53 protein-coding genes (2 of these 53 only partly in view) are annotated in these 56867 nt (G+C 68.7%); 21 read left to right on the top strand and 32 right to left on the bottom strand.

Features of this window, described 5'->3' with window-relative positions:
• The 3 genes from ABNF93_RS22100 to ABNF93_RS22090 form a co-directional block, all read left to right on the top strand.
• Positions 1–1043, top strand: the 3' portion of a protein-coding gene (locus ABNF93_RS22100; protein WP_349330041.1) for an HAD-IB family hydrolase. The gene continues 94 nt to the left of window position 1, outside the view; 1043 of the gene's 1137 nt are visible here — the last part of the coding sequence; its start codon lies off the left edge, out of view; the stop codon is at positions 1041–1043.
• Between the two features lie 151 nt (positions 1044–1194).
• Positions 1195–2067, top strand: a complete 873-nt coding sequence (locus ABNF93_RS22095) for an ECF subfamily RNA polymerase sigma factor, BldN family (protein ID WP_349330040.1) — start codon at positions 1195–1197, stop codon at positions 2065–2067.
• 160 nt (positions 2068–2227) lie between these two features.
• Positions 2228–3664, top strand: coding sequence for a DUF5667 domain-containing protein (locus ABNF93_RS22090; RefSeq protein WP_349330039.1), 1437 nt, complete (start codon positions 2228–2230; stop codon positions 3662–3664).
• A 44-nt stretch (positions 3665–3708) separates the two neighbouring features.
• Here the strand turns inward: ABNF93_RS22090 and ABNF93_RS22085 are convergent, their stop codons facing one another.
• From ABNF93_RS22085 to ABNF93_RS22065, 5 genes are all read right to left on the bottom strand, one after another.
• Positions 3709–4734 carry a lysophospholipid acyltransferase family protein gene (locus ABNF93_RS22085; protein WP_349330038.1) on the bottom strand — a complete coding sequence of 342 codons (1026 nt, stop codon included), beginning with the start codon at positions 4732–4734 and terminating at the stop codon, positions 3709–3711.
• Positions 4727–5776: an NAD-dependent epimerase/dehydratase family protein gene (locus ABNF93_RS22080; RefSeq protein ID WP_349330037.1), complete on the bottom strand. Its 1050-nt coding sequence runs from the start codon at positions 5774–5776 to the stop codon at positions 4727–4729. Before ABNF93_RS22080 ends, ABNF93_RS22085 begins: the two co-directional genes overlap by 8 nt.
• Positions 5777–5852: 76 nt before the next feature.
• Positions 5853–5954, bottom strand: a complete 102-nt coding sequence (locus ABNF93_RS22075; RefSeq protein WP_081683056.1) for a 30S ribosomal protein bS22 — start codon at positions 5952–5954, stop codon at positions 5853–5855.
• Between the two features lie 365 nt (positions 5955–6319).
• A complete protein-coding gene (locus ABNF93_RS22070; RefSeq protein WP_349330036.1) occupies positions 6320–7549 on the bottom strand; it encodes an acetoin utilization protein AcuC in 1230 nt (409 codons plus the stop codon).
• 95 nt (positions 7550–7644) lie between these two features.
• A complete protein-coding gene (locus tag ABNF93_RS22065) occupies positions 7645–8568 on the bottom strand; it encodes an ROK family protein (protein WP_349330035.1) in 924 nt (307 codons plus the stop codon).
• Between the two features lie 184 nt (positions 8569–8752).
• Between ABNF93_RS22065 and ABNF93_RS22060 the strand changes: the two genes are divergently transcribed.
• Positions 8753–9349, top strand: a complete 597-nt coding sequence (locus ABNF93_RS22060) for an NUDIX domain-containing protein (RefSeq protein WP_349330034.1) — start codon at positions 8753–8755, stop codon at positions 9347–9349.
• 70 nt (positions 9350–9419) lie between these two features.
• Here the strand turns inward: ABNF93_RS22060 and ABNF93_RS22055 are convergent, their stop codons facing one another.
• Both ABNF93_RS22055 and ABNF93_RS22050 read right to left on the bottom strand, forming a co-directional pair.
• The gene (locus ABNF93_RS22055) at positions 9420–10004 is read right to left on the bottom strand and encodes a GNAT family N-acetyltransferase (RefSeq protein ID WP_349330033.1); all 585 of its coding nucleotides are present in this window, start codon (positions 10002–10004) and stop codon (positions 9420–9422) included.
• A gap of 75 nt (positions 10005–10079) precedes the next feature.
• Positions 10080–10640: a GNAT family N-acetyltransferase gene (locus ABNF93_RS22050; protein ID WP_349330032.1), complete on the bottom strand. Its 561-nt coding sequence runs from the start codon at positions 10638–10640 to the stop codon at positions 10080–10082.
• Between the two features lie 224 nt (positions 10641–10864).
• On the opposite strand from ABNF93_RS22050, the gene trpS reads away from it, so the two are divergent.
• On the top strand, positions 10865–11914 hold the full coding sequence (trpS, locus tag ABNF93_RS22045; protein ID WP_349330031.1) for a tryptophan--tRNA ligase: 1050 nt from the start codon (positions 10865–10867) through the stop codon (positions 11912–11914).
• A gap of 90 nt (positions 11915–12004) precedes the next feature.
• Here the strand turns inward: trpS and proC are convergent, their stop codons facing one another.
• The 3 genes from proC to ABNF93_RS22030 form a co-directional block, all read right to left on the bottom strand.
• Positions 12005–12823, bottom strand: coding sequence for a pyrroline-5-carboxylate reductase (proC, locus tag ABNF93_RS22040; protein WP_349330030.1), 819 nt, complete (start codon positions 12821–12823; stop codon positions 12005–12007).
• Positions 12824–13017: 194 nt separating this feature from the next.
• Positions 13018–13950, bottom strand: a complete 933-nt coding sequence (locus ABNF93_RS22035) for a proline dehydrogenase family protein (protein WP_349330029.1) — start codon at positions 13948–13950, stop codon at positions 13018–13020.
• Positions 13951–14286: 336 nt separating this feature from the next.
• Entirely contained in the window at positions 14287–15732 is a 1446-nt protein-coding gene (locus ABNF93_RS22030) for a helix-turn-helix domain-containing protein (protein ID WP_349330028.1), read from the bottom strand.
• 145 nt (positions 15733–15877) lie between these two features.
• Here ABNF93_RS22030 and aceA point away from each other — a divergent pair, with 145 nt between their 5' ends.
• Positions 15878–17398: an isocitrate lyase gene (aceA, locus tag ABNF93_RS22025; RefSeq protein WP_349330027.1), complete on the top strand. Its 1521-nt coding sequence runs from the start codon at positions 15878–15880 to the stop codon at positions 17396–17398.
• Positions 17399–17619: 221 nt separating this feature from the next.
• Here aceA and ABNF93_RS22020 read toward each other — a convergent pair whose 3' ends face one another.
• The 5 genes from ABNF93_RS22020 to ABNF93_RS22000 all read right to left on the bottom strand — a co-directional run bounded on the left by ABNF93_RS22020 (position 17620) and on the right by ABNF93_RS22000 (position 22635).
• Positions 17620–18465: an SGNH/GDSL hydrolase family protein gene (locus ABNF93_RS22020; protein WP_349330026.1), complete on the bottom strand. Its 846-nt coding sequence runs from the start codon at positions 18463–18465 to the stop codon at positions 17620–17622.
• A 193-nt stretch (positions 18466–18658) separates the two neighbouring features.
• Complete coding sequence (locus ABNF93_RS22015; protein WP_349330117.1) at positions 18659–19498, bottom strand: sugar phosphate isomerase/epimerase family protein; 840 nt, start codon at positions 19496–19498, stop codon at positions 18659–18661.
• A 248-nt stretch (positions 19499–19746) separates the two neighbouring features.
• Positions 19747–20631, bottom strand: a complete 885-nt coding sequence (locus ABNF93_RS22010) for a sugar isomerase domain-containing protein (RefSeq protein WP_349330025.1) — start codon at positions 20629–20631, stop codon at positions 19747–19749.
• Complete coding sequence (locus tag ABNF93_RS22005) at positions 20628–21638, bottom strand: N-acetylglucosamine kinase (protein ID WP_349330024.1); 1011 nt, start codon at positions 21636–21638, stop codon at positions 20628–20630. The genes ABNF93_RS22010 and ABNF93_RS22005 overlap by 4 nt, the downstream gene beginning before the upstream one ends.
• Positions 21639–21693: 55 nt before the next feature.
• Positions 21694–22635, bottom strand: a complete 942-nt coding sequence (locus tag ABNF93_RS22000; protein ID WP_349330023.1) for a Ppx/GppA family phosphatase — start codon at positions 22633–22635, stop codon at positions 21694–21696.
• A gap of 314 nt (positions 22636–22949) precedes the next feature.
• Between ABNF93_RS22000 and ABNF93_RS21995 the strand changes: the two genes are divergently transcribed.
• Together ABNF93_RS21995 and ABNF93_RS21990 are read left to right on the top strand one after the other, a co-directional pair.
• Positions 22950–23786: a DUF3109 family protein gene (locus ABNF93_RS21995; RefSeq protein ID WP_349330022.1), complete on the top strand. Its 837-nt coding sequence runs from the start codon at positions 22950–22952 to the stop codon at positions 23784–23786.
• A gap of 73 nt (positions 23787–23859) precedes the next feature.
• A complete protein-coding gene (locus ABNF93_RS21990; RefSeq protein ID WP_349330021.1) occupies positions 23860–24558 on the top strand; it encodes a class I SAM-dependent methyltransferase in 699 nt (232 codons plus the stop codon).
• Positions 24559–24585: 27 nt separating this feature from the next.
• Here the strand turns inward: ABNF93_RS21990 and ABNF93_RS21985 are convergent, their stop codons facing one another.
• Positions 24586–25071 (bottom strand): SAM-dependent methyltransferase, encoded by a 486-nt coding sequence (locus tag ABNF93_RS21985; protein ID WP_349330020.1) that lies wholly within the window; start codon positions 25069–25071, stop codon positions 24586–24588.
• 274 nt (positions 25072–25345) lie between these two features.
• On the opposite strand from ABNF93_RS21985, the gene radA reads away from it, so the two are divergent.
• The 5 genes from radA to ABNF93_RS21960 all read left to right on the top strand — a co-directional run bounded on the left by radA (position 25346) and on the right by ABNF93_RS21960 (position 29275).
• On the top strand, positions 25346–26716 hold the full coding sequence (gene radA / locus ABNF93_RS21980) for a DNA repair protein RadA (protein WP_349330019.1): 1371 nt from the start codon (positions 25346–25348) through the stop codon (positions 26714–26716).
• Between the two features lie 263 nt (positions 26717–26979).
• On the top strand, positions 26980–27150 hold the full coding sequence (locus ABNF93_RS21975) for a type II toxin-antitoxin system VapC family toxin (RefSeq protein WP_349330018.1): 171 nt from the start codon (positions 26980–26982) through the stop codon (positions 27148–27150).
• A gap of 201 nt (positions 27151–27351) precedes the next feature.
• Positions 27352–27879, top strand: coding sequence for a DUF6318 family protein (locus tag ABNF93_RS21970; RefSeq protein WP_349330017.1), 528 nt, complete (start codon positions 27352–27354; stop codon positions 27877–27879).
• Positions 27880–28067: 188 nt separating this feature from the next.
• The gene (locus tag ABNF93_RS21965; RefSeq protein ID WP_349330016.1) at positions 28068–28757 is read left to right on the top strand and encodes a hypothetical protein; all 690 of its coding nucleotides are present in this window, start codon (positions 28068–28070) and stop codon (positions 28755–28757) included.
• Positions 28758–28759: 2 nt separating this feature from the next.
• Complete coding sequence (locus ABNF93_RS21960; protein WP_349330015.1) at positions 28760–29275, top strand: GNAT family N-acetyltransferase; 516 nt, start codon at positions 28760–28762, stop codon at positions 29273–29275.
• Here ABNF93_RS21960 and ABNF93_RS21955 read toward each other — a convergent pair whose 3' ends face one another.
• Positions 29276–32077, bottom strand: a complete 2802-nt coding sequence (locus tag ABNF93_RS21955; RefSeq protein ID WP_349330014.1) for a family 78 glycoside hydrolase catalytic domain — start codon at positions 32075–32077, stop codon at positions 29276–29278. It lies immediately after the preceding gene.
• A 230-nt stretch (positions 32078–32307) separates the two neighbouring features.
• On the opposite strand from ABNF93_RS21955, the gene disA reads away from it, so the two are divergent.
• A complete protein-coding gene (disA, locus tag ABNF93_RS21950) occupies positions 32308–33393 on the top strand; it encodes a DNA integrity scanning diadenylate cyclase DisA (protein WP_349330013.1) in 1086 nt (361 codons plus the stop codon).
• 224 nt (positions 33394–33617) lie between these two features.
• Here the strand turns inward: disA and ABNF93_RS21945 are convergent, their stop codons facing one another.
• From ABNF93_RS21945 to ABNF93_RS21935, 3 genes are all read right to left on the bottom strand, one after another.
• A complete protein-coding gene (locus ABNF93_RS21945; RefSeq protein WP_349330012.1) occupies positions 33618–34070 on the bottom strand; it encodes a lamin tail domain-containing protein in 453 nt (150 codons plus the stop codon).
• A 400-nt stretch (positions 34071–34470) separates the two neighbouring features.
• Positions 34471–35631 (bottom strand): Gfo/Idh/MocA family protein, encoded by a 1161-nt coding sequence (locus tag ABNF93_RS21940; RefSeq protein ID WP_349330011.1) that lies wholly within the window; start codon positions 35629–35631, stop codon positions 34471–34473.
• 270 nt (positions 35632–35901) lie between these two features.
• Positions 35902–36636, bottom strand: coding sequence for a hypothetical protein (locus ABNF93_RS21935; RefSeq protein WP_349330010.1), 735 nt, complete (start codon positions 36634–36636; stop codon positions 35902–35904).
• A gap of 114 nt (positions 36637–36750) precedes the next feature.
• Between ABNF93_RS21935 and ABNF93_RS21930 the strand changes: the two genes are divergently transcribed.
• Positions 36751–37713 carry an iron-sulfur binding domain-containing protein gene (locus ABNF93_RS21930; RefSeq protein WP_349330009.1) on the top strand — a complete coding sequence of 321 codons (963 nt, stop codon included), beginning with the start codon at positions 36751–36753 and terminating at the stop codon, positions 37711–37713.
• Between the two features lie 99 nt (positions 37714–37812).
• Here the strand turns inward: ABNF93_RS21930 and ABNF93_RS21925 are convergent, their stop codons facing one another.
• The 3 genes from ABNF93_RS21925 to lysS form a co-directional block, all read right to left on the bottom strand.
• Positions 37813–40317, bottom strand: coding sequence for an ATP-dependent Clp protease ATP-binding subunit (locus ABNF93_RS21925; protein ID WP_349330008.1), 2505 nt, complete (start codon positions 40315–40317; stop codon positions 37813–37815).
• 550 nt (positions 40318–40867) lie between these two features.
• The gene (locus ABNF93_RS21920; protein WP_349330007.1) at positions 40868–41206 is read right to left on the bottom strand and encodes a histone-like nucleoid-structuring protein Lsr2; all 339 of its coding nucleotides are present in this window, start codon (positions 41204–41206) and stop codon (positions 40868–40870) included.
• A 303-nt stretch (positions 41207–41509) separates the two neighbouring features.
• A complete protein-coding gene (gene lysS, locus ABNF93_RS21915) occupies positions 41510–43021 on the bottom strand; it encodes a lysine--tRNA ligase (protein ID WP_349330006.1) in 1512 nt (503 codons plus the stop codon).
• A gap of 284 nt (positions 43022–43305) precedes the next feature.
• Between lysS and ABNF93_RS21910 the strand changes: the two genes are divergently transcribed.
• Positions 43306–44031, top strand: coding sequence for a glycerophosphodiester phosphodiesterase (locus ABNF93_RS21910; RefSeq protein ID WP_349330005.1), 726 nt, complete (start codon positions 43306–43308; stop codon positions 44029–44031).
• Between the two features lie 87 nt (positions 44032–44118).
• Here ABNF93_RS21910 and ABNF93_RS21905 read toward each other — a convergent pair whose 3' ends face one another.
• On the bottom strand, positions 44119–44886 hold the full coding sequence (locus ABNF93_RS21905; RefSeq protein ID WP_349330004.1) for an SDR family NAD(P)-dependent oxidoreductase: 768 nt from the start codon (positions 44884–44886) through the stop codon (positions 44119–44121).
• A 102-nt stretch (positions 44887–44988) separates the two neighbouring features.
• Positions 44989–45867, bottom strand: coding sequence for a type III pantothenate kinase (locus ABNF93_RS21900; RefSeq protein WP_349330003.1), 879 nt, complete (start codon positions 45865–45867; stop codon positions 44989–44991).
• A 388-nt stretch (positions 45868–46255) separates the two neighbouring features.
• Here ABNF93_RS21900 and ABNF93_RS21895 point away from each other — a divergent pair, with 388 nt between their 5' ends.
• The 3 genes from ABNF93_RS21895 (at position 46256) to ABNF93_RS21885 (ending at position 48821) form a co-directional block, all read left to right on the top strand.
• The gene (locus tag ABNF93_RS21895; protein ID WP_349330002.1) at positions 46256–46783 is read left to right on the top strand and encodes a DUF1707 and DUF4190 domain-containing protein; all 528 of its coding nucleotides are present in this window, start codon (positions 46256–46258) and stop codon (positions 46781–46783) included.
• 235 nt (positions 46784–47018) lie between these two features.
• Positions 47019–47693 (top strand): DUF1707 and DUF4190 domain-containing protein, encoded by a 675-nt coding sequence (locus ABNF93_RS21890; protein ID WP_349330001.1) that lies wholly within the window; start codon positions 47019–47021, stop codon positions 47691–47693.
• Positions 47694–47795: 102 nt separating this feature from the next.
• The gene (locus ABNF93_RS21885; RefSeq protein ID WP_349330000.1) at positions 47796–48821 is read left to right on the top strand and encodes an SAM-dependent methyltransferase; all 1026 of its coding nucleotides are present in this window, start codon (positions 47796–47798) and stop codon (positions 48819–48821) included.
• 37 nt (positions 48822–48858) lie between these two features.
• Here the strand turns inward: ABNF93_RS21885 and ABNF93_RS21880 are convergent, their stop codons facing one another.
• Positions 48859–50454, bottom strand: coding sequence for a PH domain-containing protein (locus tag ABNF93_RS21880; protein ID WP_349329999.1), 1596 nt, complete (start codon positions 50452–50454; stop codon positions 48859–48861).
• 23 nt (positions 50455–50477) lie between these two features.
• A complete protein-coding gene (locus ABNF93_RS21875; protein WP_349329998.1) occupies positions 50478–50966 on the bottom strand; it encodes a PH domain-containing protein in 489 nt (162 codons plus the stop codon).
• A 44-nt stretch (positions 50967–51010) separates the two neighbouring features.
• Here ABNF93_RS21875 and ABNF93_RS21870 point away from each other — a divergent pair, with 44 nt between their 5' ends.
• Positions 51011–52249 (top strand): NADH-quinone oxidoreductase subunit D, encoded by a 1239-nt coding sequence (locus ABNF93_RS21870; RefSeq protein ID WP_349329997.1) that lies wholly within the window; start codon positions 51011–51013, stop codon positions 52247–52249.
• Between the two features lie 146 nt (positions 52250–52395).
• On the opposite strand, the gene ABNF93_RS21865 is transcribed toward ABNF93_RS21870, so the two are convergent.
• The 5 genes from ABNF93_RS21865 to folP form a co-directional block, all read right to left on the bottom strand.
• Positions 52396–53361 (bottom strand): hypothetical protein, encoded by a 966-nt coding sequence (locus ABNF93_RS21865; RefSeq protein ID WP_349329996.1) that lies wholly within the window; start codon positions 53359–53361, stop codon positions 52396–52398.
• Between the two features lie 133 nt (positions 53362–53494).
• On the bottom strand, positions 53495–53992 hold the full coding sequence (locus tag ABNF93_RS21860; RefSeq protein ID WP_349329995.1) for a DUF3180 family protein: 498 nt from the start codon (positions 53990–53992) through the stop codon (positions 53495–53497).
• Positions 53989–54555 (bottom strand): 2-amino-4-hydroxy-6-hydroxymethyldihydropteridine diphosphokinase, encoded by a 567-nt coding sequence (folK, locus tag ABNF93_RS21855; RefSeq protein ID WP_349329994.1) that lies wholly within the window; start codon positions 54553–54555, stop codon positions 53989–53991. The genes ABNF93_RS21860 and folK overlap by 4 nt, the downstream gene beginning before the upstream one ends.
• On the bottom strand, positions 54552–54914 hold the full coding sequence (gene folB / locus ABNF93_RS21850; RefSeq protein WP_349329993.1) for a dihydroneopterin aldolase: 363 nt from the start codon (positions 54912–54914) through the stop codon (positions 54552–54554). The genes folK and folB overlap by 4 nt, the downstream gene beginning before the upstream one ends.
• Positions 54915–55182: 268 nt before the next feature.
• Positions 55183–56049: a dihydropteroate synthase gene (folP, locus tag ABNF93_RS21845; RefSeq protein WP_502877602.1), complete on the bottom strand. Its 867-nt coding sequence runs from the start codon at positions 56047–56049 to the stop codon at positions 55183–55185.
• A 224-nt stretch (positions 56050–56273) separates the two neighbouring features.
• Here folP and ABNF93_RS21840 point away from each other — a divergent pair, with 224 nt between their 5' ends.
• Positions 56274–56867, top strand: partial view of an alpha/beta hydrolase gene (locus ABNF93_RS21840; protein ID WP_349329992.1) — the 5' portion only. The gene runs 465 nt beyond the window's last position; 594 of the gene's 1059 nt are visible here — the first part of the coding sequence; it begins with the start codon at positions 56274–56276; its stop codon lies beyond the right edge, outside the window.

The raw sequence follows: 56867 nt of genomic DNA, 5'->3' as shown, positions 1-56867 counted from the left end.
AGCCAGCCAGGTCCGGCAAGACACGCAGGTCCACGTCAGCCGGGTCCACGTCAGCCGGGTCCACGTCGCCCGGTTCGAAGTCACCCCGTTCGAAGTCACCTCGTTCGCAGTCACCCAGCCCGACGTCACCCGGCTCGACGTCACCCGGCTCGACGTCACCGGAGTCACCGAAATCACCGGAGTCATCCAGCTCCGAGGCACTGGTCCAGCCGCTGAACGAGCCACCTGCCGGCGCGGCGTTCTTCGATGTGGACAACACGTTGATGCGCGGGGCGTCACTGTTCTATCTCGCCCGCGGACTGCACACGCGCCGGTTCTTCTCGACCCGCGAGATCCTCACCGCCGGCTGGCAACAACTGCGGTTCCGGGTCGTGGGATCGGAGGATCCCGACCACATGCAGCGCGTCCGCGAGCAGGCGTTGGCGTTCATCGCCGGGTGGCCGGTCGCGGAGCTTCTCGAGCTCGGCGCCGAGATCTTCGACGAGGGACTGGCGACAAAGGTCTGGCCCGGCACGGCCGCACTCGCCCAGCGTCACCTCGACCACGGCGAACCGGTCTGGCTGGTGACCGCCGCGCCGGTAGAGATCGCGCAGCTCATCGCCGACCGGCTCGGCCTGACCGGCGCGTTGGGCACCGTGGCGGAGTCGGTCGACGGTCTCTACACCGGCCGGTTGGTCGGTGACCTCATGCACGGGTCAGCCAAGGCCGACGCGGTCCGCGCGCTCGCCGAGGAGAAAGGCCTTGACCTCAGCCGCTGCTCGGCGTACTCCGACTCGGCCAACGACGTGCCCATGCTGTCGCTGGTGGGCACGCCGTACGCCATCAACCCCGACCGGCGACTCCGAAAGCACGCCCGCGCCCGCGGCTGGCGGATCCGGGACTTCCGGAGGGCTCGTCGCGCTGCCAGGGCCGGGCTCGTCGCCGCCGCACTCGCCGGCGCCATCGGCGGAGCCGCTGCGGCTGCGGCGGCACTGAAACGCGGCAGCGTGCGTCGTACGGGAGGAAGAAGCCGCCCAGACCGCCGAACTACCTCCCGAGGGTGATCGTGCATTACAGAATGTTCCCGTCACGCCGGAACTTCCCTACGATGCGTGGTGGCAGGAACGGGTTCCGGCGAGCGGAGCTCGTGGGGGGTTTGAACGAACGCTGCGTAGGCCGAAACTTTCCCTGCTCGGGGGGCGGGAGCACACACTGATGCCGCACACCGAACGACCGACTCGTGCCGATCGAGCGGGTGTCGCCGAGCTTCTCGCACTCGTCCGCACGGTGCTGGCAGAGACGCTGGACCCGGGCCTGCGCCCGGTGCCCGTCCCCGCCGCGGAGGGCTCGTCCGCCGCAGGTCGGTCGAGCGCGCTCAGGTGGGCATCCTCCTCCTCGTCGTACGCCCCCGGCGACCACGGCTGGATGCTGCAGGCCTCCCATGGCGAGGCGGCGAAGGCGCGCACCCGGCGGGGCCAGCTGGCTTTCCAGCGTTCCGGCGTACGTGACGCGGGTGCACGCGAGGCGGAGGAGAACGCCCACACCACGCGGATGATCGCTCTCGTCGAGCTCGCCAAGAAGGGCGACGCGGAGGCGTTCGGGCAGCTCTACGACCACTACCTCTCCACCGTCTACCGCTACATCTACTACCGCGTCGGCACCCACGCGCTCGCCGAGGACCTCACCAGCGAGACCTTCCTGCGGGCTCTGCGCGCTCTGTCGTCCTTCCGCTGGCAGGGCCGCGACTTCGGCGCCTGGCTGGTCACGATCGCCCGCAACCTCGTCACCGACCACTACAAGTCCGGGCGGTTCCGGCTCGAGGTCGCGACCGGCGAGATCCTCGACTACGACTCCGCCGCCGACGGCCCCGAAGACGACGTTCTCTCCCGACTCACCAACGAAGCGCTCGTCCAGGCGCTCAAGAAGCTGGGTGCCGACCAGCAGGAGTGTCTGGTCCTGCGGTTCCTCAACGGGCTGTCGGTGGCGGAGACCGCGCAGGTGCTGGCCAAGAGCGAGGGCGCCGTCAAACAACTCCAGCTGCGTGCGGTCCGTAACCTCGCCAAGCTGCTTCCCGAGGGCATCCGATGACCGGCCACCGAGAACAGGTTGTGAACATATGCACACGATGCGTATCAGGTCGTAACTCTCGAGGCCGCTGCTCGTTGAGCGAGATGTCCGGAACGTCTGAGGTGCGAAGTGTTGAGATCGCCCTCTCAACGCTTCAACCTCTGCTCCGAGGAGACCCCCGATGACCTCTCTCCTGGCCACTCGCCGGCGAGCTGAGGCATTCGCGCGCCTCGTCGAGGGGTCGAGGCGCTCTCATGACCCCAACGTCGCCCCGCTCCTCGAGCTGGTGGCGATGTTGCGGCCGGCGGGAGTCCAGCCTTCGGAGGGCTTTCGTACCTCATTGCGAGACCGACTGCTCGCCGTGGCGGCCGAACGCCCTCAGGATGCGATGCCGGACGCCCTGCCCATCCCTGCCGCCCGGTCTGCGGTACGCACGCCCACCCGCCTGCGGGTGGTGGCGGTGGCCGTATCGGTCGCCCTGGCCGGGGGCATGGTGGGAACCGCGGCGGCCGCCCGAAGTGCGTTGCCGGGCGAGCTTCTCTACACCATCAAGCGCGGACTGGAGCAGAGCGAGGCGGCGGTCACGACCAACTCCGAGTCCCGCGGCCGGCAGTACCTCGGCCAGGCCACCACGCGGCTGACCGAGATCTCCAGCCTCACCGACCAGTCCGTACGCCCCGGCGACACCGACCGCCTCGCACTGAGCCAGTCGACCCTGGACGACTTCGCCCATGACGCCCGCCAGGGCGGCAACCTCCTGGTCGAAGCCTCTCAGCTGAACGACAGCCCAGAGCCGCTCGTCCGGCTCCGCGAGTTCGTGGCCGCCTCCCGGCCGCAGCTCGAACTCATCCGTGAGGCGCTACCCGCTGAGGCCGGTGCCGCATATTCCGACGCGCTGGCTGTCCTGGACCAGCTCGACCAGCGGGCGCTCGAGCTCTGCCCGCAGTGCAAACCCGGCGCGGATGATCCTGACGGCGTGCTCGGCAGGCCGGCCGGCGGAGGTTCGACCGACACCGGGACCGCCGGCGGCGACACCGACTCGACGCCGGACGACACCGCCACAGCGTCGACGGAGCCTGGCTCCACCGCAACGGGTGAGCCAGCTCCAGAACCGACCAGGGCCAACCGACACTGGTTGCAGTTGCCACTTCCGTGGCCGATCGACCCCCGGCCGGGCCCGACCATCAGCGTCGGCCTGCCGGGACCACCGGCACCTGGCCAAGGAACCGAGGTCTTAGCGATACCGCTCCCGAATCCGACGTCGTTGCCGTTGCCGCTCCCTGCTGAGCAGCCACAGCCGGCGTCGTTGCCGTTGGAACTGCCTGCGGATCCCGTGCGGACCGTGTCGCTGCCCTGGCTGCTGCCTGGCGGGATACCCGAGCCGCTGCTGCCCACCGGTGCGCCGCAGCCCGCGCCGACAGCGGATCCGAGTACGTCCGCGACGCCGACTCCAGGCCCCACTCCCACAAAACCGAACCCGACCGATTCGCCGACGCCGGGCCGGACCGAGCTGCCGTCCGAGGTGCCACCGATCCTGCCGTCCCCCGACGACGAGGAAACCCCCACGTCGGGAGGCAGCATCTTCGACGACCTGTTCGGCCCACTGCTGCCCGGCTGAGCCTGAGCGTTCCGGGGCCGGGCTGCGGTTCGGACTCCGCCGGGTCAGAAGGCCTCTGGACGGTCGAGCAGCAATGCGTACAGCGTGTGCTGGATGGTTTCGCGTACCTGGTCGGTGAGGTCGAAGACCAGCATCGGGTCGTCGGCGGCCTCGGCGTCGTACCCATCGGTGGGGACGGGTTCGCCGAAGGCGATGATCCACTTAGACGGCAACGGCACCAGGCCCAGCGGGCCCAGCCACGGGAACGTCGGGGTGACCGGACAGTACGGGACGCCGAGCAGCCGGGCGAGCGGCTCGATGTTGCCGAGCATCGGGTAGGCCTCTTCGGCTCCGACGATCGAGCACGGCACGATCGGCACGCCGGACCGTAGCGCAGCCGCCACGAAGCCGCCGCGACCGAACCGCTGGAGTTTGTAGCGTTCGGAGAACGGCTTGCCGAGACCCTTGTAACCCTCGGGGAACACCGAGACGAGTTCGCCCGACCGCAGGAGCCGCTCCGCGTCCTCGGAGCACGCCAGCGTCGTCCCGCCCTTGCGAGCGAGCTCGGAGATGAACGGCGTACGGAACACGAGGTCGGCACCGAGCATGCGGATGTGCCTGCGCGCCGGGTGGGTGTCGTGGACGGCGACGTGGGTCATGAGGCCGTCGAGAGGCAGTGTTCCCGAGTGGTTGGCGACGACGAGGGCACCGCCGACCGGTGGGATGTTCTCGATGCCGCGGACCTCGGCGCGGAACCAGGTCTGGTACAGCGGCCGGAGGATGGCCAGGAGGACGTTCTCCGTGAGATCCGGGTCGAATCCCAGCTCGTCGACCTCGTAGTCGCCGGTCAGCCGGCGCCGGGCGAACTCCAGGCCGGACGAGACCTTGGCTTGCCAGTCGTCACCCAGAGCGCGGGCGGCCACGTCCTGGGCGAGCAGGCTCAGAGTCTCCGCGATGACACCGGACGCGGACCGCGATTCGCCACCGCCGGCGGAGTCCTGCGTGCCTGATCGGGACCGCCTGCCGTCGCCGTCACCACCGGAGTGGTGCGTCCTGATCGGGATAACCTTCGCCTCGGACGAGTCAGCCATGGCGTTGTGGTACCCCGTTTACTCGCTCCCGCACACCGAGGAACTCTGCGGCCTGCTCTTCGGCGTTCCGAATCCGCCGGGCGCTCAGCATGCCCGCCTCGTGCGCTGCGACGAAGGCGTTGAACGCCTCCGGCGTCGTGTAGGTGGGCTTGAAGCCCAGCTCCTCACGCATCCGCGTGGTGTCGACCCCCCGGCCGTAGGTGAGGTAGGACAACTGCTCGGGCGTGAAGTCGGCGACCCGGGCCGCCCGAAATGCCTGGCCGAACGTCGCCACGGCGAACGCCGGAACCGGCGCCGACGGGCGTCCCATCCGCCGGATCGCCTGCGAGAGCATGAGAATCCGGTCGCCGGCGATGTTGAAGGTGCCTGGTACGTCGCTGATGGTGGCGAGCCGCAGAGCCTCCAGCAGGTCGTCCTCGTGGACGAACTGCAGCCGCGCGTCGAACCCGAGCACGGTGGGAACGACCGGGAGGGTGAAGTAGCGGGTGATCGGGGTCCGTACGCGCGGGCCCACCACGTTGGCGAACCGCAGCATGCTCACGACGACGTCGGGCCGCCGCCGGGCGAACCCGCGCACGTAGCCCTCGACTTCCACCGCGTCCTTGGCGAATCCCGACCTTGGCAGGCCGCGGGGTTCCATGTCCTCGGTGAACATCGCCGGATCGTTGGGCGAGGCGCCGTAGACGGCGGTCGAGGACTTCACGACGACCTTGCGTACGGACGGCAGCCGCTGGCAGGCCGCCAGCAGCTGCATCGTTCCGATGACGTTGATCTCCTTCATCGTCGCCCGACCACCGGCGTGCGCCGGTGCGGCGAGGACGTTGAGATGAACCACCGTGTCGACGTCCTCGCGGGCGAGCACCCGCGAGACCACGGGACTGCGCAGGTCGACGCGGACGAACTCGGCCGTGCCCAGGTCATGCCTTGGGGGTACGACGTCGACGCCGAGCACGCGGTCGACCTCCGGGTCGGCGGCGAGCAGGCGCGCGAACCGGCTCCCGAGGTCGCGGGAGACACCAGTTACCAATACAACGCGCGCCATCTGCGCCTCACCCCGTGGTGGACAGGTTCGACCTTACGGTGCACGCGATCAATCCCTGCTGCGGCACGAAGAGTTGCTACTTCCCCAGACGCCTACGCTGGACGCGGGTCTTCTTGAGGAGCTTACGGTGCTTCTTCTTGGCCATTCGCTTGCGACGCTTCTTGATGACAGAACCCACGCGGAACCCTTTCGGATTGTTTCGTACCCCGACGATTGCGCACCCGAACGCAGGACTTCCGGACCGTTTCCGACCGGCGTATGCGGGAGGTGGACCGACGCGCCCTCACAGGGTACAGCTCACCGTCTGGCCGCTCCCCCGCGCTGCCTGGTGTCGACGTACGGCCCTGGCCCGTCCCGGCCGCGCCGCCGCCCGGGTCCTACGTCCTCACCCACCCCGGCCCGCCACCAACCCGTGATCATGATCGTGATCATGAAGGTCTTGCGGGTCCATCGCCGACTTTCCTTCATGATCATGGACCGGGCCCAGGGTCAGGTCGATGGGGCGGGCCAGGTCGATGGCGCGCAGGGCAGTGATGGTGCGGGTCAGGGGTGGTCGGCGTCGAGGCCGTGGAGGGGAAAGACCGCTCGTCGGGTCGTACGAATCGTCCGGTCGATCTCGTCGCCCGGGTCGTAGCCGGCGGACCAGTCGGAGTACGAAGCGGACTCGCCGTCCGTCATCACCACGGGGGCGGTACGCCGGCACTCGACGGCCACCTGTTCTCGCCAGGTGGCTGGCGTCTCGGTCTTCGGATCGAGTGGACTCCCACCCGCGATGGCGAGCAGGTGGCTCCAGGTCCGCGGCACGACGTCGACCAGGGCGTACCCCCCACCGCCCGTCGCCACCCACCGACCCTCGCACAGCTCGTGCGCGAGTGCGTGCACCGCGAGAGCGGCGGCCCGCTGACCGTCGACCGACAGCGCGAGGTGGGCGAGCGGATCCAGCCGGTGGCTGTCGCAGCCATGCTGGCTCACGAGCACCGTCGGCGCGAACGCACGTAGCAGCGGCGGCACGACCGCGTGGAACGCCCGCAGCCAGCCGGCGTCATCCGTACCCCCTGGCAAGGCGACGTTGACAGCCGACCCTTCCGCGTCCGGACCGCCCGTCTCGGTGGGAAATCCGCTGAACCACGGGAACAGCGTCCGCGGCGTCTCGTGCAGGCTGATCGTGAGGACCCGGGGGTCGTCGTAGAACATCTCCTGTACGCCGTCGCCGTGGTGCACGTCGAGGTCGAGATAGGCGACCCGCGGACATCCGGCGTCCAGCAGCCACGCGATCGCCAGCGCAGGATCGTTGTAGACGCAGAACCCGCTGGCCGCGGCGGGCATCGCGTGATGCAGGCCGCCCGCGACGTTGACCGCGTGCAACGCCTCGCCGGTCCAGACAATCCGCGCCGCCTCGACACTCGCGCCGGCGATGTGGGCCGACGCCTCGTGCATGCCGGTGAACGTCGGGTTGTCCGACGTGCCGAGGCCCGCGTCCAGGTCTGTCAAGTCCGGGTTGACACTGCTGCGTTTGACCGCCTCGATGTACGCCGGTGCATGAACCCTGGCGAGCAGGTCCTCCGACGCGACAGGTGCGGCCACCCGCCTGAGCCCGTCGGCCCCTTCGCCGGCACCGTCGCCGCCTCCGGAGCTGCCCGGGCCGTGGATGAGTCCCAGCTCGCTCGACAAGGCGACGGTGAGCTTGACGCGGATCGGTGCGAGGGGATGCATGGGCCCGAAGTTGTAGGCCGTCAAGTCCTCGTCATAGACCAGTCGCGCGGATCCTGTCATGGTGTCCAGCCTGCCCCAGTACCCCGCCGGTGCGCGAGGTGACCCCGGTACTTCCGTGCGGGGTCAGGACTGTGCGGCGTCAGGACTGTGCGGCGTCAGGGCTGCGCGGTGTCAGGCCAGGTGCGGGCGAGGAGTGCCGCACCGACAACGCCGGACTCGTCGCCAAGCTCCGCGGCCACGACCGTGGGCTTCCGCTGGAACGTCAGGCTCTCGCGCAGCGCGGCACGTACGGGCGCCAGGAGTTGCTCACCGGCGAGTGCGAGGCCACCGCCGACGACGACCGTGTCGGACCCGAAGACGGTCACCGCACTCGCCAGTGCTCCGGCGAGTGCGTGCGTGGCGTCGGCGACCACTGCGACGGCAGCGGGATCGCCGGCCGCGGCCCGGCGCATGACCTCCGCGGCGGACAGGTCTGCCGTCGAGGTTCGTTCCTGGTAGCGGCGTACGAGGGACGTCGCCGACGCGACCGTCGCCAGGCAGCCACGCTGCCCGCATCCGCACGCGTCACCATCGGGGTCAACGACGACATGGCCCAACTGGCCGGCGTACCCACCACCGCGAAGCAGGCGGCCGTCGGCCACCACGCCGGCACCGATGCCGGTACCGAGTGTCACCAGAAGCAGGTCGGAGCTGCGACGTCCGGCGCCGACCTGCCATTCGGCAAGGCAGGCGGAGCGTACGTCGTGGCCGAGCGTCACCGGTAGCCCGGTCCGCGCGGCGAGGAGGTCCCGCACCGGGGTGTCACGCCAGCCGAGGTTGGCGGCCAGGACGGCGACGCCGCGGGGTTCGTCGATGATCCCGGGTACGGCGACGCCGAGGCCACCGATCTGCTCATCCTGGCGCAGTGCCTCGACGATCTCGGCGACGGCGGACAGGACGGCTTGGGGGTCGCTGCGATCAGGTGTCGGACACCCGGCCCTGGCCAGGATCCGCCCGGCGTCGTCCACCAGCGCCGCCTTGATGCGCGTACCGCCGACGTCGACCCCAATGACCCCTTCGTACGAACCAACCACGCTCACGCCGGCCATCCTGCCGGCGGACGCCGACGCTGGCGACCCCGGAGGGCTCGGTCCGAGACAGCAGGCGGTCCGAGACAGCAGGCGGGCGAGACAGCCGGCGGGCGAAACGGCCACGGACGGGCGACCGCAGCGGGCGTGGTGGTCCGGGCGGGACGGTCGTCGGTGGGTCCTATAGTCCGGGCTCATGGACCAGCCGCCAACGAGCCCCGCATCCCGCTATCCCCTGCTGCACGCTCCCCAGCGCTGGGCATGGGCGGGGCTCGACGCGCAGTTCTCCACGGAGTTGCCGCCCGACGGGCTGGTCCAGAGCATCCACATCGTCGGCTTCGTGGGCGAGATGGTCGTGGTGTGCCGGACGGACGGCGGCGACTGGTTCCTGCCCGGCGGCACCCGCGAACCCGGCGAGTCGGTCGTACAGACCGTCGACCGGGAGATCGCCGAGGAGGCGGGCGCGCGGCGGATCGGCGCGTTGCACTGGTTCGGCGCCCACCACTGCGTCGGTGACGGACCCGAGCCCTACCGGCCGCACCTGCCGCACCCGGAGAAGGCCTGGCTGTGGTGCCTGACCGAGGTGGTCCTCGACTCCTCGCCCACCAACCCACCCGACGGTGAGCATGTCGTGGAGGTACGCGCCGCGACCGTCGACGACGCGTCCGACCTGCTCCGCACCAACGAGGACTGGTATCCCGAACTCCTCGCGCTGGCCTGCGAGATCCGCGCCGCGACGACGCGACCCTGCGATGACACTGACCTGTCGGAGATCCCTCGCCGAACGACGTAGAGCAGTCAAAGCACGCAGCCCACGGCCGGCTTCCGGCGAGCGTGATCAGCCAAGCGGGCGGCCAGCGTGATCAGCTTGATGAGCGAAGCGGGCGAACCATGTCGGCCTTGACGAGGCGTGGATCAGACGGATGAGGAACCTGCTCGCCGGTACGCACGAAGCCGCAGCGCGCGTAGAGACGTTCGGCCGGAACATTGCCGTCGGTCACCCTGAGATGGACCCGTTCGGCGCCCTGGGTCCGCGCCCAGGCGAGAACCTCCTCGACCAGGGCGACACCGAGTCCGCGCCGCCGCGCACTCGGGCTCACCCACATGAAAACCAGGTCGACCGCGGGGGCCGAGTCCTCCCCCGACTCCGCTGCCTGGTCGGCCCATCCGCCGCACAGGCCCACCAGGGTGCGGTCGGTCCCGGGGCGGTCCGCTCCGAACCTGGCGCCGAACATCGCGCTGCGGGCGGAGTCGCGCTCCAACCACCGCTGCCACTCGCGATCGGGCAGGGCCGCGGTCTGTTCGTACGTCGCACCGTACGCCGACGGCGCCTCACGCAGCGCCGTCAGGCGGATCTCCCGGAGTGCACGCCATTCATCGGGCAGCAGCCTGCGGATGATGACGTCGCCCGGGTCTGCCCCGGCTGGGCTGGTCTCCAGGTTGGCCATGGCCGGCATCATGGCAGGAGGCAACCGAACCACGGCCACCGGATATTGCGTACAAGCAACCACCAAATGTGGCGCTCACTGGAGCGGGCGGACCATCCCGATCACGGTGAGCTTCGGGTCGGAGAGAAGTGGCTCCCGCTCACCGGTACGCACGAAACCGCAGCGCTCGTACAGCCGCAGCGCCGCAAGGTTCCCCTCGGTCACCCAGAGGTGAAGGCGCTCGGCACCGACCGTACGTCCCCAGGCGAGGACCGGCTCCACCAGCACTTCGCCCACCCGGCGCCCTCGCGCGTTCGGACTCACCCACATCGACACGAGTTCCACAGTGTGCGCGGACGGGTCGTCGACGAATCCACCGCTCAGCCCGGCAAGTGAGCGGTCGGACCCGGCGAGGGCGGCGCCGAACGTCGCGCTCCGGGTGGACTCCGGCTCCAGCCGACCACGCCAGTCGCTCTCGGTGAAGGCTGCTTCCCTGGAGTACGTCGACCCGAAGGCCGATGGCGACTCCCGCAGGGCCGCCAGGCGAATGTCCCGCAGCACGCGCCAGTCGTCGGGCGTCAGGCGGCGAACCCGCACCGCAGCCGCGCCTGTCTCCGCGCGGTCGCCGGTCGCCGCGCCCACCTCCACCTCGGTCATGCGGGGCATCTTTCCAGCCGGGTTGGGGGCGAGCCATCGGTTATCGTGGGGACGTGCGTACGCCACGACTCCTTGGTTGGCGGGCCGCCCAGGGCGGCCCGATATCCGTGCGTACGTAAGAGATCTCGTCCACGGCCGCCCCTCGCGCGGGCGGCCGATCTGTCGTGTGTGACAGCGCTGATGACCCCGCGGGGGGCGGCTCCCACTTTTCCGAAGGAGCCTTCATGTCCACCACGACCGCGACCACGACGCCGGGCACCTCGCGCGGCGGTCTCGTATCCCCGGGCCTGCCCGCGACGCGCACCATCTTCTCCGGCATCAAACCGACCGGCCGACTGACGCTCGGCAACTACTACGGTGCGCTTCGCAGGTTCGTCGACGTCCAGAACGAGGCGAGATGCGTGTTCTCCATCGTCAACCTGCACGCGTTGACCGTCGAGCATGATCCGGAACGGCTCCGGCGGCTCACCTGTGAGGCCGCGACGCTCTTCCTCGCCGCCGGGCTCGATCCGCGGGCGTGCATCATCGTCCAGCAGAGTGACGTGCCGGCCCACACCGAGCTGGCGTACCTCCTCGAGTCGACGGTGTATGTCGGTGAGCTCACCCGGATGATCCAGTACAAGGAGAAGGGCCGTGGCCGGCCGAAGACCCGCGCGTCGCTGCTCACCTATCCGGCACTGATGGCGGCGGACATCCTGCTCTACGGCAGCACCGAGGTACCCGTCGGCGACGACCAGACGCAGCATCTGGAGCTGACCCGGCACCTGGCCATGCGGTTCAACCGGACCTACGGCGAGGTGTTCGTCGTACCGGAGCTGAGTCGTGCGGTGGTGGCCGCGCGGGTGAGGGATCTGGCGACGCCGACCACCAAGATGAGCAAGGACGCCCCGGAGGAGTCGATGGGGACGATCCGGCTGCTCGACCCGCCGGATGTCGTACGCCGGAAGGTCATGCGTGCCGTCACCGACGCCGGCCGGGAGGTGCGGTACGACGTGGAGCGCCAGCCCGGTGTCGCGAACCTGCTCGACATCCTCGCGGCTTGCCGAGGCGGCACCGATCCGGCTGGCCTCGCGGGGGGATATTCGTCGTACGGCGCACTCAAACGCGAGGTCGCCGACGCGGTGGTGGCGGTGGTGGCGCCGCTACAGGAGCGGTATGCCGAGCTGGCGGCAGATCCGGGCTACGTCGAGGAGACGCTGCGGCTCGGTGCCGAGCGAGCGCGGGCGATGGCCGCTCCGACGCTCGCCGCCGCCAAGGCCGCGATCGGGCTGTAGCCGCCAGCCGCCACGGGGTTGTTGGAGGTTCGTCGGGATAGCAGGCGACGAACCTCCAACAGCTCGCGGACGGGGCGGAGGCGGGGCCGGTCAGTCGGCTGCGGCGGCGAGTTCGCGGGCCCGGTCACGGGCGGCTTCGATCGCGTCGAGCACGGCCGCCCGCACCCGGTGGCTCTCGAGCTCGCGGATCGCGCTGATCGTCGTACCGCCGGGCGATGTCACGGCCTCCCGCAGCATCACCGGCGGGTCACCGGAGTCGCGCAGCATCACCGCCGCGCCGACTGCCGCCTGCACGATGAGGTCGTGCGCCACCTGGCGGGGCAGGCCGAGCAGGATGCCGGCGTCGGTCATCGCTTCGACGAGGTAGTAGAAGTACGCAGGACCCGAGCCAGAGAGGGCGGTGACGGCGTCCTGCTGCGACTCAGGTACCCGCAGCGTCTTGCCGAGCGGCTTCAGCATCTCCTCGGTGAGGGCGAGGTCGGCACCGGTTGCGTGCGAACCTGCCGAGATCGCGCTCATCGCCTCGTCGACCAGGGCCGGCGTGTTGGACATCACGCGGACGACCGGAGTCGCGTCCGGCAGGCGCCGCTCGAAGAACGACGTCGGCAGGCCCGCACAGATCGAGACGACAAGCTTGCCCGGCGGCACCTTGGGCCCGAGGTCGGCCATCAGGACCGCGGCATCCTGCGGCTTGACGGCGATCACGAGGACGTCGGCGGCGGAGACGGCCTCATCGTTGGCGACGATCCTTATGCCGTACTGCGTGGCCAGCTGGTCGGCCCGCTCCTGCCGGCGTACGGTCGCGACCAGAGCGGAAGCCGGCCAGCCGGCACGCAGGAGTCCGGACAGGATCGTCTCGCCCATCTTTCCTGCGCCGATGACGGCGATCGTGTGCTGTCCCACGCTCATGCTCTTCTCGTCCTCACTTCGTACATCTCGATCGTGGGTTCGGTCGCCGATCGTGAGCCGCGCCCCATGATGATGAAGGAATTCGGCAGTATGACCCCAAAAGCTTCATGATCACGATCATGATCACGGGGAACGGCGGGTACTGCGGGGCACCATGATCATGACGGTGATCATGAACCTGACCATGACGGTGATCATGAGCGGGTGACCAGGGAGCGCAGGAAGAACCCTGCGTTGGAGGGGCGTTCCGCGAGCCGCCGCATGAGGTACGGATACCACTGGTCGCCGTACGGCACGTAGACCCGCACGGTGTCACCGAGACCAGCCAACCGGCGCTGCTCGTCCGGCCGGATGCCGTACAGCATCTGGAACTCATAGCTCCCGCGCGACCGGTCATGGCGCATCGCCAGCGCCCCGGCGATCTCGACAAGCCGCGGGTCGTGCGTCGCGACCATCGGATAGCCCTGCCCGGCCATCAGGATCTTCAGACAGCGAACGTAGGCGCGATCGACGTCGATCCGCTTCTGGTACGCCACCGAGGGCGGCTCATGATAGGCACCCTTGCACAGGCGTACCCGCGAATCCTGGTGGGCGAGGTCGCGGCAGTCCCGCTCCGTGCGATGGAGGTACGCCTGCAGGACCGCGCCGGTCTGGGGAAAGTCGCGGCGTACCTCGTGCAGGATCGCCAGCGTCGAGTCGACCGTGGTGTGGTCCTCCATGTCGAAGGTCACGGTGGTGCCGACATTCTGGGCGGCGAGGGCGATGGTGCGGGCGTTGTCCACCGCGATCTTGTCGCCATCGACGCCGAGGGCCTGGCCGATCGACGACAGCTTGAGGGACACCTCGGTGCCGCGGGTGAGACCGGCCCGGGCGAGCCGGTCGAGGACCGTGAGGTACGCCTTGGTCGTACGCTCGGCATCCTCACGGTCGCGGGTGTCCTCGCCCAGCCGGTCCAGCGACACCGTGAGCCCGTCGGCGATCAACCGGCGAGCCGCCTCGACCGCCTCGTCGGCCGTCTCGCCCGCGACGAACCGCGTCACGATGGCCGACGACACCGGCATGGTGGACACGAACTTCTTCAGTCGGCGGCTCCGCGCGGCGGTCAGCAGCCCTTGCCGTAGTACCACGCTGGCCCTCCCATGTCCGTGCCCTGGTCCTGCCGTGCCCTGGTCCTGCCGTGCCCTGGTCCTGCCGTTGCCTTGGTTCTGCGTTTGGCCTGGTCCTGCCGTGGGCTCGCCCTGCCCTGGACTCACCCTGCCGGGACCAGCATGTCAGCGGCCACGGGTGGTTCGCACGTCAGTCCCGCGGGTGGCGGGCGGGGGCCGACCTTCGCATGAGGCGCCCTGCACCAAGACGGCCCCGCCTGGTGGACCTAGAGGTTCGCAAGAGGGTGCCCCTCCACCAAGCGGCCGCCACATGAGGGTGCCCCGGGCGCCTCAACCATCGCGGCTCACCCGGAGTCGTCATGCACTGTCGGCTGGGGCGTGCTGTTCGAGGAACGCGTACACATCCGTCTCGTCCACCCCGGGAAACACCCCCGGCGGCAGGACGGCGAGCACGTGCGAGTGGGCCCGTGTCGACGGCCACGCGCGCCCCTCCCAGCGCGTCGACAGCTCCGCCGGCGGGTGCAGACAGCACGGCCCCGTCGGACACCGCGACGTCGCCCGGTTGGTCGTCTCCCGCCCGCGGAACCACCGCGACGACTCGAACGGCACCCCCAGGGTCACCGCGAAGTGTCGCTCCCGCCCAGGGTCGACGTGGGAAACGCACCAATGGGTGCCGTCGGGCGTGTCGGTGTACTGGTAGTAGGTCGGATACCTGTCTGGCGAGGTGAAGACCTCCCGACCCGCCCAGCGCCGGCACATCCGCTGCCCCTCGATCGCGCCGCTCGCGTCCGCGGGGAAGAGCAACCCGTCGTTCTCGTACGCCTTGTAGATGATGCCGGCCTCGTCGTTGCGGACGAAGTGGCACCGCAGGTCGAGGTGTTTCGTCGCGAGGTTGGTGAACCTGTGCGCGGCCATTTCGTACGACACGGAGAACACGTCGCGCAGGTCCTCGACCGCGAGATCACGATCGGCCTTGGCCTGATGGAGGAACGGAACCGCGACCTTCTCCGGCACGAGCACGGCCGCCGCGAAGTAGTTGGCCTCGACCCGCTGGCGCAGGAAGTCGGCGAAATCGCGTGGCTGCTCGTGGTCGAGAACGAAGTGGCCGAGCGTCTGGAGCAGGATCCCGCGCGGGGTGTGCATGCCGAGAGACTCTCGGCGAACGTAGATCCGCCGGTTGCGCAGGTCCGTGATCGACCGGACCGAACGCGGCAGGTCCTCGGCGTACCGCACGGTGAACCCGCAGTGCAACACGATCGCGGCGACGAGAGCGTCGGACAACGTGCCGCCCCGGTAGCCGACCGCAGCCAGGGTGCGGACGGCGATCTTCTCGATCTCAGGGAAGTAGTTGCCGCGTTCGCGCATCTGCCGGCGAAGCTCGGCGTTGGCGATCCGTGCCTCCTCCGGCGTCGCCGTCGGCTTGGTGTCGCGGCGCTTGAGCTCGTCGTAGAGCCCGACCAGGTGTTCGAGGACCTCGGACGGCACCCGTGGGCCGACCTTGAGCGGCGGCAGCTCCAGCCGCTGGTAGAGCGGGTCGCGCTGGGCGTCGTCAAGGGCGATCTCCAGCTGCGCCCGCCGGCTCGGCGGCGCGGCGGACAGGAGCTCGTCCACTCCCACCTCGAGGGCCTCCGCCAGCTGGGTGATGAGGGAGAGCTTCGGCTCGCGGCGGCCGTTCTCGAGCAGGGAGAGCTGGGAGGGCGCCCGACCGACCCGGGCACCGAGGTCGGCGAGGGTCATCCGGCGCGTTCGCCGGAGATGCCGTAGTCGTTGCCCAAAGGTCGCTAGATGCAGATCATCTGGCAATGTTCGGCTTCCTTCACACCGAATGTCCTGAACAACTTGATACTACGAGAAGAACTGCAGAAGTTTCCAGGCCAGATGCCCTGCCCTTTGTGTCTGCCCCTTCCAGACTCAGGACAGGAGCACACCCGAAGGAGGGGAACGCACGATGACGCCACGCGAGACGACATCGAGCAAGTCCACCGCGCGCGGACGAGGATCCGACGCGCACGAGCCCGAGCCGCCCAAGCGGCGCCGGGAACGCACGGCAAAGCCCTCGACCTCAGATCTGCCGGCCACGATGAGGTCGGTCGCCTCGACGAATGGTGCGGGTGCAGACAGTCAGCAGGCACGCGACCGCGCCGCCCGCCGGGCCGCCGACGACCTACGCCGCCAGTGGGAGACCGACCCGAGGTGGCACGGGATCGAGCGCCTCTATTCCGCCGAGGACGTCGTACGCCTGCGCGGCTCGATCCAGGAGGAGCACACGCTCGCCCGCCTCGGCGCCGAACGTCTCTGGCAGCTGCTCCAGACCGAGGACTACATCCGCGCGCTCGGCGCGCTGACCGGAAACCAGGCGGTTCAACAGGTCAAGGCCGGGTTGCAGGCCATCTACCTGTCCGGCTGGCAGGTCGCCGCCGACGCCAACATGTCCGGGCAGACGTATCCGGACCAGAGCCTCTATCCCGCCAACTCCGTTCCCCAGGTGGTACGCCGGATCAACAACGCCCTGCTGCGGGCCGACCAGATCAGCGTCTCGGAGAGCCTTCGCCATCTGGGCAACGGCAAGGCGGACGCGCCCTCGGACCAGAACGGCAGCGCGCCCTACTGGCTGGCGCCCATCGTGGCCGACGCCGAAGCGGGCTTCGGCGGGGTCCTCAACGCGTACGAACTGATGAAGGCGATGATCGCCGCCGGTGCCGCGGGGGTGCACTGGGAGGATCAGCTCGCCTCGGAGAAGAAGTGCGGCCACCTCGGCGGCAAGGTGCTGATCCCGACCGGGCAGCACATCCGTACCCTCTCGGCGGCCCGGCTCGCCGCCGACGTGTGTGGGGTGCCGTCCCTCGTCATCGCCCGCACCGACGCGCACGCGGCGACACTGGTGACGAGCGATGTCGACGAGCGGGACCGGGAGTTCGTGACGGGCGAGCGGACCGCGGAGGGGTACTACCGGGTGCGCAACGGGCTGGCCGCCTGCATCGCCCGCGGGCTGGCCTACTCACCGCACTCCGAGCTGTTGTGGATGGAGACGTCCACGCCCGACCTCGAGGTGGCGCGGAAGTTCGCGGAAGCGATCAAGGCGGAGTACCCCGACCAGATGTTGGCGTACAACTGCTCGCCGTCGTTCAACTGGAAGCAACACCTGGACGACGACACGATCGCGGCGTTCCAGCGGGAGCTGGGTGCGATGGGGTACGCGTTCCAGTTCATCACGCTGGCAGGATTCCACGCGCTGAACCAGTCGATGTTCGACCTGGCGCGGGGATACGCGGAGTCCGGCATGCCGGCGTACGTCGCCCTGCAGGAGAGGGAGTTCGCGGCCGAGCCCGACGGCTACACCGCGACGCGGCACCAGCGGGAGGTCGGCACCGGGTACTTCGACCTGGTGAGCACCGCGATCTCTCCCGACTCGTCGACGACCGCCCTCACTGGGTCGACCGAAGAGGAGCAGTTCAAGAACACCGCCTGATGTGGCGTGGCGGTCGCCCGCTTCGCGCCCGCATGAGGGGGCCCTTCGTCCACTAGGTTCGCGTGAGGGGCCCTCTCATCCGACGGCCACCAGCATGAGGGGCGCCCTCATCCAACGGCGACCAGCGTGAGGGGCGCCCTCCCGCAGCAGCGGACTGCGTGATGCGTCCCGCCTCCGAGGGCATTCGCGTGAACGGCCCCCTCACGCGACAGGTCGGTCACTCAGCCGCGCAGAGCCGGCTCGACGAGGTTGGCGTAACCCTGCTGTCCGGCGCGGTTGGGATGGTACGACTCGCCGATCGGGTTGGACAGGCCGTTGATCCACTCGACGTCGTCGCAGACCGAGTGGCCGGTATAGGCGCTGCGCGCATCGGCGAACGCGAAGCCATGGGAGGCCGCCCTGGCCCTGATGGTGGTGGCCAACAGGTCGGCGGTGGCGTTGAGCTCGGCCTGCTCGCCAGGGCTGATCCGGGCGGCGAGATTGCACTCCTCGCCGTTGAACAGCCGCGGATAACCCACGACGACCACGCGCGCGTTGGGTGCGGCGTTCCGGATCGCCGAATAGAGCCCGTCGAGGAGGCCGGGAAGGGTGTTTCGGATGAATGCCTGTGAGTTGTCGATCGCCCCCCAGCACGTGGTCGGCCAGGGCTGCGCACACTTGATGATCACCGGGGCGAACCCCGCGTCGTTGCCTCCGACCGATGCCGTCACGTAGCGGGTCGAGGCGTTGAGGCTGCCAAGCTGGTTTCTTCGTACGTCTGAGACCTTCGCACCAGAGCAGGCGGCAAATGTCAGCGCCGCACCGAGCCGGGCCGCGTCGAGCACCGGGTAGGCGTACGGCGAACGCTTGCAGGTGGTGCCGTCGTCGTAGTAGGACCGCGTGCCCACGCCGGAGGAGTACGAGTCGCCGAGCGCGGTGTAGGCGGGCGCGGCGTGTGCCGGAGAACCGCCCACCAGAACGGAACCGACCGCGAAGCCGAGAACGACGAAAATCCTGCCCGCCTGCTGCCGAATCCCGCGCATCGCGGACTCCTCCACGCCTGAGGCGAAGGCCACAAGCCGGCTCATGCAGAGATAAAGCGGGCTTTAGGCCGGATGTCGCACTCAGGGTGCGTGAAGGTTTACGTGCGGATCAAGAGAACGACCGGAAATGGATCACGAGAGTCGGGCGGACCGCTCAATGGGCGCCGTGACCATGAAGGAAATCGTCAGTATCGCCGCAAACCCTTCGTGATCACGATCATGATCACGAGGAAGGGGGCTACTGGGACGGTGCGGCGGGGCCGATGGCTTCGATCGTTCCGTCGGCGGTGACGGCGTAGGACGGAACGACGGGCGCGGCGAAGTTCAGCCGGGCGTACGCGAGCGCCTCGACCAGGTCCGCCTCACGTTCGGCCCGACCGGCGGCGCGGCGCGTGTTGACCTCCAGCACGATGCTGCCGCCGAAGCCGCGGCGGGCGAGCAGTTCGAGCACCTCCGCACACCGCTGGCCCCCCCGGCCCGGCACCAGGTGCTCGTCCTTGTTCGAACCAGAGCCGTCGGCAAGGTGGATGTGAGTCAACCGCTCACCCAGGTCGTACGCCATGTCATAGGCGTCGACGCCCGCCGTCGCCGTGTGAGACAGGTCCAGTGTCACCTCGGCGTAGTCGAAGTCCCGCGGATCCCAGCCGGGAAGGTACGCCTGAAGTCCTTGCCCTGCGGCCTTCCAGGGGAACATGTTCTCGACCGCGAAGCTGATCCCCGTCTCCTTCTGCCGGCGCGCAATGCCAGCCACGAAGTCGCGGGCGTAGTCGCGCTGCCAACGGAATGGCGGATGTACGACGACGACCTTGGCGCCGAGGGCCTTGGCCGCCTCCGCGCTGCGGTCGATCTTGCCCCACGGCTCGGTGCCCCATACCCGCTGGGTGATCAACAGCGTCGGCGCGTGGATGGAGACGATCGGCAGCTGGTGGTATTCGCTGAGCCGGCGTAGCGCGTCGATGTCCTGGCTCAGCGGATCCGCACCCACCATGACCTCGACACCGTCGTAGCCCAGGCGGGCGGCGAGCTCGAACGCCGTCGCCGTCGACTCCGGGTAGACCGAGGCGGTGGAGAGTGCCATCCGGGCGTCGGGGACGCGTACGACGACGTCCTTGCCGCGGACCCGAGTGGTGGCACCTGGTGGCTGCACGGCGTCCAGCGTACGGCCCGGGGGGTTCCGTCCCGACCGTACGTCGTGAAGACAGCCCGTGACCGGCTCCCTCTCATCCGGTGAGGCTCCGCGAGCGACTCCCGCCTGTGATCACGACCGTGATCATGATCATCGGTGAGAGGCCACCTGTCGGGCGTTTCCGGCATGCTCAGGGCGGGTCAGGGTTCGCTGTGCGTGACCCGGGTGCCGTACCGGGCTTCCATGCGTTCGTTGTGGGCGTCACCTTCGGGGACGTTGGCCGACACGTAGACCGGTACCTCGTGCCCGGCCGCGAGGAGTCGCGCGCACACCTGCGTCGTGATCATCTGCGCGATCACCGCGCCGGTCACCGAGGAGGTCGGACAGATCGTCAGGCTGGCGCCAGGTATCGCCAGCTCCGCATCGCCGTACGCCGAACAGTTGTCGATCACGACGTCGGCCACCTCGAACAACCGCAGGCCGGACGGATGCCGCGAAGTGATCCCCCGACTGTGTTCCAACGACGTGACCGCAACCACCGGATGGCCCCGCTCCTTGGCGAGCCGAGCCATCTCGACCGTGCTGCCATTGCCACCCGAACTGGAAACGACGAGGAACACATCCCGGGGATGGAGATCGTGCAGGGGGAGAATCCGCGCGGCGAGGGCCGGATCGCGTTCGACGAGCGGGTCGAGAATCGCGGCGGGATCCTCGCCGCCGCGGAAGACCAGGTCCTTGACGGCCAGCATGTTCGCCGGTACGAGACCACCCGCCCGCCCGGCGATCTCCATCGCGAACGCCCGGCTGTGCCCGGTGCCGAAGACCTGGACGATGCCACCCGCGGGAATGGCGTCGGCGATCAGGTCGGCGACCGCCGCGATGGGTTCGCGCTGGGTGTTGACCACCCGGTCGATCGCCGTGCGGAGGACACGGACTGCGGCATCGTCGTCGATCCGCGCCCCTCTGGGACCGTCCCCAGCGGCACCTCTGTCCAGGCGCCCGCCGTCCGTCCGCGCTGCGTCCTCCTGCCGTGCGTCCCGGACCACTGCCTCCGCGTGTGCGCCACCTGTCCGCTCTGCGTTCATGACTTCGCCGTCGTGGTGGTCGGAGCGCCGGCAGAGTGGACGACCACGCCGGCGAGGTGCGGAACATCCTGGTCCACTGCCAGCCGGGCAGCGCCCGCCAGTGAGTCACCGCGCGGATCGCGCAGTTCGGCGGCGGGGCACAGCTGCGCCAGTCCGGCGGCGAACGCGTCGAAGATCACCGGGCCACCGAGGACACTGCCCGCCCACGACACCGGCACGCTACCGTCTGCTGCGGTCGGGAACGCCTTGCGTACGGCAGCGGACGCACACACGGACAACTCCTCGCCCGCACTGAGGCACAGAACTCGCGCCACCGGGTCGGACGCGGCCAACACTGCGACCTCCGCGGCGAAGGAGGCGACGTCGGCGATGAGCGACGGGGAGCGGTACCAGGCCTTGACCGCCTCCCGCAGGGGGCGACCGACGCGCTCCTCGGCCCGGGCAGTCAGGGCGGTGGTGGCTCCGCGTCCTTCGTACCCCGCCACCGCAGCGCGCAGGCCCGCCAGGCCGAGCGAGAAGCCGCCGCCGGCGTCTCCGAAGAGGTAGCCCATCCCGTCGATGTTGGTCAGCTCGCCGCCCGGCGTCACCGCCAGGCAGTTCACGCCGGTTCCGGCCGTCACGACGACGCCGGAGTCGCCGCCGAGCACGCCGAGGTGAGCGGTCACGTCGTCGCCGGTCAGCAGGACGGTGCGGGCGCCGAGCTGTTCGGCGAGGAGGGGAGCCAGACGTTCGCGGCTGGGCCGGTCGTAGGCACCACCGGCCAGGCCGAGCGCCACCACCTCGACAGGCGCGGGCCGGCCGAGGGCGACCCATGCCGACACCACCCGCCGGCACTGCTGGTCGATCGGGTCCTCGCCCGTCGTCCACTGAAAGCCCGGCACCGACACCTGCTCGCCCAGCCGCGGCGTCGGACCGGACCGGTCGACCACGCCCATGAGAAGCTTGGTCGCTCCGCCATCGACCGCCAGCCGTACGCCTTGCCCCTCCGTATTCCTCGCCGTGCTCATCTGGTTCCCTGCGTACTCGTCCGGTCCGGCGTGCTCGTCGCGGTCCCCGGTGTCCTCACGCGAAGTCCTCCGGTTCCATCGTGTCGAGGTGACGCAGGATGACTCCTTCGCGTAGCGCCCACGGACAGGCCTCGAGCTCGTCCGCCTCGAACAGGTCCATCGCCGCCTCCGCGACCATCGCTCCCGCCAGCAGCTGCGGCGCGCGCCCAGCCGAAACGCCGGGGAGGTCCGCGCGTTCGCCAGCCGACATGGCGGAGAGCTTCGGCAACCACTGGTTGAGGACGGACCGCTGCATCGTCCGCTTGACGTACGGGCCTTCCGACGAGGGGGCCGCGCCACAGACGCGGGCGAGCTGCCGGAAGGTCTTCGACGTACCCACCACATGGTCCGGCGCGCCGAACCTCAGCACCTGGCCGGCGTACTTCGCGATCTCCGCCCTGATGTGCCTGCGCAGCGCCCTCACCTCGTCGGCCGGCGGCGGGTCGGACGTGAACCACATCCGCGTGAGCCGGCCCGCACCGAGCAGCATCGACATCGCCGCGTCCGGATCCTCGTCCAGACCGGTCGCGATCTCGAGCGAGCCGCCGCCGATGTCGAAGACCAGAAGCCGGCGGGAGGACCAGCCGAACCACCGGCGTACGGCGAGGAAGGTGAGCCGGGCCTCCTGGTCGCCGGACAGCACGCTGAGGTCGACGCGCGTCGCGGCCATGACGTCCCTCAGCACGGCGTCGCCGTTGGTCGCTTCTCGAACCGCCGACGTGGCGAACGCGAGAACCGACTGACAGCCCTTGTCCTCGCCGATCTCGAGCGCCTCCGCGACCAGGCGCTTGAGCTCAGCCGCGCCAGCGGAGGAGATCTCGCCGGCGGAGTCGAGATGCTCGGCGAGCCGGAGTTCGGTCTTGTGGGAGTACGCAGGAACCGGCCGAGCACCCGGGCGCGCGTCGACGACGAGCAGGTGGACGGTGTTCGAACCCACGTCGAGGACGCCGAGCCGCATGATCCGAGGCTAGCTGGTCCGCCCCGACCTGGCAGCGCACCCGCGCCCTCTCCCCGCGCGACCCGGTCGGTCCCCATCCCGTGATCATGATCGTGATCATGAAGATTCTTCGGCGATATTGCCGCTCTTCCTTCATGATCACGGGACCAGCACCTGCGCACGCCGGAACCAGGTCGTACGTAAGACCCCGGTCGTTCGCCGGACCCAGGTCGTATGCCAAACCCAGGCCGTACGCGGGACCCCGCGAAACTGGTCCACCACCACACCGGCGGGCGTCGCGTGTCTCACGGCGTACGAGGCGTAGGGTTTCGTAGATGCCCGAGGTTTCTCTTGACTTCCCGCGCGCCTGGGTCGAGTTCACCGATCCGGATGACTCTGACCAGGTGTTCCGCGCGGACCTGACCTGGTTGACCTCTCGTTGGAACTGCATCTTCGGATCCGGTTGCCACGGCATCTTCGCCGAGGAGCCCGATGCCGGGTGCTGCGTCATGGGAGCACACTTCGCCGACAAAGCCGACGAAAAGCGGGTCCGCGGCTGGGTCAAGAAGCTCACCGACGACGACTGGCAGTACCGCGCCGAAGGCAACAAAGCCGGCTGGATCGAGAAGGACGATGACGGCGAACGTAAGACCCGCGTCGTCGACGGCGCGTGCATCTTCCACAACCGTCCGGGGTTCGCGGGCGGGACCGGCTGTGCCCTGCACAAGCACGCGCTCCGGATCGGCGTCCACCCGTTGGAGACCAAGCCAGACGTGTGTTGGCAGCTTCCGATCCGGCGGCTCTACCGTGACGTCGAGCTGCCGGACGGCACTTCGTACACCGAGGTGACGATCACGGAGTACGACCGGCGCGGCTGGGGCCCCGGCGGCCACGACTTCGACTGGTACTGCACCGGCAACACCGAGGCGCACGGCGCCCGCGATCCCGTCTACGTGTCCAACCGTCCCGAGCTGGTCGAGTTGATGGGACAGGCGGGCTACGACGAACTCGTCAAGCACTGCGAAGCGCACCTCGCCCGTGGCGTCCGCACCGCGCCGCATCCGGCCGATCCTGTACGCCGACCGCGGGCGCGTACGCAATCCAACGGGCAGGCCGGCCAGGTCCGCGTCACGGCGGGGAAGGGCAAGAGCAAGGGCGCCCGCCGCCGCTGACCGCCGCCACCGGTGCCGGTGCCGGCGCCGCCAGCCGTGCCGGTGCGGGCGCCAATCTTCTACCCTCAGGTGCGTGCCACGCATCGCCACGGGAGCCCGACCGAGCCCCAACATCTGGAACGCCCCCGGCAGCTACGAGCTCGAGAACCGCGCCGCCGACCCCGACGGCGTACTCGAGCAGGCCATGATCGAACGCCGACCCTGGCACGGCGCGACCATTCTCGACATCGGCTGCGGCACCGGCTTCCATCTCCCCCGATTCGCCGAGCACGCCGCCAGGGTTGTCGGCGTCGAACCGCACGGGGGCCTCGTCGAGCACGCGCGCCGACGGTGCCGAGCCATCCCGCACGTGGAGGTCCGCCAGGGCACGGCCCAGGCCCTGCCCATCCCGGACGCCTCTGTCGATGTGGTGCATGCGCGGTGGGCGTACTTCTTCGGGCCCGGATGTGAGCCGGGTCTGGGCGAGATCAGCCGGGTCACGCGGAAGGGCGGGGCCGCGTTCATCATCGACAACGACGCGACGCGGAGTACGTTCGGCGGCTGGTTCAGGGCGGCCTTCCCCACTCACGATCCACATGCGGTCGAAGCCTTCTGGACCCGCCGCGGTTGGCGCCGCGCACCTCTCGACATCCGCTGGCAATTCGAACGACGCGAGGACTTCGAGTCGGTCGTACGCATCGAGTTCCGTCCCGAGGTCGCCGAACGGGTCCTCGCGGCGTGGCCGGCCCTCGACGTCGACTACGCCGTCAACCTGTGGTGGCGGACGTTCTGACCCGGAGTCTTGGACGGTCGGGCGGCGTCAGTAGTAGGTCCGCATGAGTTCACGGATCCAGGCAGGCTCCCGGACCGGACCGCGTGGCCCGAACTCCTCGACGTACGGCTTCACGTCCAGCACCGGGCTCCCGTCCAGCGCGTCCAGCCCGCGTACGGTCAGCGTGAGCCCGTCGACGGCGACGATCTCGCAGCAGGAAACGCCGATGTGGTTGAGGCGGTGCGGACTGTGATCGGCGAGGATCCCGACGCGCGGCCAGTGCGGATTGCTCCGCGGATGCGCCGCCCCTGACCGTTGCCGGGTTGACCGGTGGAAATAGAACACCACTTCGAGGTGGGAGTAGGCCACCAACCCGAGCGTGGCGTCGGGGTCGAGTTGCCCACCGTCGAGGACGATGCGGGCGATCTCGTCGGCCCAGCCATCCTCGCGTACTTCGTGCCGCCCACCGACCACGACGCCGAGGGGCACCATCTGGATGGCGGTTCTCGCATCCGTACTGATCTGTGTGCTCACGTCTGCCCAGCCTAGGTCGCGCCGCGGACATCGACACAGCCGATGAGTCGCAACGGCTGGCCGGAAGTGTCCTTCGCCCCCGATGGCCGCTGCCTCACGACCTTCGTCGAAGGACTCCTCTTTTGTGCCGTACGCACGTCAGCCGCCGACCGGTTCAGCTACCCCGTCCTGGGATCTTGTCCGTACGCCTGCCAAGGCTGGGTTGACGGCCAGTTCGCCGGCCTGGCGCGGCGAACCCAGCCGCTGTCGGTGCCGGCTACTACCGTCTCGGCACATGGGAAGAGCGACGGCAGCGCGTGCCCTCAAGCCGGCCTACCGCTGTGGCGAGTGCGGCTGGCAGGCGACCAAGTGGGTCGGTCGTTGTGGCGAGTGCCAGGCGTGGGGCACGGTCGAGGAGGTCGGCGCGCCGCGGGTGGCGGTGACCTCCGCCGGCCCGGTCACTCAGCGCGCCGTGCCCATCGACCAGGTCGACGTCGAGGCAGCGCGCGCGGAGCCCACCGGCATCTCCGAACTCGACCGGGTCTTCGGCGGCGGCCTCGTCCGAGGCGGAGTCGTCCTGGTGGCCGGCGAGCCGGGCGTCGGCAAGTCGACCTTGCTTCTCGAGGTCGCCGCCGAACGCGCCCGGACGCAGGCGCGGAGCCTCTACGTCTCAGGCGAGGAGTCAGCGGCCCAGATCCGGTTGCGGGCGGAGCGAATCGACGCCCTCGCGCCACGGTTGTATCTCGCCGCGGAGACCGACCTGTCGGCGGTGCTGAGCCATGTGGATGAGGTACGCCCGGACCTGATCGTGCTGGACTCCGTTCAGACGGTGGCGTCGGCCTCCGTCGAGGGCGCGGCCGGGGGCGTGACCCAGGTCCGCGAGGTCGCGGCCGCGATGATCCGGGTGGCGAAGGAGCGCGGCATCGCCGTCCTCATGGTCGGTCACGTCACCAAGGACGGCTCGATCGCCGGCCCGCGGGTCCTGGAACACCTCGTGGACGTCGTCCTGCATTTCGAAGGCGACCGGCACTCTCGGCTCCGCATGGTCCGCGCGGTGAAGAACCGGTTCGGTCCCACCGATGAGGTCGGCTGCTTCGACTTCGCCGACGGCGGGTTGAAGAGCCTGCCCGATCCGAGTGGGCTGTTCCTGACCCAGCGGCCGGAGCCCGTTCCGGGTAGTTGCGTGACCGTCACTGTCGAGGGCAAGCGGCCGTTGCTCACCGAGGTACAGGCATTGGTGGCCGCCTCGAGCCTGGCCAGCCCGCGTCGGGCGACGTCCGGTCTGGACTCGAGCCGGCTGTCCATGGTGCTGGCGGTGTTGGAGCGGCGCGGCGGACTTCCGCTCGGCAAGCAGGACATCTACGCCTCGACAGTGGGTGGGGTACGCCTGCGCGAGCCGGCGTCCGACCTCGCGGTCGCCCTCGCTGTTGCCAGCTCCATGACGGACATTCCCCTGCCGCCGCGGATGATCGCCGTCGGCGAGGTCGGGTTGGCTGGCGAACTGCGTCGCGTGACGGGCGTCCAGCGACGGTTGGCCGAGGCGGTGCGGCTCGGCTTCACCGAGGCCGTCGTACCGCCTGACAGCGGACCCGTGCCAGACGGCATCCGGGTTGCCGAGGCCGCCGATCTCGGCGTCGCCCTCCTCGCCGCCCGCCAGCTTCAATGACCTGAAGGTGAGGCCTGGGTCGACCTTGGGACCGGTCGGCGCGCGATGTTCCTCAGGTTGACTGACCTCGCGGGGAATCCACCGGCCGGACTGCACCGAATCGGCGCACCTCCGAATGACGCGCTTCGGCCGACTCTGAGGCAAGAGCAACGGGTCAGGCGGTTCAGTTGTGGACAACCCCAGCATTTCAGACAAAGGGGGAGGCCCTGACCGAGGCTGTGCCGGGCGCTTTGCGCCATTTGGCGAGCTTCCCCATCCGGCATATGCCACTCGGGCCGTTGCTGGACCGAATGTGGGAGCTCCGCAACAACGTCACCCCGTATGACGCCGCCTATGTCGCCCTGGCCGAAGGGCTCGGATGCACCCTCATGACCTGCGACGCCAAGCTCGCGCACGCGGGTGAGGCGAGATGCCACATCGACCTGATCATGTGATGGGGTGCGGATCCGGCGTGCTCCCGTCGGACTCGGACGACAGACGATTCCGCCCGCGCCATGCCGAACGGCCTGTGGATGAGGACTTCCGAAATGTGGCGAATCGCCTAATGTACTCCCATGCTCACGCCTGGTCGTGCCGGAACACCGCCACCCCTGCATCGGATCGCGCTCGCCTGCACGGGTCTTCTCCTCGCCGTCATGCCGGTCGCATGCGCGAACAACCCTGAGCCCACGCCCGTCGACACCGCGTCGAAGGAGCCCACCAGCAAGTCGCCGGCCGCGTCCGAGACACCCAGCCCTTCGCCGAGCCCGTCCGCTGCCGCCGGATCAGTCGAGGAGCAGATCCACGCCGCGACAGTCGCCTTCTACAACGCGGTCAACGAGGCATACGAGACGCTGGACTCCGCGCCGATCGAAGCGCTCACGGTTCCTGGTTCAGGCGCCGGCCAGCGCTACATCGACTACATCGAGTCCGTGAAGTCAAAGGGCCACCGCTTCGAGATAGTTGGCGAGGGCCTCACAGTTCGCAACTTCAAATTAGATCCACGCGATGCGGATGATCAGTTCGAATCCGCAACGTTCACGCTGATGGACGCTGGCGCGACTGAAGTTGACGGGAACGGGAAGGCCGCCGAGAAGTTTCCGCCGGATTCCTGGAGGTATCGCGTCGAATTCCAGAAAAAGGGGGACCTATGGCTGGTACTCAGGCAACGTCAAGTCTCATAGTCCTGCGCACTGCTGTCGTAGTGCTGACGATCCTGTGCCTTGCCCTGAGTATCTCAACGGCAAACTATGCCTACGCCGATCAGAGCGACGACCCCTGTAGAGGATGTGGGGACCCTCCTCCGCCTCCGCCGCCGCCGCCGGATCCGGAGCCTCGCGGTGAGGGTGATGCGTTTGTCGGGCAGGCCGCGTTGTTCAACCAGGACGGCCAAGTTGTCGATTCCGGCGGCTCCTCCTGCCCGGGATGCGAATGGCGGCTCGAGAAGACCTGCGAACTCGGCGGCAACGTCCTCTGCCACGAGCTCATGCGGTGCGGCGAGAACGACGACGGATCGCCCCGCTGGGTCCACGACGTGTTCCTGCTCCGACCGGGCGGAGGCGGTTGGAACCAGGTCGGCACCCTGTGCCTCGGCGATCCCGACGATGCCCTCACTCCCGACGACGTCTGGAACCAGGTCCAGACCCGCTGGCGCACACTCGTACCCGCCCAGGCACCCAAGCTGCAGCCACCCGATGGTCAGGCCGTCACCGAACTCCCCACGTTCTTCCACTCCGGCCAGCCACGGCTCATGCCCGCCGCCACCGTTCCCGTCTTCAACTTCGAGGTCACCGTGACGGCTCGCGGCGAGTGGGAATGGACCTTCGAACCCGGACTCACGCGTGAGTTCAACATCCCCGGAAACACCTACACCGACCCCAACCCGCAGGTCGTCCACACCTACGAGACCACCGGCCCACGCACCATCACGCTTACCACCCGCTGGTGGGGCAGCTTCACCATCGGCGACCGCGGCCCGTACGACATCGAAACCCCCGCCACCCAGGGCCCCTACGACATCGCTCTCGACGTCGTCGAACTCAGCCCAGTCCTCCGCCGATAGCGATGCGGCCTTCCCTTTCGACGAAACGCCTGCGCCTGCGGGCATTTCGGCGCGATGACGCACCGGCGTTACACGAGATCTTCGCCGATCCGCATACACACACGATCGGCGGTGGTCCGTTCACCCGGATCGAGCAGACCGAAGCATGGATCGAGCGTCGAATCGCGACCCGAACAGACCTGAGTCTTTGTTGGTACGGAGTGCGGCTGAAGGCGACGGGCCGGCTCATTGGCAACTGCGGCATCTTTGTCGGACGGACCGGCGCGAACGAACCAGAGATCGGCTACATGATCAGGCGGGACAGCCAACGTCTCGGATACGCCACCGAGGCAGCGGAGGCGGTCCTCGCGGAGTGCGCCCGTGCCCGGCTGGGGCGTGTGTGGGCAACGGTCCGTCCGGGCAACCTGGCATCGGTGCGGGTCCTGCAGCGGATAGGCATGGAACTCGACCGCCGCGAGGACGACGACAAGGGAGCCCTGCTCTTCCTCTCTCGCGCCCTCCATGATCGGCCAACCTGATCAGGTGAAGATGTGGACGCCGTCGCCGCACTCGCGGGCGTCTTCGTGGCCACCTGCCGCTCGTGGGAGGTACACCTCGCCGGTTACGCCGGGTGGAAGTTCCACGCGGAGTTCGTATCCGTCGTCACGCCGCCGCCATGACGTCGCCACCCTGCCGCGGATGGTGTCGATGGAGGCGTACGCATGACCGAGCGCCTGGGGTGGCACCGGCCGGACCCGCACCGTTGCATACCCGGGCGCGGACGGTGACAGCCCGGCGAGGTCCTCGACGAACCACTGGTCGACATGGCCGAAGAAATGGTGGTTCCGCGAACGCGAGTCCGCACCCCAGTGCTCGTACAGCGAGGTCGCGCCCTGTTCGATCCAGAAACCGTAACCAGGGTAGGTACGCTGGGTGGCCGCCCTGAATGCCAGGTCCACCTCGCCGTTCGCGGTCAACAACGGAAAGAGCAGCTTCGTACCGATCACACCGGTGTCAAGGTGATCTTGACGGGCATGGATGTCCGCGACGAGATTGCCGAACACTCTTGGACGCACGTCTTGCGGCACCAGGCCGAACGACAGCGCGATGACATTGGCCGCCTGACGGTACCCCGCCGGCTTCTCGCCGTGATAGATCCCCGCCGCGGCATCGAAGAAGGCGCGGTTGAATCCGGACCTCAACCTGCCCTGAAGCTCTTCGTACGCAGGAATGTCGCCGTCCCGGCCGATCACCGCGGCGATGGCGGCGAGCAGTGCGGCGTAACGCCAGGTGTACGCCGTCTCATAGATGCCCGGACCCTCCGGCGGTGCCCCACCCACATCCGGCGGCAGCCAGTCCCCGAGTCCCACCAGGACGACATCATCGTCGACGTAACCGTCGACCAGATAGTCGAGATAGCGTCGCGCGTGATCGTAGTGTCGGGAGAGAATCCGTTCATCACCGTAGGACATGTACATCGTCCACAGGATTTCGACGTACGCCACCTCCCACGCCGGAATCGGACCGGCGATCGCCGACCGCGAATCGCCGTGATAGCCCCACCCACTGGTCGGAATGATGGGAGGAAACTCGCCACTCAGCATCTGCGCGTCAACCCAGTCCTGCAGCCACTTGGTATAGAAGCGCGGCATGTGAAAGTTGTGCGCGGCCGCGCCGGCAGTGAGGTGGGCGTCACCGGTCCAGCCGTTCTTCTCGAACACCGGCGTATCCGTCGGCACGCCGTGCAGGTTGTTGAGAATCGCCCAGCGGGTCGCCGAATGCAGTCGATTGACCAACTCGTCGTCGCACAAGAACTCGCCCGTCGACGCGACCGACGTGTGGACGACGATAGCGCGCAGGTCCGCGAGCGCGGGCCGGTAAGGCTCGCTGCCCTTGCCGTGGCTGTCGACGCCATCCACCGGATACTCGACCTGGACGAACTGAAATCCCTTGTACGAAAAGCGCGGCTCGTACGTTTCGACGTCACCGCCCCGGAGAACGTACGCGTCGGTCTGGATATCGGCATCGATCAGCCGCAACTGCTGGTCGGTTTCGACCGTGCCATCGGCACGCAGCTTCTCGCCGTAGCTGATCGTCACCTCCGTACCCGCCGGCCCCGACAGGCGCAGCCGGGCCCACCCGGCGATCTGCTGGCCCACGTCGAAGACGAACACCCCTGGCCGCGGCGAGGTGAGCGCGACTGGTGCGATCTCTGCCACCGGCTCGATCGGTTCGACCTGCTGCGCGCGCAGCGCACCCTTCGGCGGCGCCACCGCGGCCGCGGGCGACCACCCGGAGTCGTCAAAGCCGCGCTCGGTCCATCCCGGCTGCTCGTGGCGGGCGTCGTAGCGTTCACCGGCGAACAGCGAGTCCACGCGGACCGGACCGTCGATACTGCGCCAGGTCGGGTCGGTCACGATCCGCTGCACACGGCCATCGGCGTACGACACGACCAACTGGGCCAGCAGTTTCGGGTGGTCCCACCAGGGTGCCTGCTCCCAGTACCACACGCTCGTCGTCGGCTCGCCGTACCGGCCCCGCCCGAGGTGGGCGGCGAGTACGTGCTCGGCGCCGGGCGGCCCGGCCGCGAGGAGGTCGGTCACGTCATACGTCGAGTAGAGGACGGTGGCGTCGTAGTTGGTGGGCGCCGGGTCCAGCACCGCACGCCCGATCCGGTGGCCGTCGAGGTAGTACTCGCCATATCCCAACCCGCAGGCGTAGAGCCGCGCCCGCACAGGCGGGCTGCCGGTCGAGTCCCCACGCGACAACCTGAACGCCGTACGCAGGAGCGGCGCGGGCAGGGCTTCGGCCGCTCCGCCGTTCGGCAGGCCGCCCGCCGACCAGCTCGCCGGGTGTCCGATCCACCTGGCACCGCCCCAGTCGTCGGGCGAGAGCAGACCCATCTCGAACGACGCCGGATCCGACCACTCCGACGCCTCGCCGGCCGCATCCCAGACACGGACCGTCCAGAGATACGGCGTGGCCGACCGGAGGGGCTGACCTGCGTACTCCACCTGCGCCGAACGCCTCGACTCGACGGGCCCGGAGTCCCAGACATCGGACCCGCCGGCGAGGAGCACGTCGACCGAGGACGCCACCCTGATCTGGTACGCCGACTGACCGGCCGCTGAACCCCGCGAACCCTCGTCCTGGGAGCCGTAGTCGGTGCGCCTCGTCCCGGTCGCCGCGGGTGTGGTCGCCGCGGGTGTGGTCGCCGCAGGTGTGGTCGCCGCAGGTGTGGTCGCGAGGAGCCAGGAGAACCTCGGGGCCGGCTCCTCGAGGCCCACGGGGTTCTCGGCGTACTCCGTGCGCAGGGTGTGTGGTCGGACAGCTGCGGTCATCGGCCCCTCCCAGAGTCTGAGCGGGTACGAAGATGCCGTCTCGCCCGCCCAGCCGCACCGCTGTGTCCACTACCGGTCACGTTGAGCGACTTTTGGCCTCCGGCAGGGGCCCAACACCGTCAGACTCCTGACTTACCACTCACGCAAGGCACCGGGCATGGCGTGCGGCGCGACGCCGGGGCCCCCCACGTAGACTGCTGCAGAGCAGGCTTGACCAATCCTGGAGAGTTGTGGCTGCAAGTGACAAGGGCCCGGACGCCCGACTCCGGGCGACGCTCGCCGCGGTCGCGCCGGGAACGGCGTTGCGCGACGGGCTCGAGCGCGTCCTCCGCGGCCGTACCGGCGCCCTCATCGTGCTCGGATACGACCGCACCGTGGACACGTTGTGCACCGGCGGCTTCGCTCTGGATGTCGAGTTCAGTGCCACCGGGCTCCGCGAGCTCGCCAAGATGGACGGCGCGATCATCGCCGACCGCGACTGCACCCGGATCCTGCGGGCCGCCGTCCACCTGATGCCCGACTCCTCGATCCCGACGGTCGAGACGGGCACCCGCCACCGCACCGCCGAGCGGGTCGCCAAGCAGACCGGATTCCCGGTCGTCTCGGTGTCACAGTCGATGCGGATTATCGGGCTGTACGTCGATGACATCAGGTACGTCCTCGAGGACACCGGCCAGATCCTGTCCCGCGCCAACCAGGCCCTCGCGACGCTCGAGCGCTACAAGCTCCGGCTCGACGAGGTGTCGGGCACGCTGTCCGCACTGGAGATCGAGGACCTGGTGACCGTTCGCGACGTCGCCGCGGTCGCCCAGCGGCTGGAAATGGTGCGCCGGATCGCCAACGAGATCCAGGGGTACGTCGTCGAGCTCGGCGTCGACGGCCGGCTGCTGTCCCTCCAGCTGGACGAGCTCGTCGCAGGCGTCGGGCCGGAGCGCGAACTCGTCGCGCGCGACTATCTCCCCGCCGCTCCCAGCCGGCGACCCCGCAACGTGAACGAAGCCCTCGACGAGCTGGACGCCATCTCCGCCACGGATCTGTTGGACATCGGCTCGGTCGCCCGCGCTCTCGGCCACGGTGGCGACGCCCTCGACGCGGCGGTGAGCCCGCGCGGCTACCGGCTCCTGGCCAAGGTGCCCCGCCTCCCCGGTGCGGTCATCGACCGGCTCGTCGACCACTTCGGCAGCCTGCAGAAGCTGCTCGCCGCGAGCATCGACGACCTGCAGGCGGTGGGTGGGGTGGGAGAACACCGCGCCCGCTCGGTCCGCGAAGGACTGTCCCGGCTCGCCGAGTCGAGCATCCTCGAACGCTACGTCTGAGCCTGCACTGGCGCGCCGCGCTGGTTGTACGTACGCATGCAAGGCAGCACCCGGGAGCCTTTTGCATGAAAGGCATCAGCACCCAGGGAGCCTTTTGCGTGAGCGGCACCCCACCCAGGGAGCCTTCACATGAAGGGCACCCTGGCCCCATAGGGACGCATCAGGGGCGCCCCTGACCAACCGCTTCAGAAGTGCCGACGCCACCGGCCGGTGAACGTATGACGTCAACAGGTGGTGTAGCTGCCCTTGCTTCCCCACGAGCAGCTGTCGACGAGTGTCCGTGCGGGCGTACGAAGGTAGGCGGTGTCGCCGGTGTTGTTCCAGACGTAGTCGCCCTGCCCCCAGTACCGGTGGGAGGTGGTGTTGGTGCCCTTCCCAGTGTGGATGTAGACACTCTTGCCGGCGCCGAGCGTGTAGGTGGCGAAGGTGTAGACGTGATTCGCCTTGTCTCGCAGGGTCCAGCCCTTGAGCTTGATGGCGGACGTCCGCCGGTTGGTCAGGCGTATGTACTCCGCGTTCAGGCTCTTGTTCGACCGGGTGTCCGTGCCCGGCGAGTTGTAGTAGACCTTGGTGATCTGTACGGCGGGCGTTGCCGCGTGACCGGGGCCAGCGGCGAAGAGCGCAACCCCTGCCGCGAGCGCCAACGCCGACACGAATCCGATGAACCTTGCCTTCATCTCTCCCCCTCATTGCGTTCCTGCGATGACAGCGGCGTCGGCGAAGCTGGTAGACGGCACCGCCGACGGTCGTCCTGCCGCCCCCTCCGAAGCAGGAAGACCGCCGACGTGCGTGTGTGCGGCTCACGAGTCCGAGTCCGCGGTGATGGACCCGGCACGCGAGCTCCTACATCCCCGTGTTGGTGCGCGTGCGCCATTGAGTATTGCGTATACGCAATGGATTTCGCAAGTCGGCTGGAAGGCCATCAGATTGCCCACGGGCCGGACCATTCAGCGTCAGAAATCCCCGTTGCGCGCACGCGACGAACGCGGGAGACCCGGCGAGTCCCGCCCGAGCCACGGACCCCCGCGGAGCGCCGAACAACGCAGGCCGGCGGAGCGACCTCTCAGTGGGTTGAGCTCACCCGCCGAAGTGGGCCGCAGCCGCCGGGTCCACGTCAGGAACCCGCACCGGGACCCCGCCGGACCGCAGCGACTCCGCTCCCGCACATCCGGCCGCCACCGCGTACCTCGCCGCGACCGGCGACGTCTCGGTGTCACCACCCTCGCGGGCGTACCGCAGGAACTCCCCCACGATCCGCGGGTCCGCACCACCGTGACCACCGGTCTCCGGCTCCAGCGGAACCGCGACATCTCCCTCGGCGTGGTAGTCGTGCCGCTGGTTCCACACCCGGATCGCCGTGCCGGGCTCACCATTGCCGAAGTTCTCGATCCGCCCCTCGGTACCGATGATCGTGTAGTTGCGCCAGTAGTCCGGCGTGAAATGACACTGCTGGTACGACGCGAGAATGCCGTTGCCGAGCCGCATCGTCAGCATCGACACGTCCTCGACATCCATGGCCGGATTGAGCCCGGTCAACGATTTCGGCGGCCAGCGCTTCAGGCGATCGGCACTCTTCCACCACGCCGTGGCTTCGCCACCGCCCTGTTCCGGCGAATACACCATGCGGTCGCCCATACCCGTCACCTCTTGGGCGTACGACCCGCACAGCCAGTGCAGCACATCGATGTCGTGCGCGCCCTTCTGGAGCAGCAGGCTCGTGCCATACCGTCGTTCGGCGTGCCAGTCGGCGAAGTAGAAGTCGCCGCCGTTCCCGACGAAATGCCGGCACCACGCCACCTTCGGTTCGCCGATGGCGCCGTCGTCGATCAGCCGTTTCATTTCCCGTACGAACGGCATGTGGCGCATGTTGTGCCCGAGGTAAAGCCGGCCATCCGACTTCTGGGCCGCGGCGAGAATCCGGTCGCAGCCCTCGGTGGTGATCGCCATCGGCTTTTCCAGGTAGATCGAAATTCCGGCGCCCAGCATGGCGAGCGCGTGTTCCTCATGCAGGTAGTCGGGACTCACGACAAACACCGCGTCCAGACCGTACGCGAGGAACTCGTCGAGATCCTTTGTCGTGCGTACGCCTGAACCGAAATCGTTGCGGAACCGGTCATGCGCCGAGGTGTCCGGGTCGTAGAGGGCGACGACCCTGGAGCCCTCGTCGGGCCGGTGCGCATGCCTCGACAGCCCACCGCGGAGGCCGTATCCGATCACGCCGATCGCCAGATCTGTCATCGAGAGCCGCTCCGTTCGCATGCCGTCGCTCCGGTGGCGAGGTTGGCCTGAACCAGCGCACGACGATGTGCCCATTGGTGCTTGAAACCCCGGAACGACGGTCGCATCTACGCAAGCACCGCTCGCACGCTAGTCCCTCGCCGCGAGCGCTGTCACGGTGCGGAATCGGCCATCTCACGTCCTGAGAGCCGGCCCGGGGCTCCCGGTCAGCGGTTCCGCTTGAGCACCACTCGAACCGCTCGGGCACGGCGACGACAGTGAATGCTGCGGTCAGATGGCGGTCAGCTGGAAGCGATCGGTCGCGGAAGCCCGACCGTGCACGGAGGCACCCGCCGCGTAGTAGCCGGGCAGTGCCTTCGGCTGCCCGGAGGGGCACCCTTCGCGCGAACGCATCCCCGGCCACGCGATCGCGACCCTCTGCGCCTTCGCCGGGCCGAGGGTGAACGTGCCCGAAGGTACGACCGACGGGCAGTGACTCGTGTCCCAGATCAGGTCGTTCCCAGAGGTGACCTGGACCTGGAACGACTCCGCGTCGACGGTAAGGACGCACGGATCCGCACCGTCGTTCACGATCTCGACGACGACATCCACCTCAGATCCGGCCATCGCCGGGCCGTCCTTCGCGGCGTCCGTACGTACCTCGAGCCAGCTCGCGGGACAGGCGCTCGGACTCGCCACCGGTCGCGCACCCGGCTGCTTCGTGTGCGCGGGTGAGGTCGCTGGCACCTTCACTTCTGGCATATGCGACTCCTTCCCCCCGCCGGAGGTTGGGCGCGGGGCCGACGGAGCCGACGGGGTGTTCCGCGACTGCGGCCGATCAGATGCGTTCGACGTGGGACCCGCCCCGTCGCCGCGGGCGGGCGCGGCGGCACCTTTCGGATCGTTCGGGGTCAGCGAGCTGGCGACGAGCCAGATGAGGAGTGCGAGCAGGACGAAGAGGACCGCCCGCCGTGCCCAGTAGACCCACGCCGGCAGCGGCCCGACCGGCCGGAGCAGCGAGCCCATGACACGGAGCGTAACGAGCCGGCCGCGCGATATCCCGCCCCCACGCCGTACTCCTCACGGCCGGAGACCGCTAACCCGACACCGATACCAGCGCGTGGGAAGATCGGTCTTGTCATGCCGACGTCACCTCTGCACGCGCCGGTCCTGCGCTGGTACGCCGCCAACGCCCGCGACCTGCCCTGGCGACGGCCCGAAGCCAGCCCGTGGGGCATCCTCGTCAGCGAGATCATGCTCCAGCAGACTCCCGTGAACCGCGTCCTTCCGGCGTACGACTCATGGCTGCGACGCTGGCCAGAGCCGCGTGCGCTCGCCGACGACGCTCCCGGCGAGGCGGTGCGGCAGTGGGGTCGGCTCGGCTATCCGCGTCGGGCGCTGCGACTGCACGCGGCCGCGACAACGATCGCGCGCAGCCACGACGGCGACGTCCCGGCGGCGTACGACGATCTTCGCGCGCTCCCCGGCATCGGCGACTACACCGCGGCCGCGGTCGCGTCGTTCGCCTTCCGGCAGCGGCATGCCGTGCTGGACACGAACGTCCGGCGCGTCTTCGGACGGGTCGTCGAAGGGGTGGAATACCCGCCGACAGCCACCACTGCGGGCGAACGCCGGACCGCTGCGAGCCTGCTACCGGACGAGGCCGAGACAGCCGCATCCTGGGCGGTCGCCGTCATGGAGGTCGGCGCGCTCGTGTGCACGGCGCGGTCGCCGCGGTGTGCGGCCTGCCCGCTCAGCCGGATGTGCGCCTGGCGAATCGCCGGTCGGCCGGCGTACGACGGACCCGCGCGGCGGCGACAGACGTACGAGGGCACAGACCGCCAGTGCCGGGGCCGGCTGCTGAGGGTCCTCCGTGAAGCACCCGGCCCGGTCGCCAGACCGGAGCTGGACGCCGCCTGGTCCGACTCGATCCAACGCGAACGGGCCCTCGACAGCCTCGTCGCCGACGGTCTCGTCGAGCCCGTGACCAGTGACGCGTTCCAACTCCCGGCCCGATCAGAGCGAGCCGAGCCCGCCAATGATCATGAAGGCAAACAGAGCCATGAAGGGAAACGGGGCCATAGTTCCCCATACGCTTCGTGATCACGATCATGATCACGGGACGCGCGGCGTAGGGAAAAGGGAGGGGGCGGCCACGGATGACCGTGGCCGCCCCTCTCTGCGTGTGAGCAGTGTGGGTGACTACTCCTGGGTCGTGGCGGTGATCGTCGGCAGGTCAGGCACGGCAGCCTTCGGCGTACCGCGGAAGGTCAGCGTCGCCGCCTTGCCCTCGCCTTCGACGTCGACCAACACGATCTGGCCAGGCGTGAGCTCGCCGAACAGCAACTTCTCGGCCAGTGCGTCCTCGATCTCGCGCTGGATCGTCCGGCGCAGCGGCCGGGCGCCCATCACCGGGTCCCAACCACGCTTGGCCAGCAGCTGCTTCGCCGGCTGGGTCACCTCGATGCCCATGTCCTTGTTCTTCAGCCGGTTCTCGACCTCGGCGATCTGCAGATCGACGATCTCCAGAACCTCGTCCTCGGTGAACGGCGGGAAGACGATGATCTCGTCGACCCGGTTGAGGAACTCCGGCCGGAAGTGCTGCTTCAGCTCTTCCTGCACCTTGTTCTTCATCCGTTCGTACGAACCACGGTTGTCCTGGGCCTGCGAGAACCCGAGGTGGACACCCTTGGCGATGTCCTTCGTACCGAGGTTGGTCGTCATGATGATGACCGTGTTCTTGAAGTCGACGACCCGACCCTGGGCGTCGGTGAGCCGGCCTTCTTCGAGAATCTGCAACAGCGAGTTGAAGATCTCGGGGTGGGCCTTCTCGATCTCGTCGAAGAGGACGACCGAGAACGGCTTGCGCCGCACCTTCTCGGTCAGCTGGCCGCCCTCGTCGTAGCCGACGTAGCCAGGAGGCGAACCGAACAGCCGCGAGACGGTGTGCTTCTCGGAGTACTCGCTCATGTCGAGTGCGATCAGCGCCGACTCGTCACCGAAGAGGAACTCCGCGAGCGTCTTCGACAGGTAGGTCTTACCGACACCGGACGGTCCGGCGAAGATGAACGAACCGCTCGGCCGCTTCGGGTCCTTCAGGCCCGCCCGGGTCCGCCGGATCGACTTCGCCAGAGCGTGCACCGCGTCTTCCTGGCCGATGTAGTGCTTGTGCAGCTCATCCTCCATGCGGAGCAGGCGCTGCGACTCCTCCTCGGTGAGACGGAAGACGGGGATGCCGGTGGCGATCGCGAGGACCTCGGCGATGAGCTCCTCGTCGACCTCGGCCACGACGTCCATGTCGCCGGCCTTCCACTGCTTCTCCCGCTCGGCCTTCTGCGCGATGAGCTTCTTCTCCTCGTCGCGCAGGGAGGCGGCACGCTCGAAGTCCTGAGCGTCGATCGCGGCTTCCTTGTCGCGACGGACGTTGGCGATCCGCTCGTCGAACTCCCGCAGGTCAGGCGGCGCGGTCATCCGCCGGATCCGCAGCCTCGAGCCGGCCTCGTCGATCAGGTCGATCGCCTTGTCGGGGAGGTAACGGTCGGAGATGTAGCGCTCGGAGAGCTCCGCCGCGGCCACGATCGCCTGGTCGGTGATCGTCACCCGGTGGTGCGCTTCGTACCGGTCGCGCTGGCCCTTGAGCATCTCGATGGTCAGGGCGATGGACGGCTCCTGCACGTGGATCGGCTGGAACCGGCGTTCGAGCGCGGCATCCTTCTCGAGGTATTTGCGGTATTCGTCGAGTGTGGTCGCACCGATGGTCTGCAGCTCGCCGCGGGCCAGCATCGGCTTGAGGATGCTCGCCGCGTCGATCGCGCCCTCGGCGGCGCCGGCACCCACGAGGGTGTGCAGCTCGTCGATGAACAGGATGATGTCGCCGCGGGTGCGGATCTCCTTGAGGACCTTCTTCAGGCGTTCCTCGAAGTCACCGCGGTAACGCGACCCGGCGACGAGGGCGCCCAGGTCGAGGCTGTAGATCTGCTTGTCCTTGAGCGTCTCGGGCACGTCGCCGCGGACGATCTGCTGGGCGAGGCCCTCGACGATCGCGGTCTTGCCGACGCCTGGCTCTCCGATGAGCACCGGGTTGTTCTTTGTGCGTCGGGACAGCACCTGCATGACCCGCTCGATTTCCTTCTCCCGGCCGATCACCGGGTCGAGCTTGCCCTCGCGTGCACCTTGTGTGTAGTTGCGTCCGAACTGGTCCAGGACGAGCGAACCCTGCGGCGAACCCTCGCCACTGCCACTCGCACCGGCGCTCGCGGTCTCCTTGCCCTGGTAGCCCGAGAGCAGCTGGATGACCTGCTGGCGGACCCGACCGAGGTCGGCACCCAACTTGACCAGCACCTGGGCAGCCACGCCCTCACCCTCGCGGATCAGACCGAGAAGGATGTGTTCGGTGCCGATGTAGTTGTGGCCGAGCTGGAGGGCCTCGCGAAGGGACAACTCGAGGACCTTCTTGGCCCGCGGCGTGAACGGGATGTGCCCGCTGGGCGCCTGCTGACCCTGGCCGATGATCTCCTCGACCTGGGCGCGGACGGCCTCCAGCGAGATACCGAGGCTCTCGAGCGCCTTGGCGGCGACGCCCTCGCCCTCGTGGATCAGACCCAGAAGGATGTGCTCGGTGCCGATGTAGTTGTGGCTGAGCATCCGGGCCTCTTCCTGGGCCAGGACGACAACCCGCCTCGCGCGGTCGGTGAACCTCTCAAACATCTTTGCTCCCCGGGCTGGAGACGGCTCGAGGGGTCGGGACGAATCCCCGGCCCCTGCGTTTCATGCTAGACCCCACCGACGACCTATCCCGATCCCACCAGGTTTCGACATGAGATCAATCGGCTGCGGGCTGTGAACGGTACGCAACATGCAACTGTCAGGTCTTCCTACTCTGTTCCCTGGGTGCCGCATCTGACGAGGTGTTACGCCCGAAGCGAACACCGGAAGTACCCCGCATGTCGCGGATGGCGTAACGCTCCGTAAGCCGACGTCCCTCACATGAACGTTCAGGGAGGTACGACAAGGCCCCCAAGGACGATCCTCAGGGGCCTTCGCGTCTTACCAAGGAATGTCACTCAGCGTAGACATCAATGACGCCTTGTTACGATCCCGCCTTCATCCACTCAATCCCCCCAGGCATCTTGGGATCGTCGGAAGCGGATGGTGCGGCGCATCCTAGGTGATCTCAGGAAGTGGGAAGCAAACCGTCGTCAGGATCTGCCCGGCTCAGGCCGTGGAGCGACGCCACCGGGCGGAACCACTTGCCGCCCTATCGGCGACCCTTCTGGTAAGCCTCGATGATCTCGGCCGGAATCCGACCACGGTCACTCACGTCATAACCCTGGTCCTTGGCCCAAGCGCGGATGTCCGCGGTTTCGGGCTTGCGGGCCGCACCACGAACCGGCTTGGCGGCCCGACCTCGAGCAGCGCGTCCACCAACCCGGCGGGCGGAGCCGACGTAGGAGCCAAGTTCCTTCCGCAGCTTCGCGGCATTCTTGGCGGAGAGATCGATCTCGTAGGAGACACCGTCAAGCGCAAACTTCACGCTCTCCTCGGCCTCCGACCCATCAAGGTCGTCGATAAGAACGACGTTAGTCTTTGTCGCCACTACGGGGGTTCCCTTCTCGAATACTCGCGGGCTGGCACAACAATAGAGCCAAATTGGGGCTCGGGCAAACGGGGAATAGCTACTTCATTGCACTATCTCAGGTGACATCGGGGAAGCGACCAGCGAATGACAGGGACCTCGGAAAGCTGCCGCCCAATGCGACGCCGCCAAACCTGCCGACCGTGGTGTCCCTGTTCAATCGAGGTGGCGACATCGCCGAAACACGTCCGCAATGGGTCCTGACGCAATGCAGCCGATCCATTGCGTTTCGAGTGCGGCACCACCTGAGCTCCCGGAGCTTCCTCAGAACTCGGGCTTGACCAGGGGGAAGAGGATGGTGTCGCGAATGGAGCGGGTGCCGGTCAGCAGCATGACCAGCCGATCAATTCCCAGGCCCATGCCGCCAGTGGGTGGCATGCCGTATTCGAGGGCACGCAGGAAATCCTCGTCGAGTTGCATCGCGTCCGGATCGCCGCCAGCCGCCCGGATCGACTGCTGGAGGAGTCGCTCGCGTTGCTCGACCGGATCGACGAGCTCGGAATATGCCGGTGACAGCTCGACTCCCGCCGCTATCAGGTCGAAAGCCTCGGCGAGGCGCGGGTCCTTTCGATGTGGCCGGGCGAGCGGGCGTACGTCGGCTGGATAGTCGCAGACATATGTCGGCTCGACGATCGTGTGCTCGACGAGCTTCTCGAACAGCTCCAGCACGATCTCGCCCGATGTCCAGCCGGGTTGCAGGGCGACATCGAGCCGGTCGGCGTACCGCCGCAGCTCCGGCTCCTTCGTGTCCGGCGTGATCTCTTCGCCGACCGCCGCGGAAACCGCCTCATGGACGGGAAGCCAGCGCCATTCGGACTCGAGGTCGATCTCTCCACCCTCACCGTCTGGTACGACGGTGGACCCCAGCGCCCTGGCGGCATCGAGGATCAGGGTGCGGACGAGTTCGGCCATCGTGTGATAGTCGCCATATGCTTCGTACGCCTCGAGCATCGTGAACTCCGGCGAATGCGTGCTGTCGAGGCCCTCGTTGCGGAAGTTGCGTCCGATCTCGAAAACCTTGTGGACGCCGCCGACAACCAGTCGCTTGAGGTACAGCTCGATCGCGATCCGCAGGTAGTACTCCCGGTCGAACGCATGGAAATGGGTGGCGAACGGCCGGGCCGCGGCACCGCCGTGGATGGCCTGCAGCACAGGGGTTTCGACTTCGACATAGCCACGTGCGGTGAGAGTGTTCCGGATGGACGCGGTCGCGGCCGACCGGGCGAGCAGCTGCTCGCGCGCTTCCGGCCGGGCGATGAGGTCGAGATAGCGCTGCCGGACCCGGTGCTCGTCGGACAGTTCCTTGTGTTCGACCGGAAGAGGCCGGAGAGCCTTGGCGGCGATGAACCACCGCGTGGCGGCAACCGAGAGCTCACCACGCCGGCTGGTGATGACTTCCCCCTCGACACCCACGTGGTCACCGATATCGACCTGGGACTTCCAGTCGGCGAGCGACTCAGCACCTAGCCGGTCGAGAGAGACCATGGCCTGCACCTCGGCGCCGTCGCCGTCACGGAGCCTCGCGAAGCAGAGCTTGCCGGTGATCCGGAGGAAGATGACGCGGCCGACAACGGTCACCGTTTCACCGGTCGAGTGGTCCGGCGGAAGGTCGTGGAACGTCGCGCGAAGCTCGGCGAGTGTATGCGTACGTGCGATGGAGACCGGATAGGGATCGATGCCGCGTTCGATCAACCGGGAACGCTTGTCGCGCCTGATCCGCATCTGCTCCGGAAGATCGTCTTCTCGCGCAGGATCAGCCGCAGGCGTATCGGTCATGGCTTCCCAGATTATTAGGTACGAACAACACTGTGCTTATCGGGGTGGCCCGGCGAACGAAGCTCGCCACCACAATGCCGGGTGGCCCACAATGCCGGGTGGCCCACAACGCCGGGCCGCCACAATCGGGGTCAGCACAATCAGGGTCACCACAATCGGAGCCGATGGTACGCCGTCGGCCTCCCGGCCGGTTGCGCACATGGCCACGCGGCTGTGAGAGGCTCATCACCTGCCGGAACGAATGTCCACTCCGAACGCCGACTCGAGAAGTAGGTAGGCCACCAGTGACCTTCGCCCTCGTCGGACACCGCGGCGCCTTGGGACTCGAACCCGAGAACACTCTTCGTTCCTTTCGGCGGGCGGTCGCCGAAGGAGCCCACGCGGTCGAGCTCGATCTGCGCCTCACCAGTGACGAACACCTGGTGATCCTGCACGACGCCGATGTCGAGAGGACGACCGACGGAAAGGGGCCGATCGCGGCCATCACCCTCGACGAGGTCAAGACGCTTGACGCGGGAGCGGGCGAGAAGATTCCCACGTTCGCTGAAGTGTTGGACGAGATCGACCTACCGCTGCAGGCGGAGATCAAGGCGGCCGAAGCATGCCGTCCGGCCCTCGACATGATCCGCGGACGTGGCCTCGCCGACCGGATCACGGTGACGTCGTTCTCCGCCGAGACCATCCAGGAGACGCGCAGTTATCTCCCGACCATGAAGACGGGGCTCATCGCGTCCCACGCGCGCCCCGAACTCGTCGAAAAGGGCCGCTCCCTCGGCGTCAGCGCGGTGTGTCCCGGACTGGCCGAACTGGACGAGGAATTCGCCAGGACGTGCCACGCCGAAGGGTTCGAGGTCTACACCTGGCCGGTCAACGACGCCGAAGGGCTGCTCCGCGCCCTCCGTGCGGGTGCCGACGCCGTGACGACGGACTTTCCCGACGTACTCGTGAACGCCACGCGGCACGTTCCCGAGGTACGTGATCTCCTCGCCGGCCGGGCACCCACGTCCTGAGCAGCACCACGGGCGGCCCGGAAACGGCACGAACCCGCCCGCCCAGCCCTGGCGGGACGTACGCATTCACCGCGGCACGACGCGGATTTACCAGAGGGTGTAGCCGCCGTCGATGACGAGGACGGTTCCGGTCATGAACGACGACGCGTCGCTCGCGAGATAGACGACACTCGGCGCGATTTCCTCCGGTACGGCGTACCGCTGCATCGGAGCGTCCTCAATCCAGTGCCGGCGGAACTCCGGCCGGTCGACGGGAGCCATCTCGGTTTTGACATATCCGGGAGCCAACGCATTGACCCGGATATTGTGCGGCGCCCACTCGGCGGCGAGAGACTTGGTGAGCTGGTGCACCGCCGCCTTCGACGCGTTGTAGGCCGGCTGCCACTGCGGGCGGTTGACGATGAGTGAGGAGATCGAGCCGATATTGACAATGGCTCCACCACCGGACGCGATCATGTGGCGCGCGGCGATCGTGCTGCACAACCAGACACCGTGCAGGTTGACGTCGATCACCCGGTGCCATTCCTCGTCGGGCACGTCGAGGGCCGCGCGATGAACACAGTCACCGGCATTGTTGACGAGAATGTCGATCCTGCCGAACTCGGCGATCACCGCGTCTGTCATGCGTTCGACGTCGGCGCGTTGGGTGATGTCGGCGGGCACCGCGAACCCGCGGACAGACCGTTCGGCGATCTCCGCCACGACCTTGCTCGACCGGGTGGCATCACGCGCGCCGATCGCGACGTCTGCGCCGGCCTCGGCGAGAGCGAGCGCGAATGCCCGCCCCAGGCCGCGGTTGCCGCCCGTGACCAGAGCGGTCTTGCCGGACAGGTCGAACGCCTTCAGAACGCTCACTCTCGCACCTCCAGGTAGAGATCCGTGGTCCCGCCGGGAGTCGCGGGCCAGTCAGATTCGGTTGGGCGACTCAGGTCGGTTCGACTCGGATCGACGGGCGACTCATTCTCCAGGTCGGTTGCGCTCATAGACCAGACGGAGTCCATGCAGGGTCAGCCAGGGCTCGTGGTGATCGACGGTGCGGCACTGCTCGATCACGAGCGGAGCGAGCCCGCCGGTGGCGACGATCGTGACGTCGTCGAGGGTGAGTCCGAGTTCGGCAACCATCCGCTCGACAAGTCCGTCGACCTGGCCGGCGAAACCGTAGACGGCGCCGGACTGCAGGGCTTCGACCGTGTTCTTGGCGATCACCGTGCGGGGACGGAGCAGCTCTACCCGACGCAGTTGGGCGCCACGGCGGCCGAGGGCTTCGAGCGAGATCTCGATGCCCGGCGCGATCGCGCCGCCGATGTACTCTCCCCGCGCGCTCACGACGTCGAACGTGGTGGCGGTGCCGAAGTCGACGACGATGCAGGGTCGGCCGTGGCGTTCGAAAACCGCAAGTGCGTTGACGATCCGGTCCGCGCCCACTTCCCGCGGATTGTCCATGAGGACCGGGACGCCCGTACGTACGCCCGGTTCGACCACCACACCGGGCACGTCCGCGTAGTACCGGCGCAGCATTTCGCGGAGTTCGTACAGGACCGCCGGCACGGTGGAACAGACCGCGACCCCGGTCACACCGCCCGGCCCCACACCGGATCTCTCGGCTGACGCGGAAGTTGGGGCCGAGGTTGGGGCCGCACCCGGCGGCGCGGCGGAGGTTGCGGCCGAAGCCGCGGCCGTGCCCGACCGGCCGGCCAGCAGCCCGGCGACCAACACGGCCAGTTCGTCGGCCGTACGCCGGTCATCGGTGGCCACCCGCCAGTGATCGACCAGCTCGGCGCCGGCGAAGAGGCCGAGCACCGTCTGGGTGTTGCCGACGTCGATCGCGAACAGCATCGGCCGTCGCCTTTCCTCGCGTGAGTGTCCAGTCGGGGCGGTACGAGGGACAAGGCGCATACGGCTGCCCCCGGCTCCGCCACCCTACTTGTCCCCGGGCAAAGCGCCGGCGTCTCTGCCACCACTCGTCCCTCAGCCACCACTCGTCCCTCAGCCACCACTCGTCCCTCAGCCACCACTCGTCCCTCTGCCACCACTCGTCCCTCTGCCACCACTCGTCCCTCTGCCACCACCGGCACCTCTGCCGACCGCGGTCCTCCAGCTCCGGCGGTCATCCGGTCATCACCGGTCGACCGATCATGTCCCGGGCCGTGAAACTCGCGTCCGGGGGTCACAATGGGTACAGGTCCGCGGTTCGGATGAGGACAGTGAACGAAGGGGGGCGCCCATGAGCGGCGACTGGCAGTCGATGCGGGCGTCCCACGCTGACCGGGAGCGCACCGCCGACGTCCTCAAGGCTGCGTACGCGGAAGGTCGGCTCGACGACGCCGAGCATCGCCGCCGGCTTGACCTTGCCATGCGGGCACGTTCCTACGGCGAGTTGCAGCGCCTTGTCGCCGACCTGCCGGCGGGTCCGCTGCCGTTCCCCGCAGGAGGAGCCCGGGCGTCCTATCCGGACGTGCCCCGTTATGCCACGCAGGCGATGAACCCGTGGGCGCACTACACCCCTCCCGCCGCCCGCCCGACCGACGACCTGGCCAAGGCGTCGGTGATCCTGGCCGTGATCTCGACGTTCACGTGCGGTCTCACGGCGGTCCCCGCCATCGTGACCGGCCACATGGCGCTCTCCCGGATCAGGGACAGTGGCGATGACGGCCGCGGCATGGCGATCGTCGGGCTCTGTGTCGGATACTCCGCGGTCATCGGAACCCTGTTGGTGATCCTCTTCGGCGCCGGCATCTTCAGCTCCTTCTGACGCTCGCCTGGCGCTCCATCACCCGCCGCACTGCCACCCCCGCCAGGTCATCCCCCGGGTCGGTGGCCGAACTCCCCCAGGCGGCTCACCCCGAATGCCGGACTTGCGGTGGGCCGGAGAAGCCAGGCATCGCAGATCGCGGCCAACTCGTCCGCTGCACTGCACAATGGCAGGAGGGGAGTGTTCCGCGGTCGCCTCGACGCGGCATCCCATCTCGACCCGGGCTGGGGGTGAGATGAGCACGGACTGGCAGTCCATGCGGGCGTCCGACGCTGATCGGGAGCGTGCGGCCGACGTGCTCAAGGCAGCCGTGGCCGAAGGCCGCCTCGACTGGGACGAACACAGCGAACGCCTCGATATCGTCATGAGGTCCCGTACCTACGGCGAACTCCACGGCCAGATCGTGGACCTGCCGGTGGGGCCCCTTCCGTTCCCGACACAGCTTCCCGCGCCCGGTGCGCCCGATGGGTCCGGAACGCCGAGTATCCCCCTTCCGCCAAGGCCCGGCGTCCCCGGCATATCCGGTGGGACCTCGGGTGAGGGCACGGGGTACGCCGGTCGGTTGCCTGCGCCCCACGATGAGACCGTCGGTCGCTCAGCGGCCCTTCCGAGTCCCCGGATGCCGCCACCAGCACCGCTGGCCAACCCCTGGGCCAACTACGTGCCCGCACCTGTCCGCGTCACCGAGCCGCTCGCCAAGGTCTCCATCGCGTGCGCCATTCTCGGCCTGTGCACGTCCGGCATGAGCGCGGTGCCAGCCATCGTGACGGGCCACCTCGCGCTTGCCCGCATCCGGCGTACGAACGACGACGGGGCGGGCCTCGCGGTGACGGGACTGGTCCTCGGCTACCTGGAACTCGCGTTCGTCGCTTTGTGGTTCATCCTGGTCATTCTGTTCAACGTCGGCTGAGGCAGGCAGCTCACCTTGTCCGAAGGATCGGATCCCCTCCGGCGTTCAGCATCTTCGGACAGGTCGGGCGGCCGGGTGAGCAAGGTGACTAGGGTCGCGCCCGTGGAGACCGGAATTCCAGGGTGCGCGGCCTCCGGCAGCTGGCAAACCTGGCGGGCGGCGACCGCGGAAGCGCTCTACGGTCCGCGCGGCTTCTTTCGTACGCACGCACCGGCGCGGCACTTCCGGACCTCGGTTCACGTGTCGTCCGCGTTCGCGGCCGCACTGGTGCGGTTGGCGCATGCGGCGGGCCTCAGGACGGTCGTCGACGTCGGCGCCGGGCGGGGCGAGCTGGCCCGCACGCTGCACGAGCTCGCGCCGGACCTCACCCTCGTCGCCGTGGAGATCGCCGAACGGCCGGACGATCTGCCCGCGGAGGTGACGTGGACGGACGAGGTGCCGCCCGGTATCGACGCTCTCGTCGTGGCGAACGAATGGCTGGACAACGTCCCGCTCGACGTGGTCGAGGTCGATCCCGATCACGTCGCACGCCAGATCGAGGTGAACGTCGAAACCGGTGAGGAACGGTTCGGCTCACCCGTTTCCCCCACGCAGGCCGGCTGGCTACGCGGGTGGTGGCCACTTGCCGGCGCACCGCCGGGCACGAGGGCGGAGATCGGGGCGCCGCGGGACTCCGCGTGGGCGGACGTCGTACGCCGGTTGCGGTCAGGGCTTGCACTCGCCATCGACTACGGGCATCTGCGCGAGAGCCGGTCCGCGGTCGGGACGCTCACCGCCTATCGCGCGGGGCGGATGGTGGCTCCGGTACCCGACGGGTCATGCGACATCACCGCGCACGTGGCGGTCGACGCGGTGGCCTACGCAGGGGAGCATTCGGGCGGCGCGGGACGAGGAACGGCGCTGACCAGCCAGCGAGCGGCGCTGGGTGTGCTCGGCGTCCACGGTGGCCGTCCGCCGCTGACAATGGCCCACACCGATCCTCGGGCGTACCTCGCCGCCTTGTCACAGGCGAGCGAAGCGGGCGAGTTGGTCGACCCCGCAGGTCTCGGCGGCTTCTGGTGGCTGCTGCAGGCGAAGGGTGACGCAGAACTCCCACCCGGCTTCGTGAACTCCCGCCCTGATCCGTGACCGTGGCCGCCGACCACGATCGTGAAGGAAAACCGGCTCATACACCCGCAAAACCTTCCTGATCACGATCATGATCACGGGTTGACTGCATCCAGCGTTCGGGGCCGGCGATCTGGCGGGCCTGGCGCGAACGTTCGGGCTGCTTCTCGGCGAGCTCCCGAGCGACGGCGCTCGAGCGATGGATCGCGACCGCGTTGACCGGACCCACCGGGGTGTCGACATGGACGTTCGCGAGCCCCAGCCGGCGCTGGAGCGGACCCTGCGTCACCCGGACGCTCTGCATCTTGGCGTGGGGCACGACGGCGGTACGCCTGGTCAGCCAGCCGGCATCGGTGACGAAGACCCGCTCGTCGGTGCCGTGGCGAAGGTAGCGCCACCCGATGGGACGTAGCCAGCGGGCCGACCGCGGCGCCACCATGCGTTCGACCTCGTCGGTATCGACTCCCGGCAGTACCCGCTGCAGGAGCGCGCGGGCCACCGGCCACGGCGCGACTGGCAGCAACGTCGAGGACGTCTGGTTCCCGTTCGAGCCCTTGCCGCCGTAGCCCGCCACGTCGACCGAGAGTTTCACCCACGTCTTGGGCCGCCACAGCAGCTGCTGCTCGATCTCGACTCCTTGCACCCGCCCCGGCGGCACGGTCTGCGCCCAGGTGTCGAGCATGCCCTTACGGATCCGCAGACCGTCCGGCGACTCGCTCACGGTGAACCCGAACTCGCTGATGAACTGCCGCCACACCACACCGAGGCCTCCCAGCGCCCATGGGAGGAGGAACGCGAGCCCGACGACCTCGCCCAGGACGGTGGACGTGATGGCGACGGCGACGAAGCCGAGCGCCGCGGTGAGGAACGGCGCACTCACGACCGTGGACGCGAGGAGCACGCCAGGGGGTACGGCGACCAGTCGGCGTTCGGGCGCCTCGGGGGTGTCAGCGTCGAGGCCGGCGGCCCGGGCGAGCAGCTCGGCCCGCAGCTGTTGCGCACCGGGCTCGGTCAGGTAGGCGAGCGGCGCCTCCGTCTTGCCGCCGCCGGCCACCTCGAGCCGAAGTTCTGCGACCCCGAGCAGGCGGGCCAGCACGGGCCGCACGATGTCGACGGCCTGCAACCGGTCGATCCGGATTCTCCGCGAACGCCGGAACAGAAAGCCGCTCTCGATCCGGAGCTCGTCGCCCTCGATCCGGTACTTCGTGAACCACCACGAGAACGACCCCAGCACCACGCCGAGAACCAACGCCGCCGCGAGCTGGATGCCGAAGAGCCCGAACTCCAGCTGGCGTACGGCGTCCTGGCCGATGACCGCCACGGCGATGGCGAAGTACTTCCAGCCGTTGAGTACCGGCGTCGCTGGATGCAGTCGGCGGAGCTCGGTCACCGTCGCGCTGAGGTCGGGCTCGAGCTCCAACGCGGGTTCCGAACGCACCCCGTCGGCCTCCCGCGGTCCCACCTGCGTCCGCTCCCCGTCGGCCGACCCTGGACCATCGGCCGGCCCTGGACCATCGGCCGGCCGTGGACGATCGGCCGCACCCGGACCATCTGCCGCACCCGGACCATCGGCGGCACCCTGCGCACCAGGGGTCGTCGGCACGTCGGCAGCCCCCGGCTCGCCGGCGGGTCGACCCGGCTCCCACTCGGGCATCGCGTTCCTCGCGTCCGTCAAGCTCACAGTCCAGTCGCCCGCGCCTCGCCGAGTGCGGCCAACCGGTCGCGCAGCCGCTCCGCCTCGTCCGGCGTCAGCCCTGGAATCTCCGCGTCGGTCGCAGGTGTGGCCGTGTGCAGCTGGACCTTCGCGATGCCGAACTTCCGCTCCACCGGACCGGCGGTCACGTCGACGAACTGCATCCGTCCGTACGGCACCACGACCAGCGTCTTGAACAGCACTCCGTGGGTGACGAGCAGATCGTCACCGCGCTCCGCGTACCCCCACGAACGCCAGTTGCGGTCGATCAACCACCACGCCCAGCCGAAGAGCGCCGCGGCCACCACGATCACCCCTGCGGCCAGCCGCCAGTCGACGACGATCCCCACGGCGATCGCGGCGGCCAGGCCGCCGAAGCCCAGCCAGAATGTCAGGAGTGTCCGCCGTACTGTCCGCAGTCGCGGCGACACGGCCTGCCAGCGCTCGCCCGGCGGCGCGAACAAGGTGTCCATAGCAAGTGAGGCTATCCGGAGTGCGCTGTGCAAGCATGGACGCCGTGACGACCGAGCGGATAGTGAGTCTCGGCGCGGGTGCCGCCGGCCTCCCCACACCACTGTCGTCGTACGAACGCGACTCTTACGACAGTGACTTGTACGAGCGTGGTGGCGGCAACGAGCTCGCCACCCAGGACATGGTGCTGAACATCGGGCCGCAGCACCCGGCCACCCACGGCGTACTCCGGCTCCGCCTCACCCTCGACGGCGAACGCATCGTCACCTGCGAACCCGTGATCGGCTACATGCACCGGGGCGCAGAGAAGCTGTTCGAGGTCCGCGACTACCGCCAGATCATCATGCTGGCCAACCGGCACGACTGGTTGTCGGCGTTCTCCAGCGAGCTGGGTGTGGTGTTGGCCGTCGAACGGATGCTCGGCATGGAGGTCCCGGTCCGGGCGGTCTGGGCGCGCATGCTGCTGGCCGAACTCAACCGCGTCCTCAACCACCTGATGTTCCTCGGCAGCTACCCGCTCGAGGTGGGCGCGATCACGCCGGTGTTCTACGCGTTCCGGGAGCGGGAGACGCTGCAGCAGGTGATGGAGGAGATCGCCGGCGGTCGGATGCACTACATGTTCAACCGGGTCGGCGGGCTGAAGGAGGACCTGCCGGCCGGCTGGCTGGACCGCGCGGCCGCCGCAGTCGCCGCGGTGCGTGGGCGGCTGCCGGAATTGGAGAACCTCGTCTTCGGCAACGAGATCTTCGCCGCCCGTACCCGCGGTGTCGGGGTCGTCTCGCCCGAACTCGTGCATGCGTACGGCATCTCCGGCCCCATCGCGCGGGCCTCCGGAGTCGATGTTGACCTGCGCCGCGACGAGCCCTACCTCGCGTACGACGAGCTCTTCGCCGCCGGCGGTCCAGGGCGGGTGGTCACGGGTTCTGAGGGCGACTGCTTCGCGCGGTTCTCCGTACTCCGCGACCAGGTTCATGTCTCCCTCGACCTCGCCGAGGCCTGCATCGATCGGCTGCGGTCGCTGGCTGCCGGGCCCGTCAACGTGCGCCTGCCGAAGATTCTCAAGGCGCCGGAGGGTTCGACGTACGCCTGGACCGAGAACCCCCTCGGACTCAACGGCTACTACCTCGTCTCGCGCGGGGAGAAGACGCCGTGGCGGATGAAGCTGCGGTCGGCGTCGTTCAACAACATCGCCGTGCTTCCCGAACTCGTGCCCGGGTGCGTGGTCGCTGATCTGGTCGCGATCCTCGGTTCGATGTTCTTCGTGGTCGGCGACATCGACAAGTAGCGCGCCCACGGCATCGGATCGGCCACGCTGGTGACTGGACCGGTCGCACCGTCCGAGCGTGGGATCGGTCGCATACCCCGGGTCTGCCGGTCGACAGCGAGGCCAGACGACAACGAGGCCAGACAGACGACAGCGAGGCTGGCGGCTCAGGCGCCTTTGCGGCGCGCCTTCGCCTTGGCCCGGCGGAACCGGGTCCGCTTGGGATGGCGGGCGGTCGCGTGCTGGTCGGAATCGCCGCCCACGCCGTCGCCTTCTTCTCCGGCGGCGGCCGCGCGAACCTGACGTTCGCGCTCCTCACGCTCCTCTTCGGCGGCCACCCGCGCACGGATCTCCCACGCCTTGAGGTCGACGACGGTCGGCGCCTCGCGGTTGTCCCACATCTCCGCTCGGTCGGGATCCGCTGGAACGGCGTCGACCGGCTCGGCTGTTGCGGCTGGGGTGGGTACGTCTGCGGGGGCGTCCTTGCCGTCCTGGGTGTCCTGAGCCCTGCCGTCCTGGGTGTCCTGAGCCTTGGTCTCCTGAGCCCTGGCGTCCTGACCCTCGGCGACCTGGACCACGGAGTCCTGCGACTGGGCGGGCTCGGCCACGACGCGCCCGGCGTGCGCCGCGGCATCGACCAGCTGGCCGTTGGCGGTGGCCGCAATCGTCGCGGGCGGCGTATCAGTAGGTGCAGCCTCACCCACCTGCTCGACGGTGGTGGCTGAACTCCGCGGTGCGTCCGTGACGCCCTGCGTACCGGACAACGCGTCGTCCGGGCCTACCTTCCGCTCCGCCGCCGCGACGGCTTCCCGGGCCCGCTGCGCCTGGACCTGGGGGTTGGCGAGGGCGAAACCCTCGGCCATGACACGGACATGTGCGGCGTACATGGCGGCGTAGGCACGGGCCTGTGCCACCCGGTCGGCACCGTGGGCACGCCGGCTCCGGATGAGTTCGACGTCGAAAACCACTACCGCAATGACGCCAGCCACGAGGGCAACGACGGCGGCACCGATGAGGATCGTCACATCGCGTTGATAGGCAGCGTAGAGAACTGCAGCCGCGGCTAGCAGCAGGGTTGGCGTGGCCACCCACCGGGCGAGGTGACGGATACGGTGATCGCCGCTACGTGCCATGCGGAGAGGCTACGGTTCGTGACCGTACTAACGCCAGACATCCCCATATTTCCGGAGAGTCTGGTACTTCTTGTACTCACGTCATCACACAGTGAAGCCGTAGGTGTACGCCCTGGTGTTCGCCCCGGCCGGCTCAGCGGACCTCGCCGCCTCGACCGGCGCTCGACTGGCCCTCGGCGTCGTCAGGACTCTTCGGAACCTTGCACGCGCGTTCGAGCAGCAGTCCACCCACCACGACGACGAGCGCCGCGACCGCGGTGATGATCCCCCGGACCACCCGCTCGCGTCCGTCCGGTGTGTCGAAGGCGGGTACGAAGTGGACCGCGACCCCCGTATAGATCCCCGCGACGAGCGCACCGACCAGCGCGCTCGCCTTCGCCAGTGCGAGCAACCGGACGGCTGTCAGACCGTCGACCCTGCGCTGCTTGCGATGCACCCGGTCGTACATGTACCACGCACCGGCCAGGAGCAGGGCCGCGAAGAACGCGAGGCCGCCCGCCGCCGACCACGGAGTCCTCGCAACGATCATGCCGGTCGCCTCGAGAACCGCGACGCCGCTCCAGCCCAGCGCTCCGCCGAGAAGGAGGAGCAGGACGAGCAGGCCGATACGTGTGCTGCGTACCGGCGTCATTCGATCTTGAGCTCGAGGCCGTCGACCCGGGTGATGGTCGTCGTGTCGATGACGCGCACGAGGTCACCGACCCGGCCCTGGCCAGGGATCTCGCCTTCGCGGTCGACGGCCGCCCACGGGACGAGGACGAAGGGCCGCTCATGCGCCCGCGGATGCGGAAGAACGAAGTCGTCCTCGTCGACCACCTTGTCGCCCACGACCAGCAGGTCGACGTCGAGTGTGCGCGGCGCACCGGGCTCGGTACGTACTCGCCCGAACGCGTCCTCGATCGCCAGCGCCCGCTCCAGCAGGGTCCTGGCGTGCAGCGTGGAGTCGACCACGACGACCGCGTTGAGGAAGTACGGAGATCCTTCGGGGGCGCCGACCGGCGCCGTCTCGTAGACCGGTGAGACCTCGACGACTTCGACATCAGGGGTGTCCGCCAGGGCGTTGAGCGCACCCTGCAGGTTGGCCGCCCGGTCGCCCAGGTTGCTGCCCAGGGCGATGACGACGCGCCGGATGGGGCGCAGGCCTCCGGTCAAGGTATCGGCGTCGATGATCCAGGGGTTGGGCGTCTCTGTCACGTACGGCTCCGGTGAATGGTGACGGCGACGTCGTCGAGCTCTACGCCGACAGGCGCCTCTGGCTTGTGAATGGTGACCTCGACCTCCGCGACGAGCGGCTGGTCAAGGCACAGATCAGCGACACGCTGTGCCACCGTTTCGAGGAGATCCACAGGATCCCTCCCCACCGCGTCGGCCACATCTGTGGCGAGCCGGGAGTAGTCAACGGTTTCGGTCAGTTCGTCCGTCTTTGCCGCGGGCCGGGTGTCGACGCCGAGGACGACGTCGACGATGAAGAGCTGCCCCTGTGCCCGCTCCTCGGGATGGACCCCGTGGTGCCCGAATATCCGGAGCCCCCGAAGCGCTATCCGATCGACCACGACATCCCTCCTTCCCTCGCCGCGAACTCCAGGTGCCCGACAGTACCGGCGTGGATATGTCAGGCGAAAACCAGAGGTACCCGATTCTTCCATTCCGACCGAGACTTTCGGGTACGCCCAGTCTCGGGTCCGTCCCGTCCCTGGGCCACCCCGTCTTTGCCGAGCGGGCGCCGCCCGAGATCCGGTCAGGCGTATGTCAACGTGGCAAACCGCCCAGGACGAAGCCCAGACGGTCAACCGCGAGACACAACCGTTCCCGGTCGAACCGCTATTCCCCCCGGCCCGCGCCCCATCGAGCTGCCACCCGGACGGCGTCCAGGGTCGGCCGGACGGTGTGGACACGGACGCACCAGACGCCCGCCGCGGCCGCCAGTGCGGACACCGCCGCACTCGCGTCATCGCGGTCGCCCTCGGGTCGAGGCTCTCCGGTCACCGGGTCGGCGAGGAGGGCTCCGAGAAACCGTTTCCGGGACGCCCCGACCAACACAGGATGACCGAGGTGGACCAGGTCGTCGAGGGCGGCGAGGACAGCCCAGTTGTGGTCGGCGCTCTTGGCGTACCCGATGCCCGGGTCGATCGCCACGCGGTCCGCCGGGATCCCGGCCGCCAGCGCCGCGTACAGCCTGCCGCGGATCTCGGCCACTACGTCGGGAACGACGTCACGATAGCTCGCCCGAGTCTGCATCTGGTCGGAGTGCCCGCGCCAGTGCATGCAGATGTACGACGTCCCTGCCGTGGCGACGAACGGCAACATCGCCGGATCGGCGAGGCCACCGGACACGTCGTTGACGACGACGGCGCCGGCTTCGACGGCGGCCCGCGCGACACCGGCCCGCATCGTGTCGATCGACACGAGTGCCCCGTCGCTGGCGAGCGCTCGGACCACCGGCAGGACTCGGCGCAGTTCCTCCTCCTCCGTGGGGCGCGGCGCTCCCGGCCGGGTCGACTCGCCACCTACGTCGACGACATCGGCGCCCTCGGCGAGCAGTTCGTGGCCGTGGGCGATCGCGCGGTCGGGCTCCAGCCACCGGCCACCGTCGGAGAAAGAGTCAGGCGTGACGTTGAGCACACCCATGACCAGCGCCCTCCCGGGCTTCGGCAGACCCGCGAGATAGCGGACCGGTACACCGCCCACGCCCTCTCCTCTCCGCCTCTTCCGACCCCGCGTTGTCCCGCCCCTACGGACGTTCGGCGGGTCAGCTGGCTGACCGCGGCCAAGGTCGCGTGCCACACCTTGACGGGTGATGCCGGTTCCGCGACGTTCGGGGCCGGACGGCGTAGGCGGGTCTCCCGCCGCTCGACCCTTCCGGTTCTCGATCCCAGTCCTCGCTCAGGTGTCGTTCGATCAGGAGGTCGCTCATGCGTGCATCGACCAGTCGTGCCGACCGCGGGCGCCGCGCACTGGCAGTTCCCGGGCCGCTTCCAGCGATCGTAGGGCGCGGCTCGTCATCACCGCGTACCGGCGTACTTCTCGTTCTTGCCCTTCTTCTGCTGGCCGGACTGCTCGGTGCCGCCAACCCGGCCCAGGCGACCGCGGTGCAGCGCGAGAAGGCCGTCGTCGTCGACGAGGAACAGGTCGCAGCCCGCCAGGTCGACCTCACGATCTCCTCGCCGGCCCTCGCGACGGAGGCGAAGGTCCGGCTCCTCACACCGGACGGCTGGGAGGACCGCCGGCCCGGTCAGGAGTGGCCGGTTCTCTATCTCCTGCACGGCTGCTGCGGCGACTACACGAGTTGGACCGGGGCAACCGACGTCGAGGAGTTCCCCGAGTTGCGTGACGTCCTCGTCGTCATGCCCGAGGCGGGCGTCACCGGCTGGTACAGCGACTGGTGGAACTACGGCGAGGGCGGCGCGCCAGCATGGGAGACCTTCCACCTGCGGGAGGTACGCAAGATCGTCGAAGGCGGCTACGGCGCCGGTGACCATCGCGTCGTCGCGGGCCTGTCGATGGGT

Origin of the sequence: Actinopolymorpha sp. B9G3 (genome assembly GCF_040120725.1) — a bacterium.
GTDB lineage: Bacteria > Actinomycetota > Actinomycetes > Propionibacteriales > Actinopolymorphaceae > Thermasporomyces.
The sequence above is the reverse complement of the archived record's forward strand: the minus strand, read 5'-3'. Positions and strand labels throughout refer to the sequence as shown.

Excerpts from the sequence above, each read along its gene's own strand:
- ABNF93_RS21955 (WP_349330014.1), bottom strand. The coding sequence starts at position 32,077 with ATGACCGCAGCTGTCCGACCACACACCCTGCGCACGGAGTACGCCGAG.
- ABNF93_RS21945 (WP_349330012.1), bottom strand. The coding sequence starts at position 34,070 with ATGAAGGCAAGGTTCATCGGATTCGTGTCGGCGTTGGCGCTCGCGGCA.
- ABNF93_RS22005 (WP_349330024.1), bottom strand. The coding sequence starts at position 21,638 with ATGAGCACGGCGAGGAATACGGAGGGGCAAGGCGTACGGCTGGCGGTC.
- ABNF93_RS21930 (WP_349330009.1), top strand. The coding sequence starts at position 36,751 with ATGCCGACGTCACCTCTGCACGCGCCGGTCCTGCGCTGGTACGCCGCC.
- ABNF93_RS21970 (WP_349330017.1), top strand. The coding sequence starts at position 27,352 with ATGCCGGTCGCATGCGCGAACAACCCTGAGCCCACGCCCGTCGACACC.
- ABNF93_RS21865 (WP_349329996.1), bottom strand. The coding sequence starts at position 53,361 with ATGGCACGTAGCGGCGATCACCGTATCCGTCACCTCGCCCGGTGGGTG.
- ABNF93_RS22090 (WP_349330039.1), top strand. The coding sequence starts at position 2,228 with ATGACCTCTCTCCTGGCCACTCGCCGGCGAGCTGAGGCATTCGCGCGC.
- ABNF93_RS21925 (WP_349330008.1), bottom strand. The coding sequence starts at position 40,317 with ATGTTTGAGAGGTTCACCGACCGCGCGAGGCGGGTTGTCGTCCTGGCC.
- ABNF93_RS21875 (WP_349329998.1), bottom strand. The coding sequence starts at position 50,966 with ATGGACACCTTGTTCGCGCCGCCGGGCGAGCGCTGGCAGGCCGTGTCG.
- trpS (WP_349330031.1), top strand. The coding sequence starts at position 10,865 with ATGTCCACCACGACCGCGACCACGACGCCGGGCACCTCGCGCGGCGGT.
- ABNF93_RS21940 (WP_349330011.1), bottom strand. The coding sequence starts at position 35,631 with ATGACAGATCTGGCGATCGGCGTGATCGGATACGGCCTCCGCGGTGGG.
- ABNF93_RS21900 (WP_349330003.1), bottom strand. The coding sequence starts at position 45,867 with ATGCTGTTCGCGATCGACGTCGGCAACACCCAGACGGTGCTCGGCCTC.
- ABNF93_RS22070 (WP_349330036.1), bottom strand. The coding sequence starts at position 7,549 with ATGACAGGATCCGCGCGACTGGTCTATGACGAGGACTTGACGGCCTAC.
- ABNF93_RS22000 (WP_349330023.1), bottom strand. The coding sequence starts at position 22,635 with ATGCGGCTCGGCGTCCTCGACGTGGGTTCGAACACCGTCCACCTGCTC.
- ABNF93_RS21975 (WP_349330018.1), top strand. The coding sequence starts at position 26,980 with ATGCCACTCGGGCCGTTGCTGGACCGAATGTGGGAGCTCCGCAACAAC.
- ABNF93_RS22055 (WP_349330033.1), bottom strand. The coding sequence starts at position 10,004 with ATGGCCAACCTGGAGACCAGCCCAGCCGGGGCAGACCCGGGCGACGTC.
- ABNF93_RS22080 (WP_349330037.1), bottom strand. The coding sequence starts at position 5,776 with ATGGCGCGCGTTGTATTGGTAACTGGTGTCTCCCGCGACCTCGGGAGC.
- ABNF93_RS22010 (WP_349330025.1), bottom strand. The coding sequence starts at position 20,631 with ATGAACGCAGAGCGGACAGGTGGCGCACACGCGGAGGCAGTGGTCCGG.
- proC (WP_349330030.1), bottom strand. The coding sequence starts at position 12,823 with ATGAGCGTGGGACAGCACACGATCGCCGTCATCGGCGCAGGAAAGATG.
- ABNF93_RS21995 (WP_349330022.1), top strand. The coding sequence starts at position 22,950 with ATGCCCGAGGTTTCTCTTGACTTCCCGCGCGCCTGGGTCGAGTTCACC.
- ABNF93_RS21860 (WP_349329995.1), bottom strand. The coding sequence starts at position 53,992 with ATGACGCCGGTACGCAGCACACGTATCGGCCTGCTCGTCCTGCTCCTC.
- ABNF93_RS21890 (WP_349330001.1), top strand. The coding sequence starts at position 47,019 with ATGAGCACGGACTGGCAGTCCATGCGGGCGTCCGACGCTGATCGGGAG.
- ABNF93_RS21935 (WP_349330010.1), bottom strand. The coding sequence starts at position 36,636 with ATGGGCTCGCTGCTCCGGCCGGTCGGGCCGCTGCCGGCGTGGGTCTAC.
- ABNF93_RS22095 (WP_349330040.1), top strand. The coding sequence starts at position 1,195 with ATGCCGCACACCGAACGACCGACTCGTGCCGATCGAGCGGGTGTCGCC.
- ABNF93_RS21895 (WP_349330002.1), top strand. The coding sequence starts at position 46,256 with ATGAGCGGCGACTGGCAGTCGATGCGGGCGTCCCACGCTGACCGGGAG.
- ABNF93_RS21960 (WP_349330015.1), top strand. The coding sequence starts at position 28,760 with ATGCGGCCTTCCCTTTCGACGAAACGCCTGCGCCTGCGGGCATTTCGG.
- ABNF93_RS22020 (WP_349330026.1), bottom strand. The coding sequence starts at position 18,465 with ATGAGCCGGCTTGTGGCCTTCGCCTCAGGCGTGGAGGAGTCCGCGATG.
- ABNF93_RS22050 (WP_349330032.1), bottom strand. The coding sequence starts at position 10,640 with ATGACCGAGGTGGAGGTGGGCGCGGCGACCGGCGACCGCGCGGAGACA.
- ABNF93_RS22015 (WP_349330117.1), bottom strand. The coding sequence starts at position 19,498 with ATGGCACTCTCCACCGCCTCGGTCTACCCGGAGTCGACGGCGACGGCG.
- ABNF93_RS22060 (WP_349330034.1), top strand. The coding sequence starts at position 8,753 with ATGGACCAGCCGCCAACGAGCCCCGCATCCCGCTATCCCCTGCTGCAC.
- radA (WP_349330019.1), top strand. The coding sequence starts at position 25,346 with ATGGGAAGAGCGACGGCAGCGCGTGCCCTCAAGCCGGCCTACCGCTGT.
- ABNF93_RS21880 (WP_349329999.1), bottom strand. The coding sequence starts at position 50,454 with ATGCCCGAGTGGGAGCCGGGTCGACCCGCCGGCGAGCCGGGGGCTGCC.
- aceA (WP_349330027.1), top strand. The coding sequence starts at position 15,878 with ATGACGCCACGCGAGACGACATCGAGCAAGTCCACCGCGCGCGGACGA.
- ABNF93_RS22085 (WP_349330038.1), bottom strand. The coding sequence starts at position 4,734 with ATGGCTGACTCGTCCGAGGCGAAGGTTATCCCGATCAGGACGCACCAC.
- lysS (WP_349330006.1), bottom strand. The coding sequence starts at position 43,021 with ATGACCGATACGCCTGCGGCTGATCCTGCGCGAGAAGACGATCTTCCG.